This is a genomic window from Enterobacter sp. Taxon_2 (assembly GCF_058355295.1).
In genome coordinates, this window is sequence record NZ_CM178024.1 from 4,177,449 (window position 1) to 4,234,424 (window position 56,976).

Here is a 56,976-nt window from a genome sequence, read left to right on the forward strand (position 1 = left end):
AGAGCATGCCGTTCGCCGACAGCGCCGCATAGCGTGCCGCACGCGGATTTTGCCCAATCAGGAACAGATGGCGCCCAAAGCGCCCGCGGTGGGTAATCAGCCAGAAGAAGACGGTAATCACCGCGAACAGCACCAGCGGGATCGGCAGCCCCAACACCGTGAGGTTAGCGAACGCCGTGAAGCTGTCCGGGAAGCCGCCGATGCCCTCGTAGCCCGTGGCTCCCGCCATGCCGGAGAGCAGCAGCGCCCCGCCGCCGTAGAGGTAGAGCGTGCCAAGGGTAATCACCAGTGGGCTGATGCCGGTGTAGTGGATCAGCGCCGCGTTTACCAGCCCGCACAGGAGTCCCAGCAGCAGCGTCAGCGGAATCGCAACCGCCATCGGCCACCCGATCTGCATCATCACCCCCAGCGCAATCGCGCACAGGCCGATGGTCGAGCCCAGCGAAATGTCGATCCCGCCGCTGATGATCACCAGCGTCAGCGGCAGCGCCACAATGCCGATGCAGATAAAATCGCTGGTGCTGAACAGCAGCATGTTGATGTCGAGCATGCGCGGGTTGATGGCGCCAAAGAGCAGGATCTCCAGCACCAGCAAAATGAGCAGCGCGCTTTCCCAGTTAAGCCTCATTTACGCCACCTCTTTTTTGCGTTTGGGAAACGGGGTGACGTGCTTTCCCCCTCTGTTACCCGGCTGGAAGCGACCGTACTTCAGCGCCCGCTGATGGCGCGCCAGCGCCTGACGCAGACGCCCGTCGAGCACCAGAACGCCCAGCAGCACCAGCCCGGCGATAAAGTCGTTCCACCAGGCCGGGAGCCTGAACAGCACCAGCACGGTGTCGATTTGCGTCAGGAAAAACGCGCCAAGCAACGCGCCGATCAGCGTGCCCGTGCCGCCCAGCAGCGAAATGCCGCCGAGGACGCAGGCGGCGATGGCCTTCATCTCCAGCCCGCTGCCGGTCTGGTTGGGCACAAAGCCAATCTGCGCGGCAAAGACGATCCCGGCGCAGGCCGCCAGCATGCCGTTCAGGGTAAAGGCGATCATGCGGGTGCGGTTCACCGCCACGCCCAGCTGGCGCGCGGCGGCGAGGTTATCCCCCACCGCGTAAAAATCACGCCCGAACGCGGTGCGCGACAGCGTCCACGCGCCGGTGACCACGATAATCAACACCACCATGCCAAGGGGCGACACGCCGAAGGCGGCAGGCTCAGAGAGAGATTTCAGCCCCGGCGGCAGCCCCTCAATCCACTTCCCGCCGGTCCAGAGCAGCATTGCCCCGCGATACAGCCCCAGCGTGCCGAGGGTGGCGACAATCGCCGGGATGCGCAGCCCCACCACCAGAAACCCGTTGAACGCCCCGGCCAGCGCGCCAACCGTGAGCGCGAAGAGGATGGAAACGGGCAGGCTGTAGCCGCTATTAAGCGCCACGCCGACGGCAATGGCGGAGAGCCCGACGATGGAGCCGACGGAAACGTCGATATTGCGGGTCAGCATCACCAGCGCCGCGCCGATCGCCAGCAGGATCAGGATCTGCGAGCTGGAGAAGATCATCCCCAGCGTCTGCAAACTCAGGTAGGACGGATTGAGCGCCACCAGCACGGCGAACAGCCCCAGAATGGCGAGAAACGCGCTCAGCTCGCGGTTTTTCAGTAAAGTCTTCATGCTTGCCCTCCGAACGCCAGCGCCATCATTCTGTCGAGGCTGACGGCATGGCGCGGCAGCTCGCCGCTGAGTACGCCCTGATGCATCACCAGCACGCGGTCCGCGAGGCCCGGAAACTCATCGAGATCGCTTGAGATCATCAGCACCGCCACGTTCTGCGCCGCCACGCTTTTGATCAGCTGGTAGATGTCGGCGCGCGCCGAGACGTCCACGCCGCGCGTCGGTTCATCGACGATCAGCAGCAAAGGGTTGGCCTCAAGGCAGCGCGCCAGCAGCACCTTCTGCTGGTTACCGCCGGAGAGCGTGCGCACGGTTTGATCCGCATGGTTGAGCTTGATCCCCAGCGCCCGGTGATAGCGCTCCACGACCGCAGACTCCCGCTTGCGCTGCTGCCAGAGAGACGGCTCGTTCAGCGCCACGGTGTTCCAGCGGATCGGCGCGTCGAGGAACAGGCCGGACACCTGCCTGTCTTCCGGCAGGTAGATCAGCCCTTTTTCCAGGCGTGAACTTACCGGATCGCCGGTGATCTCCTGGTTCTCCAGCCAGACGCGGCCCCCGCGCACGGGCCGCAGGCCGTAGAGCGTTTCCGCAAACTCGGTGCGCCCGGATCCCACCAGCCCTGCCAGGCCGACGATCTCGCCAGCGTAGATCTCAAGGCTGAGATCGATAAAGCCTTCCCCGGTAAGATCGTCAACGCGTAGCACCGGGAAATCCTGCGGCTGGGTGCGACGGTTTCCCGGCAGCGCCAGCCACAGCTTTTGCGTATCGCTGAGGGATTTCTCCCGGCTTACCGGCGTCATGGCGGCGATCAGGGCGCTATCGTCAAACTGCGCGGTTTCGCCGCTCAGCACCACCGCGCCGTCGCGCATCACCGAGACGTGGCTTGAAAGCATGCGAATTTCCGGCAGCTTATGGGAGATAAAAACAATCCCGACGCCGAGTGTCTGCAGGGCGCGGATCTGGCGGAACAGCCGTTCGGTTTCGCCCGGCGTGAGGGAGGCCGTAGGTTCGTCGAGGATTAGGATCCGGGCGTTGCGCATTAATCCGCGCAGGATCTCCACCATCTGCTGATCCGCCACTTCCAGAGTGCTGGCGGTAGCGTCGAGGTTAAGCTGGCACTGCAGCTGCTGGAGTTTCTCCGCCAGGCACTTTTCAAGATCGCGCTCGCGCGGCAGGCGGAACAGGATGTTTTCCCGCACCGTCAGGTTGGGGAACAGCAGCGGCTCCTGCGGCACGAGATAAATGCCAAGCCTGTGCGCCTGAACGGGCGTCAGCCGCGCATATGACTGCCCCTCGACGGAAAGTTCACCGCTGTCCGGCGTTTCGACCCCGGCGATGATCTTCATCAGCGTCGATTTTCCCGCGCCGTTTCCGCCCATCAGGGCGTGCACCTGGCCCGCAAGCAGCGTGAAATCAATGCCTTTAAGAACCGGCACGCCTGAGAACTGCTTGCTGATATTCCGCGCGTCGAGAAGTGAGGTCATCATCGCTCCGCTATTGAACAAATGATTTTTAGATTTAATAATGTTCAAAAGCGTAGACGGTGAACTATATTTACAACCGTGCAGGGATCACAGTTTTATCGATTGAGATTCAGATAAACCAGATACGATCGAAATGATCCATTTTGTCGCGTGGCTCACACTTTCCTTCCGCGCCAACACGAACATATGATCTAAATTTTTATAAGAGTTCAACTATGAGCGATAAACGCACTGCGGAAGAAGGACGGTTTGCCGGGCTGGCGCTGGCGGAAGAGGAGCTGGTGGCGCGCGTGGCATGGTGTTACTACCACGACGGGCTGACCCAGAACGATATCGGCGAGCGGCTCGGGCTGCCGCGATTAAAAATCTCCCGCTTGCTGGAGAAGGGCCGTCAGTCCGGGGTGATCCGCGTGCAGATCAACTCCCGCTACGAGGGCTGCCTGGCGCTGGAAACCGAGCTACAGCAGCGCTTTGACCTGAAGCTGGTGCGCGTGATGCCCGCCCTGAATACGCCGCCGATGAACGTGCGGCTCGGTATTGGTGCGGCGCAGTCGCTGATGGGCGTGCTGGAGCCCGGCCAGCTGCTGGCGGTGGGGTTTGGTGAAACCACCATGAGCAGCCTGCAGCACCTGAGCGGCTTTATCAGCTCGCAGCAGATCCGCCTGGTGACGCTCTCCGGCGGCGTCGGGCCGTACATGACCGGTATCGGCCAGCTGGATGCGGCCTGCAGCGTCAGCATGATCCCCGCCCCGCTTCGCGTGTCATCCGCCGAGGTGGCCGGGATCTTAAAACGTGAAACCAGCGTGCGGGACGTAATCCTCGCCGCCACCGCCGCCGACGTGGCAGTGGTCGGCATTGGGTCGGTGAACCAGCGCCGTGACGCCACGATCTTGCGATCCGGCTATATCAGCGAAGGTGAACAGCTGATGTACGCCCGCAAAGGCGCGGTCGGCGACATTCTCGGCTATTTCCTCAATGCCGAAGGGGAGTGCGTCGAGGAGCTGGAGATCCATAAAGAATTACTCGGCGTCTCGCTTGATGAGCTGGCGCAGCTGCCCACCATCGTTGGCGTGGCCGGAGGGGAAGAGAAAGCCGATGCGATTTATGCCGCACTGAAGGGTCGCCGTATCAATGGCCTGGTGACGGAGGAGACGACAGCCCGCGCGGTGCTGGCTCTGACCAAATGAGAGCCCGCCCTGCGCTAACAGCGAGGCAAGCTCATGAGTTACCTTTTAGCGTTAGATGCAGGGACCGGCAGCGTTCGCGCCGTGATTTTCGATTTGCAGGGCAACCAGATTGCCGTCGGCCAGGCCGAGTGGAAGCACCTGAGCGTGGAGAACGTACCGGGGTCGATGGAGTTCGACCTCGAGACCAACTGGCAGCTGGCCTGCCAGTGCATTCATCAGGCGCTGTCGCGCGCGAATCTGGGCGCGGCGGACATTCAGTCCGTCGCCTGCTGCTCCATGCGCGAAGGGATAGTGCTGTATGACCGCAACGGCGGGGCCATCTGGGCCTGCGCCAACGTTGACGCCCGCGCCAGCCGCGAGGTGGCCGAACTCAAAGAGATCCACGACTACCGTTTTGAATCCGAAGTGTATGACGTTTCCGGGCAGACGCTGGCGCTGAGCGCCATGCCGCGCCTGCTGTGGCTGGCACACCATCGTCCGGATATTTACCGCAAGGCCGCAACCATCACCATGATCAGCGACTGGCTGGCGGCGAAGCTCTCCGGCGAGCTGGCGGTCGACCCGTCTAACGCGGGCACCACCGGCATGCTGGATCTGTTTTCCCGCGACTGGCGTCCGGCGCTACTCGACATGGCCGGGCTGCGCGCCGATATTCTCTCCCCGGTGAAAGAGACCGGCACCGTGCTGGGCGCTATCACCAAAGAGGCCGCGCAGCAAAGCGGCCTGCGCGAAGGCACCCCGGTGGTAATGGGCGGCGGCGACGTGCAGCTGGGCTGTCTGGGGCTGGGCGTGGTTCGCGCCGGGCAGACGGCGGTACTGGGCGGCACCTTCTGGCAGCAGGTGGTGAACCTGCCGCAGGTGCGCACCGACCCCGAGATGAACATCCGCGTCAACCCGCACGTTATCCCCGGCATGGCGCAGGCGGAGTCGATCAGCTTCTTTACCGGGCTGACCATGCGCTGGTTCCGCGACGCCTTCTGCGCGGAGGAAAAGCTGATTGCCGAGCGGATGGGGATGGACACCTACTCCCTGCTGGAAGAGATGGCCAGCCGCGTGCCGGCGGGTTCACACGGGGTGATGCCGATCTTCTCCGACGCCATGCATTTTAAGCAGTGGTACCATGCCGCGCCGTCGTTTATTAACCTCTCCATCGACCCGGAAAAATGCAATAAAGCGACGCTGTTCCGCGCCCTGGAGGAGAACGCGGCGATCGTCTCGGCCTGTAACCTGGCGCAGATTTCGCGCTTCTCCGGCGTGACGTTTGAGAGCCTGGTGTTTGCCGGTGGCGGTTCAAAAGGCGCGCTGTGGAGCCAGATCCTCAGCGACGTCACCGGCCTGCCGGTGCGCGTGCCGGAAGTGAAGGAGGCGACGGCGCTGGGCTGCGCCATTGCGGCAGGCGTTGGCGCAGGGCTGTTTGCCGATATGGCCTCGACGGGCGAGCGGCTGGTGAAATGGAGCCGCGAATTCACGCCAAACCCGGTACATCGCGAGCTGTACGACGGCATGATGCAGAAATGGCAGGCGGTATATACGGACCAGCTTGGGTTGGTGGACAGCGGGCTGACGACGTCGATGTGGCAGGCACCGGGGCTGGTGCGGGCAGCGGCGCCGTAAATAACGCCGGATGGCGCTACGCTTATCTGTCCTGGGGTTTTGTAGCCCCGGTAAGCGCAGCGCCACCGGGGAAGTTCTTTGAGATCTATCACAATCATTCGATCCCGCTTTTACCTTTCCGCTGCTGCTGGCTAAATTAGTAACTCATCCGACCACATAACAATAATTTTACACTGGAAGAGACTATGAGCCGCTACCCGTCGTTATTCGCCCCTCTCGATCTGGGGTTCACCACACTCAAAAACCGCGTGTTGATGGGGTCGATGCACACCGGGCTGGAGGAGCACCCGGACGGGGCTGAGCGTCTGGCGGCTTTCTATGCCGAGCGCGCCCGCCACGGGGTGGCGCTGATTGTCACCGGCGGCGTGGCCCCTGCCCCTTCCGGCGTGGGCATGGAGGGCGGCGCGGTCCTGAACGATGCGTCACAGCTGCCGCACCACCGCATTGTGACCGACGCGGTACACCGCGAGGGCGGCAAAATCGCCCTGCAAATTCTGCACACCGGACGCTACAGCTATCAGCCGAATCTGGTCGCGCCATCGGCTCTTCAGGCACCGATTAACCGTTTTAAACCTCACGCCCTCACCCACGACGAGATCCTGGCGCTGATTGACGACTTCGCCCGCTGCGCGGCGCTGGCGCGCGAGGCGGGCTACGACGGCGTTGAGGTGATGGGCTCAGAAGGCTACCTGATCAACGAGTTTCTCGCCGCCCGCACCAACCACCGTGAAGACGAATGGGGCGGCGACTATGCCCGTCGGATGCGCTTTGCCGTGGAGGTGGTGCGCGCGGTGCGCGAACGTGCAGGGACTGATTTTATTATCGTCTTCCGCCTGTCGATGCTCGACCTGGTGGAGGGAGGCGGAACGTTCGATGAAACCGTGCAGCTGGCGCAGGCGATTGAAGCCGCAGGTGCCACGATTATCAACACCGGCATCGGCTGGCACGAGGCGCGCATCCCGACCATCGCCACGTCGGTGCCGCGCGCGGCGTTCAGCTGGGTGACGCGCAGGCTGAAAGGTAAAGTGTCTGTTCCGCTGGTCACCACCAACCGCATTAACGATCCGCAGGTGGCGGACGATGTGATTTCACGCGGCGATGCCGACATGGTCTCGATGGCGCGGCCGTTCCTTGCGGATGCCGAGCTGCTGTCCAAAGCGCAAAGCGGCCGTGCGGATGAAATCAACACCTGCATCGGCTGTAACCAGGCCTGCCTGGATCAGATCTTCGTCGGCAAGGTCACCTCATGCCTGGTTAACCCGCGCGCCTGCCATGAAACCAAAATGCCGGTCGTTCCGGCGGTCAATAAAAAACGCCTGGCCGTGGTGGGCGCAGGCCCGGCGGGGCTGGCGTTTGCGGTCAATGCTGCCTCGCGCGGGCACAGCGTAACGCTGTTTGATGCGCTGGGGGAGATTGGCGGGCAGTTTAATATCGCCAAACAGATCCCCGGCAAAGAGGAGTTCTACGAAACGCTGCGCTACTACCGCCGGATGATCGAGCTGACGGGCGTCGAGCTGCGGCTTAACCAGTTTGTCCGCGCGGCGGATCTGACTGATTTCGATGAGGTGATCCTGGCGAGCGGGATCGTACCGCGCACACCTGCGATCGAGGGTATCGATCATCCGAAGGTGTTGAGCTATCTGGATGTACTCCGCGACAAAACGCCGGTTGGCGAGAAGGTGGCGATTATCGGCTGCGGCGGGATCGGCTTTGATACCGCCATGTATTTAAGCCAGCCGGGCGAAGCCACCAGCCAGAATATCGCCGAGTTTTGCGTGGAATGGGGTATCGACACCAGCCTGAAGCAGTCCGGCGGGCTTCGTCCCGAAGGGCCGCAGCTGCCAAAAAGCCCGCGCCAGATCGTGATGCTGCAGCGTAAAGCCAGCAAGCCGGGCGAAGGGCTGGGTAAAACCACGGGCTGGATCCACCGCGCTACCCTGCTCTCGCGCGGGGTGAAGATGATCCCGGCGGTGAGCTACGAGAAGATCGACGACGAGGGTCTGCACGTCACGATCGGCGGCGAACCGCAGCTGCTGCGCGTGGATCACGTTATTTTATGTGCCGGGCAGGAGCCAAAGCGCGATCTGGCGGATCCGCTGCGCGAAGCCGGTAAAACGGTGCATCTGATTGGCGGGTGCGACGTGGCGATGGAGCTGGACGCGCGGCGCGCGATTGCGCAGGGGACAAAACTGGCGCTTAGTATTTAACGGCATCGCCCGGTGGCGCTCCGCTTACCGGGCCTACGGGTCCGAGGCCATTGTAGGCCCGGTAAGCGCAGCGCCACCGGGCCTACGGGTCCGAGGCCATTGTAGGCCCGGTAAGCGAAGCGCCACCGGGCAAAACAATCTTACCGACGACGCCCCAGCTTCACCGACTTCAGCACCACAAACTTATTGTTCGTCGCAATGGTGACGCAGTTACCGAAAATCTTCTTCAGCTTGTGGAAGTAGTCCAGGTGGCGGTTCGCCACGATGTACAGCTCGCCGTTGATTTTCAGGCAGCGGCGCGCGTGGTGGAACATTTCCCACGCAACGTTATCCGTCAGGGCGTGCTTCTGGTGGAACGGCGGGTTACAGAACACGGCGTTGAAGCGGAACGGCTCTACACCCGACAGCGCGTTGTTGATCATAAACTCGCAGCGGTCCAGCGCGTCCGGCATGTTGGTTTCCACGTTCAGACGGCTGGAGGCCACCGCCATCGGCGACTCGTCGCTGAACACCACGCTGGCTTCCGGGTTCTTCGCCAGCAGCGTCAGGCCGATCACACCGTTGCCGCAGCCCAGGTCGACAATCTCACCTTCCAGATTTTCCGGCAGATGTTCCATAAAGAAGCGCGCGCCGATATCCAGACCGGTGCGGGAGAAGACGTTCGCGTGGTTATGGATGGTCCAGTCAGTCCCTTCCAGCTTCCAGCTCAGCGTTTCTGGCGCGTCGGCCAGCTCAGGGGCGGCGAACGTACAGTTGATCAGGCGCGCTTTTTTCCAGGCCAGCGTCGTCGTGGTCGGGCCGAGGACTTTCTCGAACAGCTCGAGCGTCGAAGTGTGGATATCGCGCGCTTTGGCACCCGCGATGATGCGGGTTTCTGGCGTCACGACCTTACGCAGCGCGCGCAGCTGCTGCTCCAGCAGCGCCATGGTTTTTGGCACCTTAATCAGCACGACGCCCGGCGCCTGCGGGTAGTCCGCGGTGCTGTCGAGAAACTTCACGCTGGACTCTTCGATGTCGTTATGGCGCAGGTTTTCACGCGTCGCCAGCTCGCTCAGGTAGGAATCGCCGATGCTGTATGGCGTGTGCTCCGCCAGGGCGCATCCCAGCGCGCCAAACGCGTCATTCAGGATCAAAACCGGGCCGCGGATTTCAGTGTCATCCAACTGCTGCAGCAGATATTCATCCGCCGCTTCCCACGCCTGAAGTGGGTTAACGTCGTCCGTTTCCGGGAAACGTTTAAGGTTGAGTGAACGGAAACCGTTGTCTAAGTGGCTCATCGGCCCTCCTGAATGGTAAAATTTGGCGTATCCCTGAAAAGGGTGCGTGAGTATATACCCAAAATCATTCAAGTTGTATCAAGGCGGCAAGTCTGAGAATCCCCAGGAGCTTACACAAGTAAGTGACTGGGATGAGCAGACGCAGCCAACGCAGAGACAACGTGAAGGATGAAGGGTATACCCGTTTTCGCATTAATTTGGGCTCTTGATGAACCAACTTACTTATCTCCAGGGCTATCCGGAGCATTTACTGACTCAGGTTCGCAGCCTGATTGCCGAGCAGAAGCTCGGTGCGGTGCTGGAAAAACGCTATCCCGGCACGCACGATTTCGCGACCGATAAGGCCCTCTGGCAGTATACGCAGGATCTGAAAAGCCGGTATCTGAAGAGCGCGCCACCGATCAACAAGGTGATGTACGACAATAAGATCCACGTGCTGAAAAACGCGCTCGGCCTGCACACCGCCATCTCCCGCGTGCAGGGCGGCAAGCTGAAGGCGAAGGCCGAAATCCGCGTCGCGACGGTGTTCCGTAACGCGCCGGAAGCGTTTCTGCGGATGATCGTGGTGCACGAACTGGCGCACCTGAAAGAGAAAGAGCACGACAAAGCGTTCTATTCCCTGTGCTGCCACATGGAGCCGCAGTACCATCAGCTGGAGTTTGATACCCGCCTGTGGCTTACGCATTTATCGTTAAATGGTAATGCGGAATAGCGCACGCGAATTGTCATGATGACGTGCTACAGTGGCTAAAGGTTCCCCGCAACGGAGTACGTAAACGTTTATGATACGTTTCGCAGTCATTGGTACGAACTGGATCACACGCCAGTTCGTCGACGCCGCCCACGAAACCGGCAAACTTAAACTTACCGCAGTCTATTCCCGCAGCCTTGAGCAGGCGCAGAGTTTTGCTAACGACTACCTCGTTGAGCATCTCTTCACCTCGCTTGATGAGATGGCGCAAAGCGACGCCATTGACGCGGTCTATATCGCCAGCCCGAACTCCCTGCACTTCCCGCAGACAAAGCTGTTTCTCAGCCACAAAAAGCATGTGATTTGCGAGAAGCCGCTGGCGTCGAATATCCAGGAAGTGGAAGCGGCCATTGCGCTTGCCCGCGAAAATCAGGTGGTGCTGTTCGAAGCGTTCAAAACCGCCAGCCTGCCGAATTTCCTGCTGCTGCAGCAGTCCCTGCCGAAAATTGGCAAAGTGCGTAAAGCCTTTATCAACTACTGCCAGTACTCGTCGCGCTACCAGCGCTATCTGGACGGCGAGAACCCGAATACCTTTAACCCGGCCTTCTCTAACGGTTCGATTATGGATATCGGCTTCTACTGTCTGGCCTCTGCCGTGGCCCTGTGGGGCGAACCGCACGGCGTAACGGCCACCGCCAGCCTGCTGGAGAGCGGCGTGGATGCGCACGGACTCGTAGTGCTGGATTACGGTGATTTCAGCGTCACGCTGCAGCACTCCAAGGTGAGCGATTCCGTGCTGCCGAGCGAAATTCAGGGCGAGGCGGGCTCGCTGGTTATCGAGAAGATCTCAGAGTGTCAGAAAGTGAGCTTTGTGCCGCGCGGCGGCAAAGCGCAGGAGCTGACGCAGCCTCAGCATATTAACACTATGCTCTATGAGGCAGAGGTCTTCGCCCGTCTGGTGGAAGACAACGAAGTGAATCACCCTGGCCTGGCGGTGAGCCGCACCACGGCGAAGCTGCAAACGGAGATCCGCCGCCAGACCGGCGTGGTGTTCCCGGCAGACGGCATCAGCGCGGAAGCGATCGCGTAAAGCTGTGTAATGAAACGGTGCAGACCATTGACGAAACCGATGGTCTGACATATTTTGTTACCTGCAAAGGGGAGTAACTTCTTCGCCGGTGGATCGTCATTACGATGCGTGCAATACCGCATCCGGTCGCCGGGCAACCCTCGTGGTTGTAAGTGAGACCTTGCCGGAAGGCGAGGTCTATGCATAAAAAGCTAACGGCTATCGTCTTCTGACCATGGCCGTTTTTGTTTTTTATGTGTAAGGAAAATAGTATGCATTCTGTCGGCACTCCAATGTTGTGGGGCGGATTCGCGGTTGTCGTGCTCATCATGCTGGCGATCGACCTCTTTTTGCAGGGGCGTCGCGGCGCACACGGCATGAGCATCAAACAGGCTGCGGCCTGGTCTCTGGTGTGGGTCACCCTCTCCCTGCTGTTCTGTGCCGCCTTCTGGTGGTATCTGGCCTCGACCGAAGGCCGCGCGGTTGCCGATCCTCAGGCCCTCGCCTTCCTCACCGGTTATCTGATTGAAAAAGCCCTGGCGGTGGATAACGTCTTCGTCTGGCTGATGCTGTTCAGCTACTTCGCCGTGCCTGCTGCCCTGCAGCGCCGCGTGCTGGTTTATGGCGTACTGGGTGCCATTGTTCTGCGTACCATAATGATCTTCGCCGGCAGCTGGCTGATTACCCAGTTCGAATGGCTGCTGTACGTCTTCGGCGCGTTCCTGCTGTTCACCGGGGTCAAAATGGCGCTGGCGAAAGAGGACGGCTCTGCGATTGGCGATCGCCCGCTGGTGAAGTGGATCCGTGGACACCTGCGCATGACCGACAAGATTGAGAGCGAGCACTTCTTCGTGCGCAAGAATGGCCTGCTGTTTGCCACCCCGCTGCTGCTGGTGCTGATTCTGGTTGAGCTGAGCGACGTGATTTTCGCCGTGGACAGCATCCCGGCCATTTTTGCGGTCACCACCGACCCGTTCATCGTCCTGACCTCAAACCTGTTCGCTATTCTCGGCCTGCGTGCGATGTACTTCCTGCTGGCGGGCGCGGCGGAGCGCTTCTCGATGCTGAAGTACGGTCTGTCGGTGATCCTGGTGTTTATCGGTATCAAGATGCTGATCGTCGATTTCTACCATATCCCGATCGCCATTTCGCTTGGCGTGGTGTTTGGCATTCTGATCGTGACGCTGATTATCAATTCCTGGGTTAACCGCCAGCACGATAAGAAGCAGCAGGTGGAGTAAAACGTTCGGTGCGGGGTGATGCCCTCACCCCGGCCCTCTCCCACAGGGAGAGGGTGAACACACATTTGTAACGCAGTAGTTAAAAAACATGACGCACCACGTAAAATCCAGCATTTTACGCTTCCCTCCCAAGACACTTTCCCTATACTCGACCAGGCAAACATTTACTTACATCCGGACATAAATGTGACTAAGAGCACATCCGGGATGGAACGCAATTTCACTTAAGGAACACCTATGTCTACATCCTTGTCTGGTCTGTTTGCGCGCCTGTCGCGCGGCAGCCTCGTTAAGCAAATACTGGTTGGACTGGTGCTCGGCGTCGCGCTGGCACTGATCTCAAAACCTGCCGCCGAGGCCACCGGCCTGCTCGGCACGCTGTTCGTCGGCGCGCTGAAAGCGGTCGCGCCGGTTCTGGTTTTGACCCTGGTGATGGCCTCAATCGCCAACCACCAGCAGGGGCAGAAAACCAATATTCGCCCGATTCTGTGGATGTATCTGCTGGGGACGTTCTCGGCCGCGCTGACGGCGGTTGTCGTGAGCTTTATCTTCCCGTCCACGCTGCAGCTGACCACCGGCGCGACCGACATTACGCCGCCCGCGGGTATTGTTGAGGTGATGCACGGCCTGCTGATGAGCATTGTCGCCAACCCGATCCATGCGCTGATCAACGCGAACTACATCGGGATCCTGGTATGGGCCGTCGGTCTGGGCTTCGCTCTGCGCCACAGCAACGACACGACCAAAAATCTGGTTAACGACCTTTCTCACGCCGTAACCTTTATCGTGACGGTGGTGATCCGCTTCGCACCGATTGGTATTTTTGGCCTCGTGGCATCCACGCTGGCAACCACCGGTTTCGGCGCGCTGTGGGGCTATGCGCAGCTGCTGTTGGTGCTGATTGGCTGTATGGCCGTCGTGGCTCTGGTGATTAATCCGCTGCTGGTGTTTCTGCAGACCCGTCGGAACCCGTACCCGCTGGTGCTGATGTGCCTGCGCGAAAGCGGCGTGACCGCCTTCTTCACCCGCAGCTCGGCGGCAAACATTCCGGTCAACATGTCGCTGTGTGAGAAGCTGAATCTGGACCGTGATACCTACTCCGTATCCATTCCGCTGGGTGCGACCGTCAATATGGCGGGGGCGGCAATTACCATCACGGTGCTGACGCTGGCGGCGGTCAATACGCTGGGTATTCCGGTGGATCTGCCAACCGCGCTGCTGCTAAGCGTGGTGGCTTCGCTGTGTGCCTGCGGCGCATCCGGTGTGGCGGGCGGTTCCCTGCTGCTGATCCCGCTGGCATGTAATATGTTCGGCATCCCGAACGAGATCGCCATGCAGGTGGTTGCGGTGGGCTTTATCATCGGCGTATTGCAGGACTCCTGCGAGACGGCGATTAACTCCTCCACCGACGTGATGTTCACCGCCGCCGTGTGCCAGGCGGAAGACGCGCGTTTAGCGAAGAACGCCCTGCGAGGTTAACAGCAAAACGGCAACCCTGAGGTTGCCGTTTTTAGTGTTTGTACCCTCTCCCCGTGGGAGAGGGCCAGGGTGAGGGCATCAGGCCGCACCGACTAAAGTGTCACACCACTCTTAAAGATCGCCAGCTCGCGGAAATCGTTCTTCTCGTTGCAGGTCTGCCTGCCGTTGGCAAATTCCACAATCGCGTCCACGAACTCCGTCAGCAGCTGCGGCATGGCTTTGCCGTGGATCAGCTGGCCCGCATCGAAGTCTATCCAGTGCTTTTTCTTTGCCGCCAGCTCGCTGTTGGTGGCGATTTTCACCGTCGGCACAAAACCGCCGTACGGCGTACCGCGCCCGGTGCTGAACAGCACCATATGGCAGCCGGCACCCGCCAGCGCGCTGGTGGCGACAGCATCGTTACCCGGAGCGCTCAGCAGGTTCAGACCGTGCGTTTTCAGGCGCTCGCCGTAGCGCAGAACGTCAACCACCTGGCTCGCGCCCGCTTTCTGGGTGCAGCCGAGGGATTTCTCTTCCAGCGTGGTGATCCCGCCCGCTTTGTTACCCGGAGACGGGTTTTCATAAATGGGCTGATTGTGGGCAATGAAGTACTGTTTGAAGTCGTTCACCATGGTGACGGTTTTCTCAAACGTCTCTTCGTCGCGGCAGTGGCTCATCAGAATACGTTCCGCGCCGAACATCTCCGGCACCTCGGTCAACACCGTCGTGCCGCCGTTAGCAATCATATAGTCCGAGAAGCGACCCAGCATCGGGTTGGCGGTGATACCGGACAGGCCGTCAGACCCGCCGCACTCCAGACCAAACTTCAGCTCGCTCAGCTTGCCCGGCTCGCGCTTGTCGTGGCGCATCACGTTATACAGCTGATGAAGCTGCTCAACGCCCGCTTCAACTTCGTCGTCCTGATGCTGACACACCATAAAATGCACGCGCTCAGGGTCGAATTCCCCCAGCGTTTCGCGGAAGGCGTCCACCTGGTTGTTCTCGCAACCCAGGCCAATCACCAGCACCGCGCCCGCGTTCGGGTGACGCACCATGTTTTGCAGCATGGTGCGGGTATTAATGTGGTCATCACCCAGCTGGGAGCAGCCGTAGGTGTGGCTAAACAGATGTACCCCGTCGGTGCCTTCGGCATCGTGAGTCTCTTTCAGGAAGTGCGTCTGGATCTGACGCGCAATCCCGTTCACGCAGCCGACGGTCGGGAGGATCCACAGCTCGTTGCGGATCCCCACGTCGCCATTGGCGCGGCGGTAGATCTGCACGTCACGATCCGCCGCCTGCTCTTGTGCCGCAGGTAAATCAGGTTGATAGCTGTACTCGTCCAGATCGCTCAGATTGGTGCGGGTATTGTGGGAGTGAATATGTTCACCCGGCACGATATCCGCCAGCGCATGCCCAATCGGAAGACCGTACTTAATGACGTTGTCCCCTTTAGCGAGAGGCTTCACGGCAAACTTGTGTCCGCGAGCAATCGCCTGACGCAGGGTGACGCTCTGGTTATCAACGGTCACCACGTCGCCTTCAGCGAGATCCGTCAGCGCGACGGCCACGTTATCCAGCGAATGGATTTTGATGTATTGCATATCAACCTCAAACGGCCTTAGTTCAGTTCAATGGCGAAGTAGTCACGCGCATTGTTAAAGCAGATGTTTTTCACCATTTCACCCAGCAGCTGGATATCCGCCGGCGCTTCGCCCGCGTGCACCCAGCGGCCAATCATCTGGCACAGAATGCGGCGGAAGTATTCGTGTCGAGTGTAAGAGAGGAAGCTGCGGCTGTCGGTAAGCATGCCGACAAAGCGGCTCAGCAGGCCAAGCTGCGCCAGCTGCGTCATCTGACGCTCCATGCCGTCTTTCTGATCGTTGAACCACCAGCCAGAACCGAACTGCATCTTGCCCGGCATTCCTTCGCCCTGGAAGTTGCCGACCATAGTACCCAGCACTTCGTTATCGCGCGGGTTCAGGCAGTACAGGATGGTTTTTGGCAGCAGGTTTTGTTCGTTCTGTTTGCTCAGCAGTTTGGACAACTCTTCCGCCAGCGGACGGTCGTTGATGGAGTCGAAGCCCACGTCCGCACCGATCAGTTTGAACTGGCGCTGGTTATTGTTGCGCAGCGCGCCGATGTGGTACTGCTGTACCCAGCCGCGACGGGCGTATTCCGCACCGAGGAACACCAGTACCGCCGTTTTGAACTGCGCCACTTCGCGCTCGCTAAGCGATTCACCGGACAGGCGACGCGCAAGGATGCTGTCCAGCTCGGCCTCGTTTGATTCCGCGAACAGCACGACGTCCAGCGCGTGGTCAGAGACTTTACAGCCGTGCGCCGCGAAGTGATCCAGACGTTTGGTCAGCGCGGTTTGCAGATCGGCGAAACGACGAATGTCGGTATCGGACACTTCCGCCAGCTTCGCCATGTAGTCGTTAAACGTGGCCTGCTCAATGTTGAAGGCTTTGTCCGGGCGCCAGCTTGGGAGCACTTTGATATCAAAAGCGGTGTCTTTGGCGACGACAGCATGATGTTCCAGGGAATCAATCGGATCGTCGGTGGTACCCACCATCTTCACGTTCATCTGCTTCATGATGCCGCGCGCGGAAAAGTTATCCTGCGCCAGCAGCGCATTGCACCGATCCCAGATTTCATCGGCGGTCGTTGGGGAGAGCAGTTTGCCGGTGATGCCAAACGGACGACGCAGCTCAAGGTGCGTCCAGTGATAAAGCGGGTTGCCGATGGTGTGCGGAACGGTCGCCGCCCAGGCGTCAAACTTCTCACGGTCAGTCGCATCGCCGGTGCACAGGCGCTCAGCGACGCCGTTGGTGCGCATGGCACGCCATTTATAGTGGTCACCCTTCAGCCAGATGTCATACAGGTTTTTGAAACGGTAATTTTCGGCAACCTGCTGCGGCGGTAAATGGCAGTGGTAGTCGAAAATCGGCTGGTCTTTTGCGTAGTCGTGATACAGGCGGCGAGCAAATTCGGTATCCAACAGAAAATCTTCGGTCATAAACGGCGTCATTATCGTCTTCCTCATTACGGGAGCGTCAGAAAGCGTATGTTCATATGCTGCAAAGTTATCACACCAATTTCCACCCACCGAAGCTTTTTTCGTGAGTGAGATCAATAAACACCAACAAATAAATTACCCTCAATGGCGTAAACCCTTCTACAGGCCGCGCCATTACTGGCTTTGCACGCAGCGATTAATGTCCCTACAAAGAATCATACATTTGTGATGTCACTCACCTTTTAAAGTTGTATGACAAGTTATCTTTTCGCCGTCGCAAACGCTAAGCCGACGGAATGCATTACCGGTGTGAGAGGCATCGGGTTTAACGGTACGGATACCGACTTATGCACGCTTACTTATGGCAAGGTTCGGGCCGTTCCGGGACATGCTCCCGCTACGCCCCTCCCGTTACACAACTGCTCCCGGAAACGGTTGAGAGGTTGCCGTGCTCTGGCGCGGACATAACATAACGATGAGGTTTTAGATGCGTAAAATTAAAGGGTTACGTTGGTATATGATCGCACTGGTGACGTTAGGCACCGTGCTGGGCTACCTGACGCGTAACACCGTGGCAGCTGCAGCGCCAACATTGATGGAAGAGCTGCATATCTCCACGCAGCAATACTCCTACATCATTGCCGCCTATTCCGCGGCGTATACCATCATGCAGCCTGTTGCTGGCTATGTGCTGGACATTCTCGGTACCAAAATCGGTTATGCCTTCTTCGCCATCGCCTGGGCGGTGTTCTGCGGTGCCACCGCGCTGGCAGGCAGCTGGGGTGGGCTGGCGCTGGCGCGTGGTGCGGTCGGTGCGGCAGAAGCCGCGATGATCCCGGCGGGCCTCAAGGCCAGCTCCGAGTGGTTCCCGGCGAAAGAACGTTCCATTGCGGTCGGTTACTTCAACGTGGGCTCGTCCATCGGGGCAATGATTGCACCGCCGCTGGTGGTGTGGGCCATTGTGATGCACAGCTGGCAGATGGCGTTCATCATCTCTGGCGTGCTGAGCTTTGCCTGGGCAATGGCGTGGCTGATTTTCTATAAACACCCGCGCGATCAGAAAAAACTCTCCGAAGAAGAACGCGAATACATCATTGGTGGTCAGGAAGCGCAGCATCAGACCAACAACGGCAAAAAAATGACCGTCTGGCAGATCCTGGGCACCCGTCAGTTCTGGGGTATCGCCCTGCCGCGTTTCCTGGCTGAACCGGCCTGGGGCACCTTTAACGCGTGGATCCCCCTGTTCATGTTTAAAGTCTACGGCTTTAACCTGAAAGAGATCGCGATGTTCGCCTGGATGCCAATGCTGTTCGCTGACCTGGGCTGTATCGTGGGCGGCTACCTGCCACCGCTGTTCCAGCGCTGGTTTGGGGTGAACCTGATTGTTTCCCGTAAGATGGTCGTCACCATGGGTGCGCTGCTGATGATTGGCCCGGGCATGATCGGCCTGTTCACCAGCCCGTACGTCGCCATTGCCCTGCTGTGCATCGGTGGCTTTGCGCACCAGTCCTTGTCCGGCGCGCTGATAACGCTCTCGTCTGACGTTTTCGGCCGCAACGAAGTGGCCACCGCCAACGGCCTGACCGGGATGGCCGCCTGGACCGCGAGTACGATGTTTGCGCTGGTGGTCGGCGCGCTGGCGGATACCATCGGCTTCAGCCCGCTGTTCGCCGTGCTGGCTATTTTCGACCTGCTGGGCGCGGTGGTGATCTGGACGGTGCTGAAAAGCAAATCGGCAGAAGAGCTGGCGAAAGAGTCCCTCGGGAAACCGGCGACGCAGAGTTAGCAACCATTTTTCCGCCGGGTGGCGCTACGCTTACCCGGCCTACAAAACCCGTAGGCCCGTGCAAGCGAAGCGCCGCCGGGCATTTAAAGGCCGCTCAGTAGCGGCTTTTTTAGTGGCAAAATCTGGAGAGTGGCACGCAAAAGTGGTATAACAAATCATCTGCCGTACCCTGCCTGGAGCGCATATGGAAATCACCGAACCACGTCGTTTATATCAACAACTTGCTGCCGAGCTGAAAGATCGCATCGAGCAAGGGGTCTATCTTGTCGGTGATAAACTTCCCGCCGAGCGCTTTATCGCGGATGAAAAAAGCGTGAGCCGCACCGTGGTGCGTGAAGCGATTATCATGCTCGAAGTGGAAGGCTACGTTGAGGTACGCAAAGGCTCCGGCATTCACGTGATTTCTAATCTGCCGAAACACTCTCCCGTCGCGGACGAAAGTCTGGAATTCGCCAGCTATGGCCCGTTTGAGCTGCTCCAGGCTCGCCAGCTGATCGAAAGCAATATTGCCGAGTTTGCGGCGACGCAGGTGACCAAGCAGGACATCATGAAGTTGATGGAGATCCAGGAGAATGCCCGTAAGGAAAAATGTTTCCGCGATTCAGAGTGGGATTTGCAGTTCCACGTTCAGGTCGCCCTGGCAACCCAGAATACGGCGCTGGCGGCAATCGTTGAGAAAATGTGGACTCAGCGCGTTCACAACCCGTACTGGAAAAAACTGCACGACCATATCGATTCCCGTACCGTCGACAACTGGTGTGACGATCACGATAAAATCCTTAAGGCGCTGATTCGTAAAGACCCACATGCCGCTAAGCTGGCGATGTGGCAGCACCTGGAAAACACCAAGCAGATGTTGTTCAACGAAACCAGCGATGACTTCGAATTTAACGCTGACCGCTATCTTTTCGCCGATAATCCCGTTGTTCATCTCGATACGGCCCCCAGTGCCGCAAAATAGATGACCTTCCCGCTGGCAGGCGCTACGTTGCGCCTTCCGGCTTACATGGGTAAGCAAAACATATATAGTGTCAGCCTTTGTAAATCCCCTCGCTCACTTCCTGGGCTTACGCCAAAATCAACTCACCCCTGCAAATTCTGTGACGCAGAACGTTGGGCTTTGTTACAATTGGATTCAATTCCTTATTTTGTAAGTTAGTGCTTGCTAACCAGCCAATTAACAGGGAACAGTGTTGGCCACACCGCAATGTGTCCGCGAGCGACCATAATGAAATCACAACAATGTCGCCGTGCTGTTTGTCCCGGATAACAGGCGTGACGTTAACCGATTTCCAGGAACACTGAATGGAACTTTTGACCCAACTACTGCATGCCCTCTGGGCGCAGGATTTTGAAACGCTGGCCAACCCTTCCATGATTGGCATGCTCTATTTCGTCTTGTTTATGATCCTGTTCCTTGAGAACGGTTTGCTGCCTGCTGCCTTCCTGCCCGGTGATAGTTTGCTGGTGCTTGTCGGCGTGCTGTGTGCCAAAGGGGCGATGGCGTTTCCACACACCATTTTATTACTGACCGTCGCGGCCAGCCTCGGCTGCTGGGTGAGCTATGTCCAGGGAAGATGGCTGGGCAATACCCGAATCGTCCAGAACTGGCTCTCGCACCTGCCTGCACATTATCATCAGCGGGCGCACCACCTTTTCCATAAGCACGGGCTTTCCGCGCTGCTGATTGGCCGCTTTATTGCCTTTGTTCGCACCCTGTTGCCCACCATTGCCGGGCTGTCAGGGTTGAGCAGCACGCGCTTCCAGTTCTTCAACTGGATGAGCGGTCTGCTATGGGTGCTTATTCTGACGACGCTGGGTTATGCATTGGGTAAAACGCCGGTCTTTATGAAATATGAAGACCAGCTGATGTCCTGCCTGATGCTGCTGCCTGTGGTTCTGCTGGTCTTCGGCCTGATCGGCTCCCTGGTCGTCCTGTGGAAAAAGAAATACGGAGCCAGAGGCTGACGATGGTTATCTCACCGCTCGCTCTGCGCCGTTTTGCCTTTGCCATGATTACGCTGGTGGTGCTCAGCGCCCTGCTGCTGGCCTGGAGCGCGCTTTCGCATCAGGAATCGACGCTGGCCATCCGCCCGGTAAACCAGGGTGCCAGCGTGCCTGACGGTTTTTCTGTCTGGCATCATCTGGATGCGAACGGGATCCGCTTTAAGAGCATCACCCCGCAGGACGATGTTTTACTGATCAAGTTTGATTCCCGTGCGCAAAGTGCCGCCGCGAAAGTGGTTCTCGACCGTACGCTGCCGCGCGGGTATATCATTGCTCAGCAGGAAGATGACAGCCAGCCAGCTGCCTGGCTCTCATTGATTCGCGATACGTCGCATCGGTTTGGATAACTTCCAGGATTCCGAATCTTTTCACTCACTTTGGTGAATCCCCCGTTTACTTACTATGCTTAAGTACGCGGAGCACCCCTCGATGTACTCCGCATAACTTTGGATAGCGGCTTATGCCGCCACACAATGGAAGGTTTCGATAATGAAATTCCGCATGACTCTGGCTTTGGCCCTTTTTTCTTTAAGCACAGCATCCTTCGCAAACTCTCTCTGTCAGGAGAAAGAACAGGATATTCAGCGTGAGATCGGTTATGCCGAAAAGCATAACAATCAGCACCGTGTTGATGGTCTAAAAAAAGCGCTGAGCGAAGTGAAAGCGAACTGTTCAGACAGCAAGCTTCGTGCCGACCACCAGAAGAAAATCGCTGAACAGAAGGACGAGATAGCCGAGCGCCTTCGCGACCTGCAGGAAGCGAAAGAGAAAGGGGATGCGGAAAAAATTGCTAAGCGCGAGAAGAAGTTGAAAGAAGCGCAGGACGACCTGAAAGCGCTGGAAGCTCGCGATTATTGAGTTAACGGAAATCTCAACAGGAGAGAGAATCATGTCAAAAGATACGACGTCTGAACATCTGCGCGCTGAACTGAAATCCCTGGCCGATACCCTTGAAGAGGTGCTGAACTCCTCTGCTGACAAGTCAAAAGAAGAGGTCAGCAAGCTGCGCAGCAAGGCGGAGCAAGCGCTGAAGGAGAGCCGTTATCGCCTGGGTGAAACCGGTGATGCACTGGCGAAACAAACCCGTGAAGCGGCTGCCCGCGCGGACGAATATGTGCGTGATAATCCATGGACGGGTGTAGGGATTGGTGCCGCAGTGGGTGTGGTACTGGGTGTCCTGCTGACGCGTCGTTGATATGGAAGATCCTCGTCACGCACAAGGGCCTGCTAACAACGTCCTCGGCATCGGCCAGCGTATTTTAACGACGCTGGTCGGGATTGCCGAAACGCGCGTCCGGCTGGCAGTGGTCGAGCTGGAAGAGGAGAAAGCGAACCTCTTCCAGATGCTGCTGATGCTCGGGCTGACCATGCTCTTCGCCGCGTTTGGCCTGATGAGCCTGATGGTGTTAATCATCTGGGCCATTGACCCGCAGTATCGTCTTAACGCGATGATTGCCACCACCGTCGTTCTGCTGGTCGCCGCGTTGATCGGCGGTATCTGGACGCTGCGTAAAGCGCGCAAGTCCACATTCCTACGCCATACGCGTCAGGAGCTGGCGAACGATCGCGCCCTGCTGGAGGATGACTAGCCGTGAGCGGTAAAGCCGAACGTCAAAAGCGAAAAGCGTACCTGCTAAGCCAGATCCAGCAGCAACGGCTGGACCTGTCTGCCAGCCGTCGCGACTGGATTGACGCGACGCGACGGTTTGACCGGGGCTGGAATACCGTCCTGAGCCTGCGTTCATGGGCGCTGGTCGGCAGCAGCGTGATGGCTATCTGGTCCGTTCGTCATCCGAACATGCTGATCCGCTGGGCGCGTCGTGGATTTGGTGCCTGGAGCGCCTGGCGTCTGGTGAAAGCAACGTTGCGGCAGCAGCAATTACGCTAGCCTTCTCGCCGGGTGGCGGCTACGAGGTAAAAGCAAAACGGTAACTCAGGTTACCGTTTTTTGTTTTTGCGCCCTCTCCCCGTGGGAGAGGGTTGGGGTGAGGGCACCAGCGCGCACTCTCCCTTACTCAATATCTTTGAAAAAGATTGACAGTTTTCCTTGCTAACAATTGCCACCCGCCCCGTTTATTATCCTCTCCATCGACAGCAACGACGCGGTATCTACCCGGAATTGCAGACAAATAACGTTCAGCCGCTGATGTGGTTTCCTGGAGAGTAAAATGAAAAAATTAGAAGATGTTGGTGTACTGGTAGCGCGTATTCTGATGCCAATTCTGTTCATCGTTGCAGGTTGGGGAAAAATCACTGGTTATGCGGGTACCCAGCAGTATATGGAAGCCATGGGCGTTCCGGGGTTCCTGTTGCCACTGACCATTCTTCTTGAGTTCGGCGGCGGCCTGGCAGTCCTGTTCGGCTTCCTGACCCGCACCACCGCGCTGTTTACTGCAGGCTTCACCGTGCTGACGGCGTTCATCTTCCACAGCAACTTTGCGGAAGGCGTGAACTCTCTGATGTTCATGAAAAACCTGACCATCGCGGGTGGCTTCCTGCTGCTGGCCGTCACTGGCCCGGGCGCATACAGCATCGACCGCGTTCTGAATAAGAAATGGTAAGCACGCTATACTGAATGAACACAAAGCGAGGAGACATCTCCTCGCTTTTGCTATCTGACGGAGGAGAAAAAATGGGACAACTCGTAGACGGCGTCTGGCAGGATGTCTGGTATGACACCAAATCCACCGGAGGTCGCTTTAAGCGCTCTGTTTCGGCCTTCCGTAACTGGCTGACCGCCGATGGTGCGCCAGGCCCTAGCGGTGAAGGCGGCTTCGCGGCTGAGAAAGACCGTTATCATCTTTATGTTTCCCTTGCCTGTCCGTGGGCCCACCGCACGCTGATCGTGCGCAAGCTTAAAGGTCTTGAATCCTTCATTCCGGTTTCCGTCGTCAACCCGTTGATGCTGGAAAACGGCTGGACGTTTGACAGTGATTTCCCTGCGGCGACCGGCGACGAACTGTATCACCACGATTTCCTGTACCAGCTCTATCTGCGCGCCGATCCGCATTACACCGGTCGCGTGACCGTGCCGGTGCTGTGGGACAAGAAAAACCAGACGATTGTCAGCAATGAGTCTGCGGAAATCATCCGCATGTTCAATACCGCATTTGATGCCCACGGCGCCCGCGCCGGGGATTACTACCCGGTTGAATTGCGCGATAAGATTGATGAGCTGAACAGCTGGATTTACGACAACGTCAACAACGGTGTCTATAAGGCCGGTTTCGCCACCAGCCAGGAAGCGTATGACGAAGCGGTTGGAAAAGTGTTTGAATCGCTTGAACGCCTGGAACAGCTCCTGGGCAAGCATCGCTACCTGACGGGCGATCGCCTGACGGAAGCGGACATTCGCCTGTGGACCACGCTGGTTCGCTTTGATCCGGTCTATGTCACCCACTTTAAGTGCGACAAGCACCGCATCAGCGATTACCTGAACCTGTATGGTTTCCTGCGCGACATCTACCAGATGCCGGGCATCGCGGAGACGGTCGACTTCGACCATATTCGCACCCACTATTTCCGCAGCCACAAGACCATCAACCCGACGGGCATTATCTCCATTGGGCCGTGGCAGGATCTGGATGAACCTCACGGGCGCGACGTCCGTTTTGGATAAATATTAAGGGCATCAATAGATGTCCTTTTTTAATTCACAATCTCCATCTATCCTTACCTCGATCGCTTAGAAAACAAGTGATTGACTGACTAATGAGGCAAGGAAAATGGACTGGTATTTAAAAGTACTGCGCAACTACATTGGATTTGGTGGCCGCGCCCGCCGCAAAGAGTACTGGATGTTTGTTCTGGTGAACTTCGTCCTGATTATGGTGCTGGGCATCGTGGATAAAATTCTCGGCTGGGAGCGGGCTGGCGGTGAAGGCGTGCTGACCACCATTTATGGCCTGTTGGTCCTTCTGCCATCATGGGCGGTGCTGTTCCGTCGACTGCACGACACCGATCGTTCAGCGTGGTGGCTATTGCTGCTGTTGATCCCGATTGTGGGCTGGATCGTGATTTTGATTTTCAACTGCCAGAGCGGGACGCCGGGCGAAAACCGCTTTGGCCCCGATCCTAAGGTCGGCGCGTAAAATAACGCCCGGTGGCGCTGACGCTTACCGGGCCTACTCGTTCATTTATTGTGGTGGGCGAAAAGTTTGGGTATTTCGCGCAGGCACCATGATTTGGCTTCGCCCATGCTGTCGCGACGCCACGCCATAATGATATCCACTTCGCTGGTATACTCCGGGCTCACGACCCGCAGTCGCCCTTCTGCAATATCTTTTTCCACAAACGGGTACGGCATGGTCGCCACGCCCAGACCTGCCAGCAGCGCCTGCCGTTTGTCTTCCAGCGAGGTCACCGTCAGACGAGGCTGCTTATCCAGTAACTGCACCGTCAGCACCGGACGCTCGCGCGCGGTATCCGCGACCGCCACGCCGCGATACTTCACGCGCGTGACTTCAGAGAGCGGCTCCGGCTCCTGGTGAATCGGGTGGTTGGGGGCGGCAACGTAGACGTTCATCACGCTGTAGAGCTTGCGCGAGTTGATTTCTGACGATGAGCGGAAGTGCATGTCCGGCGCAATGACGATATCCGCCCTGCCCGTCTCCAGACGCTCCCACGCCCCTGCCAGCACCTCGGTGATGATCGACAGCTGCGTATTGGCCTTCGCTGCCAGGCGGTCCACCAGCGGGAACAGCGCTTCTGACGGCACCAGCGCTTCGGTAACTAACGTCAGATGGGTTTCCCAGCCGCGCGCCAGCGCTTCGGCGTCCGTCGTGAGCTTGTCCGCCGCTTCCAGCAGCACGCGGCCACGCTCCAGCAGCATCCGCCCGACGTTGGTGAATTTAGTTCGATGACCGGATCGGTCAAACAGCACCACGTCCAACTCTTCTTCCAGCTTCTGCATGGTGTAGCTCAGCGCAGACGGAACGCGCCCCAGTTCATCGGCCGCCGCCGCAAAACTGCCGCGCCGGTCAATCGCGTCCATGACGCGAAGCGCCTCAAGCGTCAATGCTCTCTCTTTAGCCATCTCGTTCTCATTCAGGAAATTTGAACATACCAGGCAGAATATCTGGCTAACAATGCAGCGTCCATACCTTTACCATTGTTTTAGTGTAAAGAGAGGTCAAGTTTATGATTACGACAAGAACAGCTAAACAGTGCGGACAAGCCGATTTCGGTTGGCTGCAGGCCCGCTACACCTTTTCCTTTGGACACTACTTTGACCCTAAACTCCTCGGTTACGCTTCATTGCGCGTGTTGAACCAGGAAGTGCTCGCCCCGGGCGCCTCCTTCCAGCCGCGTACGTACCCGAAAGTCGATATCCTGAACCTGATCCTGGAAGGCGAGGCAGAATACCGCGATAGCGAGGGCAATCATGTCCAGGCAAAGGCTGGCGAAGCGTTGTTAATTTCCACGCAACCGGGCATCAGCTACAGCGAGCATAACCTCAGCAAAGACAAAACGCTGACCCGCATGCAGCTGTGGCTGGACGCCTGCCCTGAGCGGGAAAATCCGCTGGTACAGAAGTTAGATTTAACGGGCGATAAGCAGCAGCTGATTGCATCGCCGGATGGCAGTAAAGGTAGCCTGCAGCTGCGTCAGCAGGTGTGGCTGCACCATATCGAACTGAAGAAAGGTGAACAGGCGAGCTTCCAGCTTCATGGCCCGCGCGCCTATTTGCAGTCTATTCACGGTACGGTGCATGCGGTGACGCATACTGAAGAGAAAGAAGCGCTAACCTGCGGCGACGGGGCGTTTATTCGTGATGAAGCGAATATCACCCTGGTGGCGGATACGCCGCTGCGCGCGCTGCTGATTGATTTGCCGGTTTAAAGAATGCCACTTGCCCCTCACCCCAACCCCTCTCCCCAAAGGGGCTAGGGGCTCGATCGTTCCCTCTCCCCTTTAGGGAGAGGGCCAGGGTGAGGGGTAACGGGTTGGATTAAATCACGACACCTTACTCGCCATAATCTCAATAATCTGCCGGTCCGTGGCCTGCATCGAGCGGCACGCCAGCGCACACAGGTTTGCGATTGACTGCTCCACATCGTGCGCCACAATCCCCTCGTTGCCCGTTACGCCCGACTCATCCAGCGCCATCATCACCGCTTTCCAGGCGCTACTGACGCTGGTTGAGACCTTCATGGCGCAGCTGTTTGACGCACCGTCGCAGATCATCCCGCTGACGTCACCGATCATGCTTCCAATCGCCATCGCGATGGTCTGGTAACAGCCCCCCATCAGCCACGCCATACCCGCCGCGGCGCCCATCGCCGCCGTTGTCGCCGCACACAGTGCGGACAGGCGCGGAAGCTGATAATGGATATAGATCGCCGACAGATGCGACAGCATCAGCGCCCGCGCGAGCCTTTCGTCGTCAGCCTGAACGTGTTCAGCCACGACCACCACCGGCATAGTGGCGGTGATCCCCTGATTGCCAGAGCCCGAATTACTCATCGCCGGCAGCGTCGCGCCGCCCATCCGGGCATCCGAGGCTGCGCTGGTACGAATTACAATATCTGACCCCAGATCCTGCGCCATCCATCCGCGCGCGCGCTGCTTATCAAGCGTTGCGCCAATATGCAGCCCCCACTTCCCGCTGAGCCCTTCGCGGGAGAGCGCATCGTTCAGCCGCCCTGCCTGCAGGATAAAGCGGATCGCCTCAAACGGCACCTGCTCGACAAATTCCAGGATCTGCGACAGTGTAGTAGTTGAAAGCACCGCCAGCGGATCGTCATTCGTCTGGCACCGTTGATCGTCAAGCGTAAAGCGCGTTTCCCCCTGGCAAACCACTTCCACCACCCGGGTATGCCCGCCCGCGATGGTCACCATTGCCGAGAGATCCCCGGCATGAACGCAGGCGCGGGAATAGAGGATCTCATCACAGGGCTCCTGCAGTTTTACCTGCACTTGCCCTGCCTCAAGCAGGGCTTTGGCGCGGACCAGTGCATCGGCGGTGGCATCTTTCAACACCTCCAGTCCGGCGTGCGCGTTACCGCCAATCGCGCCCAGCGCCGCCGCAATCGGTAACCCGACCATACCGGTACCCGGTACCGTCACGCCCAGCCCGTTTTTCATCAGGTTCGGCGAGACCCACGCCTCAATCCGTGTGACCTCCCCCGGCAGAAGGTCTGCGGCCATCGCACAGGCCAATGCCAGAGAGACGGGTTCGGTACACCCAAGGGCAGGCTTCACTTCTTCCTGCACCGCGCGAATAAATTGATTCCATAAAGGATGAGTTTGCTCAGACATCGTTACGACCTTAATTACCCTCAGGAGAATGCGAGGAAAGGAGAAACACAAAGCAGCAGTCCGGTGATGATGATTATCACCAGCGATACGCCTTTATATTTATGCAGGGCTGGCACCTTGTAGACCAGCCATGCCGGGATCAGACAGCCCACCATGCCGAAGATGGGGCTGCAAATGGAGGTGAAGCTCAGCACCGGCGCGTTCAGGACTATCGCGCTCCAGGCCAGCAGGATGGCGAACAGCATAATCCCGCGCTGGACGGCGTTTTCATTGATTTTCTCAGCCGGCATTCTGCGGCGCAGGATGTTCATGACGATACCCTGCGTCGCCTCGCGAAAGCCGAGATAGACGCCGAAGAACGCGGTCATCACGGCGAAGATATTGAGGATCACGCTGACGATTTTGACCCAGCCCGCGCCATCACCGCTGATAAACTGCGCCGCAATCGCCAGAGCCGAAATGTTCTGCTCGTAGGCTTTAACCGCCTCATCGTGCCCCATCGCCAGCGTGAAGGAGACGGCGTAGAAAAAGACCGTCACAAACAGGATGCCAAAGGCAATATTCATCGCCCGCAGCGCTTTGTGGCGCGCCACCTCCACCGATTTTTCCCGTGAACGGTATGAGATCACCATCGGACTCAGGGTCTGAATAAACAGAATGGAGGTTAAGGTAAAGGGCAGCGTAATGATGGCGTTTTTAATCAACAGTCCCAGCGGCGGCAGCATGCCCACGTTGGCCAGATGCCAGAGCCCAATCATTGACAGCCCCAGCGCGGCTACCACGAATAATTTGGTCAGCACCATCAGGCTGGAGACTTTAAACAGCAGCTTTTCACCGCGCGACGAAATGGCCACCAGAATGCAGATCAGGCATAAACCGTAAAACGGATTATCTGATAACAAACCGTCGGTCACGCCGAAGGTATGCAAATACGAGGCGCTGTCGTTGGTGATGGCCGTAGAATAGACAAACATCCAGATCACCAGCATCACGAAATAGAGTGCGCCTAATAAAATGCCCCAGTTCTTACCCAAATAACCGCTAATTACGCTCGGGTAATCTTTGCACTCCGGTGATTCCGCCAGCGTATTAATAAACAGACGCTGGAATAAATACATGGCCGGATAGCCGATTATTGATGAGAGCAAAAATACCCACAGCCCCATTAATCCGACCTGCACGGGGAGAAAAACTATCCCCGCGCCGATAGCCATCCCAATACTCATGATGACCCAGCCCGTGTCGGTGCTGTCGAATTTAATCGCCTCTCGCCACTCGCTTTCACTCATTCCCGCCCGCCTTGCCGCGGGGGAATCACTCACAATCACACTGCTGTTTGTTGCCGTATCCATTGGGCACTCGCTTATTTTGTAGGGTAAACAGTTGTTTTTATTAATTTCCGATCGCCAGCGATTGCGATTCAGATAGCAGCAGGTGCTTGTTTTTGGTGTGAGAAAATCTTAACCGGAGCGAGGGAGAAAAAAGTCACAACTTTTATGAGGCTTTTCTGTGTTAAGAGTAATAATTTCTATAAATCCATAAAAAACAGATAACATTTTCTAAATGTGATGCAGATCAAAAATTATTTCATCATTAAAACGAGAATATTTCAGAATTTATAAAGATGGATACCCTATTCTCAGCCTTTTCTTTTTTATAGGATGATATTTCAACAAACCACCTGATGATTATGGTTATGCTATGGACACCGTTGAAGAACTCAATGGAACCTACTTTTATAAAGGTGTATGTAACATCTCAGCATCTGAGTTATTTTTTTGGATTTTCCTGGATGCTACCGATGAACAGTTCGGCGGATTAAAGGATGTCGTAATGATGGCCACTATGATTCTTGGTTTACCGATACTTGAAACCAGAACAAAGCCAGAAACGGCTACAATAGGCACATCTGTAGCATCTAAATACCTGCGAGATCTACTGAATGTACAGCTGCCACATCGACTCCCTACAATTACGCTTGCAAGCTTCAGATACCGAAAACCAATGTATACCAAAAACTTAGGTGCATTCATCGGCAGATGGATACCGGCATTAGGAATAACCATACTTACTGCAGATGTTGCAATGATAAGTTACAAAACGCTTTCAAGATATAATACGATTGCTCACCCAAAAGACCGGATTTGGTGAAGATGAACAGTGAAACTGATGTTTTAAAATTCTTCAGGGATAATTTACCAGAACAAGGAACATTTACGGGCGAGAGAATCCCGCTTGAGATAGATGATGTTTTACAGGATTACACCGATCTGGATGATGTTGTATATGCTATTGAGATATTTGAAAAAAAGTACCATATCGAAGTAAACACTGAAAATTATTTCCCCTGGACTCAAACCTGGTTTTTCAGGAAATGGTTTACTAAAGATCCGGTTAAGCAAATATCAAAGCCATTAACGGTAAGAATGTTTGCCGAAGCGGTAAAAGCAGGTAAATGGATACACGATTGATTTATAGAAGGAGTTTTTATAATGGCCGTACCTGTTCACATTTGGTTCTATGACGATGGTGGCTCACTCATTAAAGGTTCATGTGATGTTCAGGATCGTGAAGGGAGTGTTGAAGTTAGAGGTTTAACCCATAATTTGAGTATTCCAACCGATCCACTCTCCGGAAGATTAACCGGAACGAGGAAACACGCTCCTTTCCTGTTCGAGAAGGAAATTGATAGCTCATCTCCCTATCTTTATAAGGCGGTAGCTACAGGGCAAAACCTTAAGAAAGTTGAGATTAGATATTACCGAATTAATGATGCAGGTTGGGAGGTTGAATATTTTAGAACGGAACTGGAAGGTGTGAAAGTTGTCTCTATCTCCCCTATTGTTAACGATACTCGTAACTGTCCTGGTACTGGTCACCTTGAATCTATTCAATTGCGCTACGAAAAAGCGACCTGGACCTATTGCGACGGGAATATTCAATTCTCTGATGCATGGAATGAACGGGCATCAGCATGAAAGTCAGGATCCATTCCTCACAGAATCTAATTAAAGCGATTCTGTGAGGCTTCATTTTTAATGAATGATTCAGGATCACTCTGCCAGCGCGTTAGCCATATCCGTTCTAATCTGTTTACGCTGTTCCGGAGTCAAAACCTGGCTGACGTCGAAGTAATATTTCACGCGGTAATAACGGGTCTGCTCTTCAATTTTGCTAAAGGCAGCAAGCTGGCTTTTCACCGTGCTTTCGTCCCATTTGCCCGCCTGGAACATGTCGATCAGCGCGCCGTCCTTCACGCCCGTCATCGGGATCTTGCTGACATTTTGTTCCAGCTGCTTATGCAGACCTTCAATCTTCTTAACCTGCTCATTGCTGAGATTCAGGTGCTGCACCAGCGGATCCTGCGATGGAGACGGAGCAGCCTCAACGTTCGCGGCCTGTGCCGTAAAACTACACACTGCCAGCGAGGCGGCGACCAGCGCAATACGGGTCATTTTCATCATCTTACTGTCCTTACATGCTGTTATAGGGAAAAGCAGGGGTATTGTTTTTCAAGAGCGGATGAATATGTGTGAGTAATTATATAAACAATTTTGTATGTTTAGCGGACAAAAAAAGGCCCCCTGCATTGAGGGGGCATGAGAGCTCACGTTTAGATAGAGTGGGTAAAGGTTCGCGAAATCACATCCTGCTGCTGCTCGCGCGTCAGCGCATTAAACCGCACCGCATAACCTGAAACGCGGATTGTCAGGTTCGGGTAATTCTCCGGGTGCGCGATGGCATCGAGGAGCATTTCCCGGTTCATGACGTTGACGTTCAGATGCTGCCCCCCCTCAATAGAGGCTTCGTGATGGAAATACCCGTCCAGTAGCCCCACCAGGTTGGTTTTGCGCACCAGCTCGTCCTTGCCAAGCGCCTGCGGCACGATGGAGAAGGTGTAGGAAATCCCGTCTTTCGCATAGGTGAACGGCAGTTTGGCAACCGACGTTAGCGAGGCCACCGCCCCTTTTCTGTCGCGCCCGTGCATTGGGTTCGCGCCTGGGGCAAACGGCGTGCCGCCGCGTCGTCCGTCCGGCGTGTTCCCGGTCTTCTGACCATAAACCACGTTGGAGGTGATGGTCAGGATCGACTGGGTTGGCACCGCGTTGCGGTAGGTCCGCAGCGCCTGAATTTTCTTCATAAAGCGCTCCACCAGGTCGCAGGCAATGCTGTCCACGCGGTCGTCGTTGTTGCCGTACTGCGGATAATCCCCTTCAATCACGAAATCGACTGCCAGTCCGGTATGGTCGCGCACCGGCTTTACCGTGCCATATTTAATGGCCGACAGGGAATCCGCGGCTACCGACAGCCCGGCAATGCCGCAGGCCATGGTGCGATAGACGTCCCGGTCGTGCAGCGCCATCAGCGAGGCTTCGTAGCTGTACTTATCATGCATGTAGTGAATGAGATTCAGGGCGCTAATGTACTGCACCGCCAGCCAGTCCATAAAGTGATCGAGGCTCGCCATCACGGTGTCGTAATCCAGCACGTCGTCCAGCAGCGGCTCGGTTTTAGGACCGACCTGGATCTTCAGCTTCTCGTCCACCCCGCCGTTGATCGCGTACAGCAGCGTTTTGGCGAGGTTAGCGCGCGCGCCAAAGAACTGCATCTGCTTGCCGATCACCATCGGGCTGACGCAGCAGGCAATGGCGTAGTCGTCACTGTTGAAGTCCGCACGCATCAGATCGTCGTTCTCATACTGCAGCGAAGAGGTGACGATCGACACCTGCGCGGCGTATTTCTTGAACGCTATCGGCAGCTGTTCTGACCAGAGGATCGTCAGGTTCGGCTCAGGTGCAGGCCCCATGGTGTGCAGCGTGTGCAGATAGCGGAAGCTGTTCTTGGTCACCAGCGTGCGCCCGTCCAGCCCCATGCCGCCGATCACTTCCGTCGCCCAGATCGGATCGCCGGAGAAGAGCGTGTCGAACTCCGGCGTGCGCAGGAAGCGCACCATGCGGATCTTCATGATGAAGTGGTCGATCAGCTCCTGCGCCTGGACTTCATTCAGCCTTCCTGCCTGCATGTCACGTTCAATGTAGATATCGAGGAACGAGGCCGTGCGCCCCAGCGACATCGCCCCGCCGTTCTGGGATTTCACCGCGGCAAGGTAGGCAAAATAGAGCCACTGCACCGCTTCCTGGGCGTTCATCGCCGGGCGTGCGATATCAAAGCCATAGTTCGCCGCCATCTGCTGGATCTGTAGCAGCGCGCGCTTATGTTCCGCCAGCTCTTCACGCAGGCGGATCGTCGCCTCCAGATCCTCACCGCGCTCCAGCCTGCCCTGCAGATCCGTAAACTGGAGTTCACGCTCGCGCACCAGATAAGCAATCCCGTACAGCGCCACGCGGCGATAGTCGCCAATGATGCGTCCGCGCCCGTAGCCGTCTGGCAAGCCGGTCAGCACGCCGGACTTACGGCAGCGCATCATCTCTGGCGAATAGACGTCAAACACGCCCTGGTTGTGGGTTTTGCGCAGGTCGGTAAAGAGATATTCAAACTGCGGATCCATCTCCCGGCCATAGGCTTCGAACGAGCTGCGGATCATGTTGATCCCGCCGTACGGATGCAGGGCGCGCTTAAGCGGCTTATCGGTTTGCAGGCCGACGATCGTCTCCAGATCCTGGTCGATATAGCCCGGCCCGTGGGCCGTAATGGTGGTAGCAATGTTGGTGTCAAAATCCACCGGGGCGTGGGTGGCATTCTCCTGGCGAATGCCGACCATCACCTTCTGCCACAGCGCCGTCGTTGCTGGCGTCGCCTGCGCGAGGAAAGCTTCATCGCCTTCATAAGGGGTGTAGTTATGCTGAATAAAATCGCGGACGTTGACGGCGTTTTTCCATTCTTCACCGCGAAACCCGGCCCATGCGTCGCTGTAGGGCGCGACGCCCGTATCGATTGTTACTTTCATGTGTTTCTCGCTTTATCAGGCGTAAGCCGCAGCCGGGGTAACCTTCCCAAGACGGAGGGCGTCCAGCGCGATCATTTTTTCTTCGTTGGTAGGGATCACCGCGCAGGCCACGCGGGACGACTCGGTGGAGATCACGCGCTCAACCGCGCTGCCCGGCAGGGCATTTTTGGCGTCGTCGAGGCGGATGCCGAACACGTTCAGATGTTCCGCCACCAGCGCGCGGACAAGCGTCGAGTTTTCGCCAATACCGCCGGTAAAGACCACCCCATCGAGGCGGTGCAGCGACGCCGCGTGCCCGGCGATATGCCGCGCTATACGGTGAACGAAGGTCTGGATCGCAAGCACAGCCCGCTCATTGCCTGCGTGCCAGGCTTTCTCCAGCGCGCGTAAATCGGAGGAGATGCCGGAGATCCCAAGCAACCCGGACTCTTTATTGACCACGCGCTCCAGATCCTCGAACGACTGCCCGGTCTGCTGGGCAATCCACGCCATCGCGCCGAAGTCCACATCGCCGCAGCGCGTACCCATCATCAGTCCTTCCAGGGGGGTCATCCCCATGGAAGTATCCACGCTTTCGCCGTTGCGCACCGCGCAGATGGACGCTCCGTTGCCGAGATGGGCAATCACCAGGCCGCTGTCATCGGGGGACAGCCCGAGAAGCGTATGCGCCTGCGCGGCCACGTAGCGGTGAGAGGTGCCGTGGAAGCCGTAGCGGCGCACGCCCAGCTCTTCAAAATAGCGGTACGGCAATCCGTACAGATACGCCTGCGGCGGCAGCGTCTGGTGGAAGCTGGTATCAAATACCGCGACCTGCTGCACGCCCGGGAACAAGCGCTCTGCGGCTTCCACGCCGCTCAGGTTAGCGTAGTTATGCAGTGGCGCCAGCGGAGAGACCTGGCGGATCTGCGCAATCACCGCTTCCGTAATCAGGGTCGACTCGCTGAAGAGGTCGCCGCCGTGCGCAATGCGGTGGCCAATTAAGGCCACGCTGCTCATCAGGTCACGCTTCTCCAGCTCCAGGGCGATGGCAGCCAGCGCCCCTTCGTAGTCCTGGTGAGCCAGTCTGGCTGGCTCACCCCCGTTCACGGAAATAAAGGCCTTCTCGGTGTTGATGCCATCTGCAATGCCCGTCATCAGTGCGTCGCAGCTGCTGGCGTCGAGCACCGAAAACTTAACAGAGGACGAACCGCAGTTAATTACCAGTACAACCGGAAACTCAATCATCATGTGACTCCGCTCTTCCTGAGCAATGGGTTAGAACAGTTTGTAAACGATATTCAGAATGGTCAGCAGGCCGACCGCGGTAACGAAAATGTTCTCGGTACGCCCTTTGTATTTCGCCAGAGCCGGGGCTTTGCGGATGGCGTACATCGGCAGCAGGCACAGCAGAGAGGCGATGATTGGTGCGCCCATGGCTTCAATAAGGTCGAGAATGTTCGGGTTGGCGTAGGCCACAACCCAGGTGGAGCCCATGATGAACACCATGCTGATGGTGTTCAGTTTGCCAACAGAAACTTTTTTCTTATCGCCCTTGTAGCCGAACTTGAGGATCAGGCCATTCAGACCTTCCAGCGTGCCCAGGTAGTGCCCGAAGAAGGATTTGAAGATAGCAACCAGCGCGATGATGGAGGCACCGTATTCCAGTACCGTCGCGAACGTCGATTTGGTTCCGGACATTGACGCAAAGTGGTTCGCCAGGTAAGAGAGCACCGGAATGTTCTGCGCCTTGGCGTCCGCCATGTTCTGCGGAGAGAGCGTAAACAGACAGCTAAAGGCGAAGAACATCACCACAGCCACCATCAGCAGGCTGGCGCGACCGATGATTTTGGAACATTTCTGCTCGGTGAACTCTTTACCGAACGTTGGCTCGTACTCTTCGCGCTTGGAGACCACAAACGAGGAGACGATAGGCGAGAAGTTGAAGGAGAAGACCATGATGGAGATACCCAGCCACACGGTGACCAGAATGCCGTCATGACCGGTGAAGGCGATATCGCTCAGGTTGACCTGGTCGATCACCGCCGAGTTCCAGTAAGGGATCAGCGACAGGGAAATCAGCACCAGGCTGGCGATAAACGGGAACACCAGGAAGCTCATGACCTTCACCATCAGGTCTTTACCAAACCAGATAACAAAGGCCATCAGCAGCAGCAGGAACAGCGCCACCACGCCGCGGTTCAGCGCTGGCAACTGGAGCTGGTTTTCCCAGAAGGTCATAAAGGTGTTGGTAATGGTGACGCCGTAAATCCACAGCAGCGGGCAAATGGCAAAGAAGTAGAGGAACGTGATCACCACCCCGCCGGTTTTACCGAAATGCTCTTCCACCGTTTCGGTGATGTTTCCGGAGACGTTGCTGCCGGACAGACACAAACGCGCCAGCGCGCGGTGGCAGTAAAACGCAATCGGGAATGCGAGAACCAGCATCAGCAGGATCGGGATCAATCCGCCAAAGCCTGCGCGAATGGGGAAGAACAGCACGCCTGCGCCAATGGCGGTACCAAACAGGCCAAGCGTCCAGGTGGTATCAGACTTACGCCAGGAGGACGTTTTTGTCTGGCCAACGATAATGCTTTCTGTGTTGCTCATAGGTCACCTTTATGCGTCAACGAAGCCGGTAATTTGGGAAACACGGGAGAGGTCGATATTGCCGCCGGAAATAATGCAGACGGTTTTGCGGCCCTGAATATAGTGGTCAAGTTTGCCGCTTAATAACGCAGCACAAGCCAGTGCGCCAGCGCCTTCCGTCACCACTTTATTTCGCTGAATAAGGGCAACCATGCTGTTGCGAATATCGTCTTCGCTCACCAGCACAATGTCATCGACCAGTTCACGAACGATTTCGAAGGTTAATTTCCCCGGACGAGAGACGTCGCAGCCGTCGGCTAACGTGCCGGTAACGCGATGATTGGTTATTTCTCCTGCCTGCCAGGAGGCTGCCATTCCGTGCACGTTTTCAGACTGTACGCCGATAATATTAATGGTCGGGTTGATGGATTTAATCGCCGTCGCAATCCCGGCAATTAATCCGCCGCCGCCGATAGGTACAATGACGTTATCCACGTCGTATAAATCTTCGAGAATTTCCAGGCCGATGGTGCCCTGCCCGGCAATCACTTTTGGGTCATCATAAGGCGGGATAAAAATGCGCCCTTCCGTCTCAACGATTTCGCTCACTTTGGCGATGGTATCGTTGAAGTTCTCGCCGTGCAGCACCACTTCGGCGGAGTAGTCGCGGGTGGCGGCAACCTTGGATTTCGGTGCCCCCTTCGGCATCACCACTTTGCCGTCGATGCCGAGCATGGCGCAGGAGAGGGACACACCCTGCGCGTGGTTTCCCGCGGAGCAGGCGACAACGCCTTTGCGTTTTTCAGCGTCGGTCAGCGAGCTTAACTTGTTAAACGCGCCGCGGATCTTAAACGAGCCGGTACGCTGCATATTCTCAAATTTCAGGAATATTTCGCCCTTACAACGTTCGCTGAGATAATTCGAACGTGGCATACCGGTTTTATATATTTTTCCTGCCAGTCGTTTTCTGGCGTCCTGAATATCTTCAATCGTTACCGGGAGATCGTAGGTAATATGCATAATATCCTCGTTATAATAATTCATTCTTTTCAGGCAAAGTCAGGGTATCAGCGCGTTAACACGTTAACGCTCTGGGTGTTTTTAAAATGAGTACTAATTATTCATCGTCGTCTTTCGATATTCATCGACGAATATTGTTTTGCCAGCTCAACTAATACTGACGCCGATTTTTTAATCCTGTAATTTTTTGACCACACGGCGGCATAACGCGCCACGGGTAATTCATCTTCCACTGGCAGCACAATAAACTGGTCAGAACCGAACGGTGCAATCATGTCGCGGGGAATCACCGTCAGATAATCGGCATTCAGCACAAGGTTATAAATGGTGACGACGGAATCGGTCTGGACGATGTTTTCGATGCTGATGTGGTTGTCTTGCAGGGTGGTCAGAAGTTCTTTGTAGTAGCCCATATCGGTTTGCGGCATCACCCACTGCTCGTGCGTGAGCGATGCCAGTGTCGTCGGGCCGGTGCACGTTCGCGTTTTGCTGGCGACCAGCACAAACTCGGACTCAAACAGCGGTTCGACGTGCAGATCCTGCAGCAGCATTTCATCACTCAGCGTGCCGATAGCGAAATCCAGACGACCGTCGCGAATGGCCGGAAGGAAAGAGGAGAGCTGGGCTTCATACATCGAGACGCGTGCTTTCGGGAACACTTCCTTAAATTTTTTGATCATTTCGGACAGGAAGGTGAAGCCGATCAGCGACGGGTAACCAAAGGAGACGTCCATAACGGTGCTGAAACTCAGGCTGTTAATCTCACTCACCATGTTTTTCATTTCGCGGGTGATGGACTCTGAGTACGAGAGCAGAACCTGGCCCGCAGCAGTGAGTTTTACGCCGGTGTTTTTACGCACCATCACTTCCACGCCGAAGTAGGACTCAATATCGCTGATGATTTTGCTGACGGCGGGTTGCGTCAGACCCAGCTGTCTTGCTGCAGAACCTATGGAGCCACTTTTAATGACTTCCTGAAATACCACGAGGTGCTGTGTTTTCGGTAGAATAATAGTGTTCATAATATTCTGCACTTATTTCCCTATGACGGGGTGAATTCTACTCAATAATGTTTGAAGGGGTATGTGCTGTTACTCACAATTTGCTTTCCAGACCCTTTATCACGCACAGCGAAAAACCATAAAAACGCTTATTTATCAAAGCAATAAATAGAGACAAATATGCTACTACGCTGATATTGATCAACAAAAATAGCGGTAATAAATTTATTTTATGGCGATAACCAGGATAAATTTTACCATCCGGAAAAAATCAATAAAGGCGATATTTCAGGCAATTAAAGACCAATAAATAACCGCTATTTGTTTGAAACATTCTTTCAATTTATCAAATTTTTCCGACGCGAATTTTCAGGCTGGCAGAAAAGAGTGGAATACGTCACATATTCACGGGAGAAATGTATTTGATTTCAATGTATGCATATCAAACGAGAAAAGTTTCGCGATCATTAAGATAACAATCATAACAAATTATCAATACTGAAAATCGCGAGTTTTTTAGCGTGAAATTTTGTGATGACGATCGCCCACAGACACAGAAGCGATACTGAAGGGATAAAAACAGTGAAATGTGCTTAATGTCGCAAATGTGAGAATTGATGTCGTTTGTCTGGTGCCGGGTGGCGCTGCGCTTACCCAGTCTACACCCCCTGAAAGCAAAAACCCCGCCGAAGCGGGGTTCTCTGAGAAGTTGAAGCTGACCGATAAGCCGGGTTCTGTCGTTGGACAGTCATTCATCTAGGCCAGCAATCGCTCACTGGCTCAAGCAGCCTACCCGGGTTCAGTACGGGCCGTACCATGTGAACCCCTATTTGGCCTTGCTCCGGGTGGAGTTTACCGTGCCACGGACTGTTACCAGCCGCGCGGTGCGCTCTTACCGCACCCTTTCACCCTTACCTGATCCCGCTTGCGCGGGCCATCGGCGGTTTGCTCTCTGTTGCACTGGTCGTGGGTTTCCCCCCCAGGCGTTACCTGGCACCCTGCCCTATGGAGCCCGGACTTTCCTCCCCTCCGCCCGTCTCCCCCGAAAGGGACGACGACGAAGCGGCGACTGTCTGGTCAGCTTCGGCGCGCAGTATAGAGGGTTTGCGCGCCGCTGTCACCCTCAGGTATGGGCAAGGCGTGATTAACGCGCCACTTCCACCTTCGCCAGTTTTTCGTAGTAGCATGCAATTGCGCTGTGATCGGCCGTGCCCAGGCCATCGGCACGCAGCGCCTGCATCATCTCCATGACCGCCGCGGTCAGCGGCAGCTGCGCCCCCACGCCGTGAGACGTATCCAGCGCGTTGGCCAGATCTTTGATATGCAGGTCGATGCGGAAACCGGGTTTGAAATTACGATCCATGACCATCGGCGCTTTGGCCTCCAGTACGGTACTGCCCGCCAGACCACCGCGAATGGCCTGATAGACCAGGTCCGGGTTGACGCCCGCTTTGGTTGCCAGCGTCAGCGCTTCGGACATGGCGGCAATGTTCAGCGCCACAATCACCTGGTTTGCCAGCTTGGTCACGTTACCCGCCCCGATATCCCCGGTATGCACCACGGAGCCCGCCATCGCTTTCATCAGGTCGTAAAATTTATCGAAAATAGCTTTATCGCCGCCGACCATCACCGACAGCGTACCGTCTATCGCTTTCGGCTCACCGCCGCTGACCGGCGCGTCCAGCATATCGACGCCCTTTGCTTTTAGCGCCTCGCTGATTTCACGACTTGCGAGCGGCGCAATAGAGCTCATATCAATCAGCACCAGGCCCGGCTTCGCGCCGTCGATAATGCCGTTTTCACCCAGCGCAACCTCTTTAACATGCGGTGAGTTTGGCAGCATGGTGATGATGACGTCGCACTGCTCAGCAATCGCTTTGGCTGTCGTGGCCGTTTCTGCGCCCGCCGCCATCACCTCCGCCACGGCCTGTGGATTATGATCGGATACCACCAGCGAGTAACCCGCTTTGATGAGGTTCTTACTCATTGGTTTACCCATGATCCCCAGGCCAATAAAACCCACTTTCAGCGTCATAATCTGTATCCTCAATGATGGTTATTTTTTAAAAGCGTCCGCTAATTTCTGCGTGGCCGAGCGGAATACGCCGAGGTCGCTGCCGACGGCAACAAACGTGGCTCCCCACTCCAGATAGCGACGGGCGTCCGCCTCAACCGGCGCCAGAATGCCGCACGGTTTGCCGTGTGCTTTGGCGCGGGCAAAGATGTGCTGGATCGCGCGCTGTACGTCAGGGTGGCTGGCGTTGCCCAGATGGCCAAAGGCGGCAGCCAGATCGCTTGGGCCGACGAAGATACCGTCCACGCCGTTTGTGGCGGCAATCGCGTCGACGTTATCAACGCCCTGCTGGCTCTCGATCTGAACCAGAATGGTGATGTTGCTGTTGGACTGCGCGAAATAGTCCGGCACGATGCCAAACATATTGGCGCGGTGCGAAACGGAGACGCCGCGGATCCCTTCCGGGGGGTAGCGCGTTGACGCAACGGCCAGCGCCGCTTGTTCTTCCGTCTCCACAAACGGGATCAGAAAGTTGTAGAAGCCGATATCCAGCAGACGCTTGATAATCACCGGCTCGTTGGTGGGTACACGCACCACCGGGGCGCTGTGGATGCCTTTCAGCGCCATCAGCTGCGGAATAAACGTGCTGATATCGTTCGGCGCATGTTCGCCGTCCAGCACCAGCCAGTCGAAACCGGCCAGGCCCAGCACTTCGGTGCTGATTGGGTTTGCCAGCGCGGACCAACAGCCAATCTGAATCTGGTGCGCCGCGAGGGCCGCTTTAAATTTATTCGGGAAGATATCGTTACTCATCGTATTTACCTTTTTATTCCGCAGCCTTTTCCAGCGTCATTTTATTTATTCATTCAGACACCGTGTCAGCATGATATTTATTATTCTGACGTATTCTGGCGTGATAAAATCGTCATTCAGTATAAGACGCCATCCGCGACCGCACATTGTTTTAATGCTCAGGTATTACGGCATATTTTGATAAAAATTTTTGCATATGCACAAAGCACTGGGCGCTAATGCACAGAATCAAGGATTACGGGTTCGGGAGCGATCGAGATCACATTTTAATATCCCCTATGCTGACATGCTTTATTTCTGAAAGCCGCGTATTTATTTCTACCATTAGAAAATTGGCTGAATTTATTATCAGACACTTTGCTGGAGAATAGTGAACAATGGCCGACATTGAAATTCGACAGGCATCGCCGACGGCGTTTTATATCAAAGTACACGACATCGATAATGTGGCGATTATTGTCAACGACAATGGCTTAAAAGCGGGCACTCGATTCCCGGACGGGCTGGAACTGATTGAGCATATTCCACAGGGACATAAAGTCGCCCTGGTGGATATCCCTGCTAATAGCGAAATCGTACGTTACGGTGAAGTCATCGGCTATGCCGTTCGCGCTATACCACAGGGTAGCTGGGTTGAGGAGTCGCTGGTGGCACTTCCAGAAGCGCCGCCGCTGAACACGCTTCCGCTGGCAACCCGCGTGCCGGAACCGCTTCCTCCGCTGGAGGGCTATACCTTCGAAGGCTACCGCAATGCGGACGGCAGCGTCGGCACCAAAAATCTGCTCGGTATTACCACCAGCGTGCACTGCGTGGCGGGCGTAGTGGATTACGTGGTGAAAATCATCGAACGCGATCTGCTGCCAAAATACCCGAACGTCGACGGTGTGGTGGGCCTGAACCACCTCTACGGCTGCGGCGTGGCGATTAACGCGCCCGCTGCCGTGGTGCCTATCCGGACCATCCACAATATCGCCCTCAACCCGAACTTTGGCGGCGAGGTGATGGTCATCGGCCTCGGCTGTGAAAAATTGCAGCCAGAACGCCTGCTGCAGGGTACTGAGGATGTCAAAGCCATCCCGGCAGACGAGGCCAGCATCGTGCGCCTGCAGGACGAACGCCACATTGGTTTCCGCTCAATGGTCGATGACATTCTGCAGGTGGCAGAGCGACATCTGGACAAACTCAACCGCCGCCAGCGCGAAACGTGTCCGGCCTCGGAACTGGTCGTGGGCACCCAATGCGGCGGCAGCGATGCCTTCTCCGGCGTGACGGCCAACCCGGCGGTAGGCTATGCGTCCGATCTGCTTGTTCGCTGCGGCGCCACGGTGATGTTCTCCGAGGTGACCGAAGTGCGTGACGCCATCCATCTGCTTACGCCACGCGCCGTTAATGAAGAGGTCGGCAAGCGCCTGCTTGAGGAGATGGCCTGGTACGATAGCTATCTCGATATGGGCAAAACCGACCGCAGCGCCAACCCGTCTCCGGGGAACAAAAAAGGCGGCCTGGCGAACGTGGTGGAAAAAGCCCTTGGCTCCATTGCCAAATCCGGTCAGAGCGCCATTGCAGAAGTGCTCTCTCCGGGCCAGCGCCCGACGAAACGCGGCCTGATTTACGCGGCAACGCCGGCCAGCGATTTTGTCTGCGGCACGCAGCAGGTGGCATCCGGCATTACGGTACAGGTCTTTACCACCGGGCGCGGCACGCCGTACGGCCTGATGGCGGTGCCGGTGATTAAGATGGCGACCCGCACCGAGCTGGCAAACCGCTGGTATGACTTAATGGATATCAACGCGGGCACTATCGCCACCGGAGAAGAGAGTATTGAGGACGTGGGCTGGAAACTGTTCCACTTCATTCTGGATGTCGCCAGCGGACGGAAGAAAACCTTTTCGGATCAGTGGGGATTGCATAATCAGCTGGCGGTGTTTAACCCGGCACCGGTGACGTGACTTCCCGTCACCCAGCCCTCTCCCCCAGGGGAGAGGGTAAAAAACCTTAAACCAACACCACCTCAATCCCGCTCTTTCGCAGCCCTTCCAGGCTCTCCGCCGGAATGCCTTCATCGACAATAATCATATCAATCCGTTGTGTATCAATGATTTTATGCAGGCTCGAGCGGTTAAATTTGCTGGAGTCCGTCACCACAATAATGCGTTCTGCCACCTCGCACATTTTGCGATTCAGACGGGCTTCGTCTTCGTTGTGCGTGCTCACGCCGCGGTCGAGATCGATGGCGTCAACGCCCAGGAACAGCAGGTCAAAATGGTAATTCTGTAGCGACTGCTCGGCCTGGTCACCGTAGAACGATTGCGACTGACGGCGCAAATGTCCGCCGGTCATCAGCAGTTCCACCCCTTCCGCTTCCAGCAACGCATTCGCCACGTTCATCCCGTTGGTCATCGCGATGACGTCCGTGTGCTGACGCAGCATGCGAGCGATTTCAAACGTCGTGGTGCCGGAGTCCAGAATAATACGGTGCCCGGGTTTGACCAGCGCGGCAGCAGCCTGCGCGATACTGCGCTTCACCGCCGTATTCAGCGAGCTTTTATCCTCCACGGAAGGCTCAGCGACCGACATGTTGCCTTCGCAAATCAATGCCCCACCGTAAGCGCGAACGGCAATGCCCTGTTTCTCCAGGAACGCCAGGTCGTTGCGGATTGTCACCGTCGATACGCCGTACAGATGGGACAGATCGTTAACCTGTACGCTTCCCTGCGCCCGCAACCGCTGAATGATCTGCTCCCGCCTTTCACTGGTGCTGGTGATGCGCTTTTCCGCGGATGAATCGGTGCTGCTCATACGAGCTCCTTAATCAATATTCTTTCGTTTCATTTCGTTTTGCCTATTAAGGCCTTTCCTTTACGGGAATGCAAGCCCTGCATAGTGACGATACGCAAGCTGGCACCGCGCTGAAACCTTTCATTATGTTTCTTTTGTGAAACAGATCGGAAAACTATTATCTTTCGTTTTATTTTTATATCACCATGATGCAGGATTAAATGAAACAAAACGAAAGATAAATGTCATTACCATCCGAAATGGAGAGGAAAGTGAAACATCTGACAGAAATGGTGGAACACCATAAACGGGGGAATTCAAACGGGATTTACGCCGTCTGCTCCGCACATCCGCTGGTACTGGAAGCTGCAATTCGTTACGCGCATTCGCATCAGTCGCCGATGTTGATCGAGGCCACCTCCAACCAGGTGGATCAGTTTGGTGGCTATACCGGCATGACGCCCGCTGATTTTCACGGGTTTGTCTGCCAGCTGGCCGAGTCGCTCGGTTTCCCGACGTCACAGCTGATCCTCGGCGGCGATCACCTGGGCCCTAACCGCTGGCAAAACTTGCCTGCGCAACAGGCGATGGCAAATGCCGACGATCTGATCAAAAGCTATGTTTCTGCCGGATTCAAAAAGATCCACCTCGACTGCAGCATGTCCTGCGCGGACGACCCGGTTCCCCTGACCGATGCGATCGTTGCCGCACGCGCCGCACGCCAGGCGAAGATTGCCGAAGCGACCTGTCGCGAGCAGTTTGGTGAATCCGATCTGGTCTACGTTATTGGCACGGAAGTGCCGGTTCCCGGTGGCGCGCACGAGACGCTCACCGAACTTGCCGTCACCACGCCAGACGCGGCCCGCGCCACGCTTGAAGCGCACCGCCACGCGTTCGAAAAGGAAGGCTTAAGCGACATCTGGCCGCGCATTATTGGCCTGGTGGTCCAGCCTGGCGTGGAGTTCGACCATGCGCACGTCTGCGACTATCAGCCGCAGAAAGCCGTTGCCCTGAGCAAAATGGTTGAAGCCTACGACACGCTGGTGTTTGAAGCACACTCCACCGACTACCAGACGCCGCAGGCGCTGCGAAAGCTGGTCAACGATCACTTTGCGATTCTGAAAGTTGGTCCTGCCCTGACCTTCGCCCTGCGCGAAGCGCTGTTCTCGCTGGCAGCTATAGAAGAAGAGCTGCTGCCGGCAAAAGCCAGCTCCGGCCTGCGTCACGTACTGGAAAACGTCATGCTCGACCGCCCGGAATACTGGCAAAGCCATTACCACGGTGACGGCAACGCGCGTCGCCTGGCGCGCGGCTACAGCTACTCTGACCGCGTGCGCTACTACTGGCCGGACAGTCAGATTGACGACGCCTTTGAACGCCTGGTGCGTAACCTGGCAGACGAGCCCATTCCGCTGCCGCTGATCAGCCAGTACCTGCCGTTGCAGTACAGCAAAGTTCGCGAGGGCGCTCTCAAGTCAACGCCACGGGAACTCATCATTGACCACATTCAGGACATACTCCAGCAGTACCACGCCGCCTGCGAAGGCGTAACAACGCAAAACGCATAATAAAAAGAGGAAAGCGCTATGCCAAACATTGTCTTATGCCGCATTGATGAACGCCTGATCCACGGTCAGGTGGGCGTGCAGTGGGTGGGGTTTGCGGGGGCAAACCTGGTACTCGTCGCCAACGATGAGGTGGCTGAAGATCCGGTTCAACAGAACCTGATGGAAATGGTGCTCGCGGAAGGGATCGCCGTGCGTTTCTGGTCGCTGCAAAAAGTGATCGACAACATTCACCGCGCCGCTGACCGCCAGAAAATCCTGCTGGTCTGCAAATCACCCGCCGATTTTCTGAAGCTGGTTGAGGGCGGCGTGCCCATCACCCGTATTAACGTCGGAAACATGCACTACGCCAGTGGCAAACAACAAATTGCCAAAACGGTCTCTGTCGACGCGAACGATATCGCCGCGTTCAACGGCCTGAAAGCGGCCGGTGTGGAATGCTTCGTTCAGGGCGTTCCAACAGAAACTGCTTTGGATCTCTTTAAACTGCTCTGAGGGATTCACAATGGAAATCAGTCTGTTGCAGGCGCTTGGGTTGGGCATACTCGCCTTTATCGCCGGTCTGGATATGTTTAACGGGTTAACACACATGCACCGCCCGGTGGTGCTCGGGCCGCTGGTCGGTCTGATTCTGGGCGACCTGCATACCGGTATTTTGACCGGCGGTACGTTAGAGCTGGTCTGGATGGGGCTGGCCCCGCTCGCCGGTGCCCAGCCGCCTAACGTCATTATCGGCACCATCGTGGGTACCGCATTTGCCATCAGCACCGGGGTGAAGCCAGAAGTTGCCGTTGGCGTCGCCGTCCCGTTTGCCGTCGCGGTACAGATGGGAATCACGTTCCTCTTCTCGGTGATGTCCGGCGTGATGTCACGCTGCGATCGCATGGCGGCCAATGCAGATACTCACGGTATTGAACGGGTTAACTATCTTGCGCTGCTGGCGCTCGGCATCTTCTATTTTCTGTGCGCCTTCCTGCCGATCTACTTCGGTGCGGAACATGCGAAAACCGCCATTGATGTTCTGCCGGCACGGTTAATTGACGGCCTCGGCGTCGCGGGCGGCATCATGCCAGCCATCGGCTTCGCCGTGCTGCTGAAGATCATGATGAAAAACGTCTACATCCCTTACTTCATTATCGGTTTTGTCGCCGCCGCCTGGCTCAAGCTTCCGGTGCTGGCGATTGCGGCCGCCGCGCTGGCCATGGCGCTGATCGACCTGATGCGTAAAACACCTGAGCCGACGGCTCCAGTAGCCCAGAAAGAGGAATTCGAAGATGGCATCTAACCAAACCACCCTGCCGGACGTGTCTGAACGCGAAGAGACGCTGCTGACCGGCGTGAATGAAAATGTCTACGAAGACCAGAGCATCGGTGTCGAGTTAACGAAAAAGGATATTAACCGCGTGGCCTGGCGTTCCATGTTGCTGCAGGCCTCGTTTAACTACGAACGTATGCAGGCCTCCGGCTGGCTGTACGGGTTGCTGCCCGCGTTGAAAAAGATCCACACCAACAAGCGGGACCTGGCGCGGGCAATGAAAGGCCATATGGGCTTCTTTAACACCCACCCGTTCCTGGTGACCTTTGTTATCGGCATCATTCTGGCGATGGAGCGCTCCAAGCAGGATGTGAACAGTATCCAGAGCACCAAAATTGCCGTCGGCGCGCCGCTCGGCGGTATTGGCGATGCCATGTTCTGGCTAACCCTGCTGCCCATCTGCGGTGGTATCGGCGCCAGCCTGGCGCTGCAAGGGTCGATTCTGGGGGCCGTGGTCTTTATCGTGCTGTTTAACGTGGTGCACCTCGGCCTGCGTTTTGGCCTGGCGCACTACGCTTACCGGATGGGCGTGACGGCCATCCCGCTGATTAAAGCCAACACCAAAAAGGTCGGCCACGCGGCGTCTATCGTCGGGATGACGGTGATCGGCGCGCTGGTGGCAACCTACGTCCGCCTCAATACGACGCTTGAAATCAAGGCAGGTGATGCCGTTGTCAAACTGCAGGCCGACGTTATCGACAAGCTGATGCCCGCGTTCCTGCCGCTGGTCTACACCCTGACCATGTTCTGGCTGGTGCGTCGCGGCTGGAGCCCGCTGCGGCTGATTGGTATCACCGTGCTGCTGGGCGTTGTCGGTAAATTCTGTCACTTCCTGTAAAAGCAAAGAGGTTGCGATGTTAGGCATTATTTTGACGGGTCACGGCGGGTTTGCCAGCGGGCTTGAGCAGGCGATGAAGCAGATCCTCGGCGAACAGCCGCAGTTTATCGCCATCGATTTTCCGGAAACGTCCACCACCGCGCGGCTGACCGCTCAGCTTGAGCAGGCGGTGAGCGAACTCGATGCAGAGCACGATATTGTGTTTCTCACCGATTTGCTCGGCGGCACGCCGTTTCGCGTGGCATCGACGCTCGCCATACAACGGCCGGGCAGTGAAGTCATCACCGGCACCAACCTGCAGCTGCTGCTGGAGATGGTGCTGGAGCGCGATGGATTAAGCAGCGAAGCGTTTCGTCTGCAGGCACTGGAGTGCGGGCACCGCGGCCTGACGAGCCTCGTAGACGAGCTGGGACGCTGTCGCGAGGAAGCCCCTGCCGAGGAAGGGATATGAGCCAGCTGCTGCGCGCGAGGCGGGTACTTACCGAACAGGGCTGGCTGGATGACCACCAGCTACGCATTGAAAACGGCGTAATTGCGGTGATTGAGCCTGTCCCGGCGAGCGTGACGACGCGCGATGCGGAACTGCTCTGCCCGGCGTATATCGATACGCACGTCCACGGCGGCGCGGGCGTGGACGTGATGGATGATGCGCCTGACGTGCTGGATATTCTGGCGATGCATAAAGCGCGCGAAGGCGTGGGCGCCTTTTTACCCACAACCGTGACCGCGCCGCTGGAGGCTATCCACGGCGCGCTCGCGCGAATCGCCCGTCGCTGTCAATCGGGCGGCCCCGGGGCGCAGATCCTGGGCAGCTACCTGGAAGGACCGTACTTTACGCCGCAGAACAAAGGGGCGCACCCGCCCGAGTTATTCCGGGAACTGAATATCACGGAGCTGGATGCACTGATCGACGTCTCGCATAACACGTTGCGGGTAGTGGCGCTCGCGCCAGAAAAACCCGGCGCGCTGCAGGCGATCCACCATCTTAAACAGCGCGGTTTACGCGTGATGCTGGGCCACAGCGCTGCCACGTACCGGCAAACACTCGCCGCGTTTGATGCGGGTGCCGACGGGCTGGTTCACTGCTACAACGGCATGACGGGGCTGCACCACAGAGAGCCCGGCATGGTCGGTGCAGGGCTGACGGACAAACGGGCGTGGCTGGAGCTGATTGCCGACGGCCACCACGTCCATCCGGGGGCGATGCGCTTATGCTGTTGCTGCGCGAAGGATCGCGTGGTGCTGATTACCGATGCCATGCAGGCGGCAGGTATGCCGGACGGACGGTACACGCTCTGTGGTGAAGAGGTCTCAATGCAAAACGGCGTGGTTCGAACCGGCTCCGGCGGGCTGGCGGGTAGCACGCTGTCGCTGGATGCCGCGGTCAGGAATATGGTGGAGTATGCGGGCGTAACCGCCGAAGACGCTATCCATATGGCCTCGCTACACCCTACCCGGCTGCTTGGCGTTGACGGTCAGCTTGGATCCTTAGCCCCGGGTAAACGCGCCAATATCATTGCGCTGGACGGGGGTTTGCACCTCCAGCAGATCTGGATTCAGGGCCAGGCTCTCCCCCTTTAGCCCTTTCATTGTGTCTCCTGTTGGCCTTACGGCACCCGATCGTAAGGCCTTTCTTTTTCTTTCCTTAAATTTTCCCTTTCCTTTCACGATCACACTTTTCGTTTTATTTCTTTTCCTCCATTGAAGTTTCGATTTCTTTTCTATAGATTTTATTTAACTGATTAAGTGAACAAGTGAAACGAAACGAAAGATAGCGACACGATTGCCAGCGTCTGATGTGGAATTCACACGACTAAGGACTGAGTTATGCCACAAACTACCACCGCCGCAACCGGCACCTGGACCGAGGAAGAGATCCGCCAGCAGCCTGCCAGCTGGATCCGCTCGCTCAACAATATCGATAGCCTGCGTGCTTCGATCGACAGCTTCCTGACGCCGCTGCTGCGCAAGCACGATCTGCGGATCGTCCTGACCGGCGCGGGCACGTCCGCCTTTATCGGCGATATCGTTTCTCCCTGGCTCGCGAGCTACACCGGGAAAAATATTTCCGCCGTCCCGACCACTGACCTGGTCACAAACCCGATGGACTACTTCAACCCTGCGCATCCGCTGCTGCTGGTTTCGTTTGCCCGCTCCGGCAACAGCCCGGAAAGCGTCGCAGCCGTCGAGCTGGCAAACCAGTTCGTGCCGGAGTGCTACCACCTGTCGATTACCTGCAACGAGGCGGGGAGTCTGTACCAGAACGCCGTCGACAGCGATAACGCCTGTGCCCTGCTGATGCCTGCCGAAACGCACGATCGCGGGTTCGCGATGACCAGCAGCATCACCACCATGATGGCGAGCTGTCTGGCCGTATTCGCCCCTGAGACAATCAACAGTCAAACCTTCCGCGACGTGGCCGATCGCTGTCAGGCGATCCTCACCTCGCTCGGCGATTTCAGCCACGGCGTCTTTGGCAATGAAGCGTGGAAACGCGTCGTCTATCTGGGAAGCGGCGGCCTGCAGGGCGCGGCGCGCGAATCGGCGCTGAAGGTGCTGGAGCTGACGGCGGGCAAGCTGGCGGCGTTTTACGATTCTCCGACGGGCTTCCGTCACGGGCCGAAGTCTCTGGTCGACAACGAAACGCTGGTGGTGGTGTTCATCTCCAGCCATCCGTATACGCGTCAGTACGATCTGGATCTGCTGGCCGAGCTGCGCCGCGATCGCCAGGCTATGCGCGTCGTCGCCATCGCCGCTGAAAACGATCCGGTCATTGAAGCGGGTCCGCACATTCTGCTGCCACCTTCACGTCCGTTTATCGATATGGAACAGGCGTTCTGCTTCCTGATCTATGCCCAGGTCTTTGCACTCACCCAGTCGCTCAGCGTAGGCAATACGCCCGATACGCCATCCGCCAGCGGGACGGTCAACCGCGTGGTGCAGGGCGTTGTTATTCATCCGTGGCAGGCTTAAGAGGATCTGATTATGAGTATTATCTCGACGAAATATCTTCTGCTGGACGCGCAGGCAAAAGGCTACGCCGTTCCGGCGTTCAACATCCACAACGCGGAGACGATCCAGGCGATCCTCGAAGTGTGCAGCGAAATGCGATCGCCGGTGATCCTCGCGGGCACGCCGGGCACCTTTAAGCATATTGCGCTGGAAGAGATCTACGCCCTGTGTAGCGCGTACTCCCACACCTACGACATGCCGCTGGCGCTGCACCTCGATCACCACGAATCGCTGGACGATATTCGCCGCAAGGTCAACGCGGGCGTGCGCAGCGCGATGATCGACGGCAGCCACTATCCGTTTGAACAGAACGTGAAGCTGGTGAAGTCGGTGGTCGATTTCTGCCACCTCAACGACTGCAGCGTCGAAGCCGAGCTGGGCCGCCTGGGCGGCGTGGAAGATGACATGAGCGTGGACGCCGAAAGCGCGTTCCTCACCGATCCGCAGGAGGCGAAACGCTTCGTCGAACTGACCGGCGTCGACAGCCTTGCCGTCGCCATCGGCACCGCGCACGGCCTGTATACCAAACGCCCGAAAATCGACTTCCAGCGGCTGGCGGAAATTCGCGAAGTGGTCACGGTGCCGCTGGTGCTGCACGGCGCGAGCGATGTGCCGGATGAGGATGTGCGTCGCACCATCGAGCTGGGCGTGTGCAAAGTCAACGTGGCCACCGAGCTGAAAATCGCCTTCTCTGACGCGGTGAAAGCCTGGTTTGCCGAAAACCCGCAGGGCAACGATCCGCGCTTCTATATGCGGGTCGGCATGGACGCCATGAAAGAGGTGGTCAGAAGCAAGATCGCCGTTTGCGGCTCGGCAAACCGGCTGCTGCTTCCAGCGGAAGCCTGATCCCATCGCGCATTACGTCAGTACCTAAAAATAACTATAAGCCTCGCAAATATGAAGGCGCGTCCTTAAGCCGGACAGCGCCTTCCATTATCCTAAAAATCCGAGGAGTCCCTACATGACACAGGAAAAGTCGTTTAAATCGAAAGCGTGGGAATTTTTCCAAAGCCTGGGAAAGACCTTTATGTTCCCGGTCTCCCTGCTGGCCTTTATGGGGTTGCTGCTGGGGATCGGTAGCTCCGTCACCAGCCCTTCCACCATTAAAAGCTTTCCCTTTCTGGGCGGCGAGTTAACGCAGCTGACCTTTGGCTTTATCGCCATGGTGGGCGGCTTCGCCTTTACCTATCTGCCGCTGATGTTCGCCATGGCGATCCCGATGGGCCTCGCGAAACGCAACAAGGCCGTGGGCGCTTTTGCCGGGTTCGTTGGCTACATGCTGATGAACATGAGCATCAACTACTACCTGACCGCCACCCACCAGCTTGCCGATGCCGCGACCATGAGACAGGTGGGACAATCGATCGTGCTGGGGATACAGACCCTGGAGATGGGCGTGCTGGGCGGCATCGTGGTGGGGGTGATTACCTATTTCCTGCACGAGCGTTTTCAGGACACGGTCCTCCACGACGCCTTTGCCTTCTTTAGCGGCATCCGTTTTGTACCGATTATCACCGCCCTTACCCTTTCACTGGTCGGGCTGTTCATTCCCCTGCTGTGGGAATACGTGGCGCTGGGGATTGCCGGGATTGGCCATATTATCCAGAGCACCAGCGTTTTTGGCCCCTTCCTTTACGGCGTGGGCGTGCTGCTGCTTAAACCCTTCGGCCTGCACCACATTTTGCTGGCGATGGTGCGCTTCACGCCAGCAGGCGGGATTGAGATGGTCAACGGCCATGAAGTGGCCGGCGCGCTGAATATTTTCTACGCCGAGCTGAAAGCCGGGCTGCCGTTTAGCCCGCACGTTACCGCGTTTCTGTCACAAGGGTTTATGCCGACCTTTATCTTTGGCTTACCTGCCGTGGCCTACGCTATCTACCGCACCGCGCGTCCGGAAAACCGCCCGGTGATTAAGGGGCTGCTGCTTTCCGGCGTGCTGGTGTCCGTCGTTACCGGTATTTCAGAGCCGATTGAGTTCCTGTTCCTGTTTATCGCGCCTGCGCTTTACGCCTTCCATATCGTGATGTCGGGCCTGGCGCTGATGGTGATGGCCCTGCTGGGGGTGACCATCGGCAACACCGACGGTGGGATTCTGGATCTGCTGATCTTTGGCGTGATGCAGGGGATGTCGACCAAATGGTATCTGCTGTTCCCGGTCGGTATCGCCTGGTTTGCTATCTACTTCGTCGTCTTCCGCTGGTACATCCTCAAACACGATATCAAGACGCCTGGACGTGAAGTGGATGCACAGGCTGCACAGCAGGCCGTCGAAGCCAATACCCGCGCGCGTGGAAAATCGAAATACGATCATGGGCTTATCCTGCAGGCGCTCGGTGGCAAAGAGAACATCGAGTCGCTCGACAACTGCATCACCCGCTTGCGTCTGGTGGTGAAAGAGATGGGCCTTATCGATCAGCAGGCGCTGAAAGCCGCGGGCGCCCTGTCGGTGGTGGTGCTGGATGCTCACAGCGTACAGGTGATCATCGGCCCGCAGGTGCAGAGCGTCAAAACCGGCATTGAAGCCTTAATTTAACAGGGGGTCGTTGTGTTTGATTTCGACAAAATCATCGAGCGTAAAAGCGATAAGTGCCGTAAATGGGACCATGCGTTTGTCTGCTCACGCTTTGGTGATGTTCCGGAGGGGTTTATCCCGCTGTGGATCGCAGATATGGATTTCACCTCACCGCCCGCCGTTATTGAAGGCTTCCAGCGTATCGTGGAGCACGGCACCTTTGGCTATACGTGGTGCTTCGACGAATTCTACGACGCGACGATCGCCTTTCAGCGCACGCGTCATCAGGTTGAGGTAGACAGGTCGTGGATCACGCTGACCTACGGCACCGTATCCACCCTGCACTACACGGTTCAGGCGTTCTGCACGGCTGGCGACAGCGTGATGATGAACACCCCGGTCTACGACCCGTTTGCAATGGCGGCACAGCGCCAGGGCGTTAAGGTCCTCGCTAACCCGCTTCGCGTTGAGGAAAACCGCTATCAGCTGGATTTTCATCTGATTGAAGATCAGCTCAAAACCCACCGTCCAAAACTGTGGTTCTTCTGCTCGCCGCATAACCCCTCGGGCCGAATCTGGCGCGCAGATGAGATACGGCAGGTGTCCGATCTCTGTAAGCGCTACGGCACGATTCTGGTGGTCGATGAGGTTCACGCCGAGCACATTCTGGACGGTACATTCGTCAGCTGTCTGACTTCGGGCTGTGCCGCGCAGGACAACCTGATCGTGCTGACGTCGCCAAATAAAGCCTTCAACCTGGGCGGGCTGAAAACGTCTTATTCGATGATCCCGGACGATTCGCTGCGCCAGCGCTTCCGCCAGCAGCTTGAGAAGAACTCGATTACTTCCCCCAATATGTTCGGCGTATGGGGGATTATCCTCGCCTATCAGCACGGTATGCCGTGGCTCGACGCGCTGAACGGGTATCTGCAAGGCAACGCGCGCTACCTTGCGGATGCTATTCAGACCCACTTCCCGGCGTGGAAGATGATGAACCCGGAATCGTCGTATCTGGCCTGGATAGACGTGAGCGCCGACGAGCGCAGCGCCACCCAGTTAACCCAACATTTTGCCCGGCAGGCAGGCGTGGTCATTGAAGACGGCAGCCACTACGTGCAAAACGGCGATAACTACCTGCGGATTAACTTCGGCACCCAGCGCTACTGGCTGGAGCAGTCCATCACCCGAATGCTAAAGCATTACTGATAAGGATCTAAACCCGATGAAAAAAGTGCTCACTCTTTCGCTGCTGGCTCTCTCTGTTTCTCATGGCGCTCTGGCCGCCAACTACGCGCTCAATAACGACAATATTGCCCTTTCGTTTGATGATGCAAACGCAACGGTAGTGGTTAAGGACAATAAGGCTAACCATCCGCTCACGCCGCAGGAGCTGTTCTTTCTGACGCTGCCGGATGAGACAAAAATCCACACCGCTGATTTCACCATCAAGCACGTCGAAAAGCAGGACAACGCAATTGTCATCGACTTTACCCATCCGGACTTTAACGTGACGGTGATGCTAAACCTGGTGAAGGGAAAATACGCCAGCATCGACTACACCATTGCCGCAGTCGGCCAGCCGCGAGACGTGGCGAAAATTACCTTCTTCCCGACCAAAAAACAGTCTCAGGCCCCCTATGTCGACGGAGCGATTAACAGCTCGCCGATCGTTGCTGATTCATTCTTTATTTTGCCGGACAAGCCCATCGTTAACACTTACGCCTATGAAGCGACCACCAATCTCAACGTAGAACTGAAAACGCCGATCCAGCCAGAGTCGCCGGTCAGCTTTACCACCTGGTTCGGCACTTTCCCGGAAATCAGCCAGCTGCGCCGCAGCGTAAACCAGTTTATTGATGCCGTTCGTCCGCGACCGTACAAGCCTTATCTGCACTACAACAGCTGGATGGATATCGGCTTTTTCAATCCGTACACCGAGCAGGATGTGCTGGGGCGGATGGACGAGTGGAATAAGGAGTTTATTACCGGACGCGGCGTGGCGCTGGACGCCTTCCTGCTGGACGACGGCTGGGACGACCTTACCGGGCGCTGGCTATTTGGCCCGGCATTCAGCAACGGTTTTGGCAAGGTTAGGGAAAAAGCCGACAGCCTGCACAGCTCGGTTGGACTGTGGCTCTCACCGTGGGGAGGCTACAACAAGCCGCGCGACGTTCGCGTCTCGCATGCAAAAGAGTATGGATTCGAAACCGTCGACGGGAAGCTGGCGCTGTCAGGGCCGAACTACTTTAAGAACTTCAATGAGCAGATCGTTAAGCTAATCAAAAACGAACACATTACCTCATTCAAGCTGGACGGGATGGGTAATGCCAACGCGCATATCCAGGGCAGCCCGTATGCCTCGGATTTTGACGCCTCCATCGCCCTGCTGCACAACATGCGCAGCGCCAACCCGAATCTGTTTATCAACCTGACGACAGGTACTAACGCCAGCCCGTCCTGGCTGTTCTACGCCGACTCGATCTGGCGCCAGGGCGATGACATCAACCTGTACGGCCCCGGCACGCCGGTGCAGCAGTGGATGACCTACCGCGATGCGGAAACGTACCGCTCCATTGTGCGCAAAGGCCCGCTGTTCCCGCTGAACTCGCTGATGTACCACGGGATCGTCAGCGCGGAAAACGCCTATTACGGGCTGGAGAAAGTGCAAACGGACAGCGATTTTGCCGACCAGGTCTGGAGCTACTTCGCCACCGGCACGCAGTTGCAGGAGCTGTATATCACCCCGTCAATGCTGAACAAGGCGAAGTGGGATACCCTGGCACAGGCGGCGAAGTGGTCGCGGGATAACGCCAGCGTGCTGGTGGATACGCACTGGATTGGTGGTGATCCAACCGCACTGCAGGTTTACGGCTGGGCATCCTGGAGCAAGGACAAAGCGATTCTCGGCTTGCGTAACCCGTCGGATAAGCCGCAAAGCTACTTCCTGGATTTGGCGAAAGATTTCGAAGTCCCGACAGGAAACTCGGCGCAGTTTAGTCTGAAGGCAGTGTATGGCCGTAATTCAACCGTGCCGGAGGCGTACAAAAACGCCGTGGTGATTACGCTGCAGCCGCTGGAAACGCTGGTGTTTGAGGCGATGCCAGGGAAATAAAGCGTGTTCAGCTGGCAGGTTAAGCCATGACCTGCCAGCTCCCCCCTTTCCTTGCCCCGATGCGTTTTAATTTACCTTTTGTTTGCAAAGAATGGAGATATCGTTCCGCGGTGCGGGAAGTCACGCCCAATACAGAGGCCAACATCACTGCAGTCATTTGTGGTTGAACGGTCAGAAGCTCAAGGATAGCGTTTTCCTTTTCCGACAATTCTTCCGACATTTTTTCCGACATGACGGACGACATGGTTATGCCTTCCCGCAAAGCGGCGGCCATATTTTGCAGCATAAATTCCACAAATACCGTGCAATCACTGGCCCGATCGCATTGTCCTAAAATCTGGTAATAGCGCGCTTGCTGGAAGTGAATCAGTGTCTCAACGGGCAGCCATGCAAGCTCTGCACGCCACTGGCTTAATATCAACGTTTGCCACAGCCGCCCCATGCGGCCATTTCCATCCGAAAAGGGATGAATAAACTCAAACTCGTAATGAAATACCGAGCTGGCAATCAGCGGGTGAAGATCGGTTTGCTTAAGCCAGGAAAGAAGATCGTCGATAAGGCGA

53 protein-coding genes and 1 other RNA gene (2 of these 54 running past the window's edge) are annotated in these 56,976 nt (G+C 56.8%); 34 read left to right on the forward strand and 20 right to left on the reverse strand.

What is annotated here, in order from left to right; all coding sequences use genetic code 11:
• The 3 genes in view from lsrD to lsrA are tightly spaced (each overlapping or abutting the next) and all read right to left on the reverse strand, a layout consistent with a single transcriptional unit that may run on beyond the window.
• A protein-coding gene (lsrD, locus tag AC4IC4_RS19830; RefSeq protein ID WP_491471769.1) for an autoinducer 2 ABC transporter permease LsrD crosses the window boundary here: on the reverse strand, positions 1 to 628 show its 5' portion. Its footprint begins 350 nt before the window's first position; 628 of the gene's 978 nt are visible here — the first part of the coding sequence; the start codon lies at positions 626 to 628; its stop codon lies beyond the left edge, outside the window.
• Positions 629 to 1,660 carry an autoinducer 2 ABC transporter permease LsrC gene (gene lsrC / locus AC4IC4_RS19835; protein WP_491471770.1) on the reverse strand — a complete coding sequence of 344 codons (1,032 nt, stop codon included), beginning with the start codon at positions 1,658 to 1,660 and terminating at the stop codon, positions 629 to 631.
• A complete protein-coding gene (gene lsrA, locus AC4IC4_RS19840; protein WP_491472845.1) occupies positions 1,657 to 3,144 on the reverse strand; it encodes an autoinducer 2 ABC transporter ATP-binding protein LsrA in 1,488 nt (495 codons plus the stop codon). Before lsrA ends, lsrC begins: the two co-directional genes overlap by 4 nt.
• A 215-nt stretch (positions 3,145 to 3,359) precedes the next feature.
• Between lsrA and lsrR the strand changes: the two genes are divergently transcribed.
• The 3 genes from lsrR (at position 3,360) to AC4IC4_RS19855 (ending at position 8,152) form a co-directional block, all read left to right on the forward strand.
• Positions 3,360 to 4,331, forward strand: a complete 972-nt coding sequence (lsrR, locus tag AC4IC4_RS19845; RefSeq protein WP_491471771.1) for a transcriptional regulator LsrR — start codon at positions 3,360 to 3,362, stop codon at positions 4,329 to 4,331.
• Positions 4,332 to 4,364: 33 nt separating this feature from the next.
• Complete coding sequence (lsrK, locus tag AC4IC4_RS19850; RefSeq protein WP_491471772.1) at positions 4,365 to 5,945, forward strand: autoinducer-2 kinase; 1,581 nt, start codon at positions 4,365 to 4,367, stop codon at positions 5,943 to 5,945.
• Between the two features lie 185 nt (positions 5,946 to 6,130).
• On the forward strand, positions 6,131 to 8,152 hold the full coding sequence (locus AC4IC4_RS19855) for an oxidoreductase (RefSeq protein WP_491471773.1): 2,022 nt from the start codon (positions 6,131 to 6,133) through the stop codon (positions 8,150 to 8,152).
• Positions 8,153 to 8,292: 140 nt separating this feature from the next.
• On the opposite strand, the gene rlmG is transcribed toward AC4IC4_RS19855, so the two are convergent.
• Positions 8,293 to 9,429: a 23S rRNA (guanine(1835)-N(2))-methyltransferase RlmG gene (rlmG, locus tag AC4IC4_RS19860; protein WP_157189765.1), complete on the reverse strand. Its 1,137-nt coding sequence runs from the start codon at positions 9,427 to 9,429 to the stop codon at positions 8,293 to 8,295.
• Positions 9,430 to 9,637: 208 nt separating this feature from the next.
• Between rlmG and AC4IC4_RS19865 the strand changes: the two genes are divergently transcribed.
• From AC4IC4_RS19865 to sstT, 4 genes are all read left to right on the forward strand, one after another.
• Positions 9,638 to 10,141: a YgjP-like metallopeptidase domain-containing protein gene (locus AC4IC4_RS19865; protein ID WP_023333531.1), complete on the forward strand. Its 504-nt coding sequence runs from the start codon at positions 9,638 to 9,640 to the stop codon at positions 10,139 to 10,141.
• A gap of 70 nt (positions 10,142 to 10,211) precedes the next feature.
• A complete protein-coding gene (locus tag AC4IC4_RS19870; RefSeq protein WP_032650326.1) occupies positions 10,212 to 11,210 on the forward strand; it encodes a Gfo/Idh/MocA family protein in 999 nt (332 codons plus the stop codon).
• A gap of 251 nt (positions 11,211 to 11,461) precedes the next feature.
• Positions 11,462 to 12,430 (forward strand): TerC family protein, encoded by a 969-nt coding sequence (locus AC4IC4_RS19875; RefSeq protein WP_491471774.1) that lies wholly within the window; start codon positions 11,462 to 11,464, stop codon positions 12,428 to 12,430.
• A gap of 237 nt (positions 12,431 to 12,667) precedes the next feature.
• Positions 12,668 to 13,909, forward strand: coding sequence for a serine/threonine transporter SstT (sstT, locus tag AC4IC4_RS19880; RefSeq protein WP_491471775.1), 1,242 nt, complete (start codon positions 12,668 to 12,670; stop codon positions 13,907 to 13,909).
• Positions 13,910 to 14,001: 92 nt separating this feature from the next.
• Here the strand turns inward: sstT and AC4IC4_RS19885 are convergent, their stop codons facing one another.
• Positions 14,002 to 15,489 carry a UxaA family hydrolase gene (locus tag AC4IC4_RS19885; protein WP_491471776.1) on the reverse strand — a complete coding sequence of 496 codons (1,488 nt, stop codon included), beginning with the start codon at positions 15,487 to 15,489 and terminating at the stop codon, positions 14,002 to 14,004.
• 17 nt (positions 15,490 to 15,506) lie between these two features.
• Complete coding sequence (gene uxaC / locus AC4IC4_RS19890) at positions 15,507 to 16,919, reverse strand: glucuronate isomerase (RefSeq protein WP_491471777.1); 1,413 nt, start codon at positions 16,917 to 16,919, stop codon at positions 15,507 to 15,509.
• Between the two features lie 475 nt (positions 16,920 to 17,394).
• Here uxaC and AC4IC4_RS19895 point away from each other — a divergent pair, with 475 nt between their 5' ends.
• From AC4IC4_RS19895 to AC4IC4_RS19945, 11 genes are all read left to right on the forward strand, one after another.
• On the forward strand, positions 17,395 to 18,693 hold the full coding sequence (locus AC4IC4_RS19895; protein WP_024906406.1) for an MFS transporter: 1,299 nt from the start codon (positions 17,395 to 17,397) through the stop codon (positions 18,691 to 18,693).
• A 184-nt stretch (positions 18,694 to 18,877) separates the two neighbouring features.
• Positions 18,878 to 19,654 (forward strand): transcriptional regulator ExuR, encoded by a 777-nt coding sequence (exuR, locus tag AC4IC4_RS19900; RefSeq protein ID WP_249576955.1) that lies wholly within the window; start codon positions 18,878 to 18,880, stop codon positions 19,652 to 19,654.
• Between the two features lie 344 nt (positions 19,655 to 19,998).
• The gene (gene yqjA / locus AC4IC4_RS19905; protein ID WP_491471778.1) at positions 19,999 to 20,661 is read left to right on the forward strand and encodes a DedA family general envelope maintenance protein YqjA; all 663 of its coding nucleotides are present in this window, start codon (positions 19,999 to 20,001) and stop codon (positions 20,659 to 20,661) included.
• Between the two features lie 2 nt (positions 20,662 to 20,663).
• On the forward strand, positions 20,664 to 21,047 hold the full coding sequence (mzrA, locus tag AC4IC4_RS19910; protein WP_032650331.1) for an EnvZ/OmpR regulon moderator MzrA: 384 nt from the start codon (positions 20,664 to 20,666) through the stop codon (positions 21,045 to 21,047).
• A 142-nt stretch (positions 21,048 to 21,189) separates the two neighbouring features.
• The gene (locus AC4IC4_RS19915) at positions 21,190 to 21,558 is read left to right on the forward strand and encodes a DUF1090 domain-containing protein (RefSeq protein ID WP_491471779.1); all 369 of its coding nucleotides are present in this window, start codon (positions 21,190 to 21,192) and stop codon (positions 21,556 to 21,558) included.
• Positions 21,559 to 21,589: 31 nt separating this feature from the next.
• Positions 21,590 to 21,895, forward strand: a complete 306-nt coding sequence (locus AC4IC4_RS19920) for an ElaB/YgaM/YqjD family protein (RefSeq protein WP_008503141.1) — start codon at positions 21,590 to 21,592, stop codon at positions 21,893 to 21,895.
• A 1-nt stretch (position 21,896) separates the two neighbouring features.
• Positions 21,897 to 22,289, forward strand: coding sequence for a phage holin family protein (locus AC4IC4_RS19925; protein ID WP_023333540.1), 393 nt, complete (start codon positions 21,897 to 21,899; stop codon positions 22,287 to 22,289).
• A gap of 2 nt (positions 22,290 to 22,291) precedes the next feature.
• Positions 22,292 to 22,588, forward strand: coding sequence for a YqjK-like family protein (locus AC4IC4_RS19930; RefSeq protein WP_024906403.1), 297 nt, complete (start codon positions 22,292 to 22,294; stop codon positions 22,586 to 22,588).
• Positions 22,589 to 22,868: 280 nt separating this feature from the next.
• Positions 22,869 to 23,261, forward strand: coding sequence for a DoxX family protein (locus AC4IC4_RS19935; protein WP_023309292.1), 393 nt, complete (start codon positions 22,869 to 22,871; stop codon positions 23,259 to 23,261).
• Between the two features lie 71 nt (positions 23,262 to 23,332).
• The gene (locus tag AC4IC4_RS19940) at positions 23,333 to 24,319 is read left to right on the forward strand and encodes a glutathione S-transferase family protein (RefSeq protein WP_032650332.1); all 987 of its coding nucleotides are present in this window, start codon (positions 23,333 to 23,335) and stop codon (positions 24,317 to 24,319) included.
• Between the two features lie 106 nt (positions 24,320 to 24,425).
• Positions 24,426 to 24,791 carry a DUF805 domain-containing protein gene (locus tag AC4IC4_RS19945; RefSeq protein WP_032650333.1) on the forward strand — a complete coding sequence of 122 codons (366 nt, stop codon included), beginning with the start codon at positions 24,426 to 24,428 and terminating at the stop codon, positions 24,789 to 24,791.
• 41 nt (positions 24,792 to 24,832) lie between these two features.
• Here the strand turns inward: AC4IC4_RS19945 and AC4IC4_RS19950 are convergent, their stop codons facing one another.
• Positions 24,833 to 25,735 carry a LysR family transcriptional regulator gene (locus AC4IC4_RS19950; RefSeq protein ID WP_032650335.1) on the reverse strand — a complete coding sequence of 301 codons (903 nt, stop codon included), beginning with the start codon at positions 25,733 to 25,735 and terminating at the stop codon, positions 24,833 to 24,835.
• Positions 25,736 to 25,839: 104 nt separating this feature from the next.
• Here AC4IC4_RS19950 and AC4IC4_RS19955 point away from each other — a divergent pair, with 104 nt between their 5' ends.
• Positions 25,840 to 26,541 carry a pirin family protein gene (locus AC4IC4_RS19955; protein WP_023309295.1) on the forward strand — a complete coding sequence of 234 codons (702 nt, stop codon included), beginning with the start codon at positions 25,840 to 25,842 and terminating at the stop codon, positions 26,539 to 26,541.
• Between the two features lie 114 nt (positions 26,542 to 26,655).
• On the opposite strand, the gene AC4IC4_RS19960 is transcribed toward AC4IC4_RS19955, so the two are convergent.
• Positions 26,656 to 27,960 (reverse strand): L-cysteine desulfidase family protein, encoded by a 1,305-nt coding sequence (locus AC4IC4_RS19960; protein WP_491471780.1) that lies wholly within the window; start codon positions 27,958 to 27,960, stop codon positions 26,656 to 26,658.
• Positions 27,961 to 27,980: 20 nt separating this feature from the next.
• Positions 27,981 to 29,312 (reverse strand): SLC5/6 family protein, encoded by a 1,332-nt coding sequence (locus AC4IC4_RS19965; RefSeq protein ID WP_491471781.1) that lies wholly within the window; start codon positions 29,310 to 29,312, stop codon positions 27,981 to 27,983.
• A 349-nt stretch (positions 29,313 to 29,661) separates the two neighbouring features.
• Between AC4IC4_RS19965 and AC4IC4_RS19970 the strand changes: the two genes are divergently transcribed.
• The 3 genes from AC4IC4_RS19970 to AC4IC4_RS19980 are packed head-to-tail and all read left to right on the forward strand — an operon-like array spanning position 29,662 to position 30,938.
• A complete protein-coding gene (locus AC4IC4_RS19970) occupies positions 29,662 to 30,111 on the forward strand; it encodes an STM2901 family protein (RefSeq protein WP_491471782.1) in 450 nt (149 codons plus the stop codon).
• Between the two features lie 2 nt (positions 30,112 to 30,113).
• A complete protein-coding gene (locus AC4IC4_RS19975; protein ID WP_491471783.1) occupies positions 30,114 to 30,431 on the forward strand; it encodes a DUF1493 family protein in 318 nt (105 codons plus the stop codon).
• A gap of 21 nt (positions 30,432 to 30,452) precedes the next feature.
• Positions 30,453 to 30,938, forward strand: coding sequence for an Hcp family type VI secretion system effector (locus AC4IC4_RS19980; RefSeq protein WP_491471784.1), 486 nt, complete (start codon positions 30,453 to 30,455; stop codon positions 30,936 to 30,938).
• Positions 30,939 to 31,013: 75 nt separating this feature from the next.
• Here AC4IC4_RS19980 and AC4IC4_RS19985 read toward each other — a convergent pair whose 3' ends face one another.
• From AC4IC4_RS19985 to garL, 9 genes are all read right to left on the reverse strand, one after another.
• Positions 31,014 to 31,424, reverse strand: a complete 411-nt coding sequence (locus AC4IC4_RS19985) for a Spy/CpxP family protein refolding chaperone (RefSeq protein ID WP_491471785.1) — start codon at positions 31,422 to 31,424, stop codon at positions 31,014 to 31,016.
• Between the two features lie 149 nt (positions 31,425 to 31,573).
• Positions 31,574 to 33,868, reverse strand: coding sequence for a formate C-acetyltransferase (gene pflB / locus AC4IC4_RS19990; RefSeq protein ID WP_491471786.1), 2,295 nt, complete (start codon positions 33,866 to 33,868; stop codon positions 31,574 to 31,576).
• A 15-nt stretch (positions 33,869 to 33,883) separates the two neighbouring features.
• Positions 33,884 to 35,092, reverse strand: a complete 1,209-nt coding sequence (tdcD, locus tag AC4IC4_RS19995) for a propionate kinase (protein WP_491472846.1) — start codon at positions 35,090 to 35,092, stop codon at positions 33,884 to 33,886.
• A 30-nt stretch (positions 35,093 to 35,122) separates the two neighbouring features.
• Positions 35,123 to 36,454 (reverse strand): threonine/serine transporter TdcC, encoded by a 1,332-nt coding sequence (tdcC, locus tag AC4IC4_RS20000; RefSeq protein ID WP_024906394.1) that lies wholly within the window; start codon positions 36,452 to 36,454, stop codon positions 35,123 to 35,125.
• A 9-nt stretch (positions 36,455 to 36,463) separates the two neighbouring features.
• Positions 36,464 to 37,453 carry a bifunctional threonine ammonia-lyase/L-serine ammonia-lyase TdcB gene (gene tdcB / locus AC4IC4_RS20005; protein ID WP_024906393.1) on the reverse strand — a complete coding sequence of 330 codons (990 nt, stop codon included), beginning with the start codon at positions 37,451 to 37,453 and terminating at the stop codon, positions 36,464 to 36,466.
• A 101-nt stretch (positions 37,454 to 37,554) separates the two neighbouring features.
• Entirely contained in the window at positions 37,555 to 38,475 is a 921-nt protein-coding gene (gene tdcA / locus AC4IC4_RS20010) for a transcriptional regulator TdcA (protein WP_008501504.1), read from the reverse strand.
• 686 nt (positions 38,476 to 39,161) lie between these two features.
• Positions 39,162 to 39,539, reverse strand: an RNA gene (gene rnpB / locus AC4IC4_RS20015) — RNase P RNA component class A.
• 59 nt (positions 39,540 to 39,598) lie between these two features.
• Positions 39,599 to 40,489, reverse strand: coding sequence for a 2-hydroxy-3-oxopropionate reductase (gene garR / locus AC4IC4_RS20020; RefSeq protein WP_491471787.1), 891 nt, complete (start codon positions 40,487 to 40,489; stop codon positions 39,599 to 39,601).
• A gap of 21 nt (positions 40,490 to 40,510) precedes the next feature.
• Positions 40,511 to 41,281, reverse strand: coding sequence for a 2-dehydro-3-deoxyglucarate aldolase (gene garL / locus AC4IC4_RS20025; protein ID WP_491471788.1), 771 nt, complete (start codon positions 41,279 to 41,281; stop codon positions 40,511 to 40,513).
• A 377-nt stretch (positions 41,282 to 41,658) separates the two neighbouring features.
• On the opposite strand from garL, the gene garD reads away from it, so the two are divergent.
• Positions 41,659 to 43,230, forward strand: a complete 1,572-nt coding sequence (gene garD / locus AC4IC4_RS20030; protein ID WP_491471789.1) for a galactarate dehydratase — start codon at positions 41,659 to 41,661, stop codon at positions 43,228 to 43,230.
• A 46-nt stretch (positions 43,231 to 43,276) separates the two neighbouring features.
• Here the strand turns inward: garD and AC4IC4_RS20035 are convergent, their stop codons facing one another.
• Positions 43,277 to 44,080, reverse strand: coding sequence for a DeoR family transcriptional regulator (locus tag AC4IC4_RS20035; protein WP_491471790.1), 804 nt, complete (start codon positions 44,078 to 44,080; stop codon positions 43,277 to 43,279).
• 239 nt (positions 44,081 to 44,319) lie between these two features.
• Here AC4IC4_RS20035 and kbaZ point away from each other — a divergent pair, with 239 nt between their 5' ends.
• From kbaZ to AC4IC4_RS20090, 11 genes are all read left to right on the forward strand, one after another.
• Positions 44,320 to 45,627, forward strand: coding sequence for a tagatose-bisphosphate aldolase subunit KbaZ (gene kbaZ, locus AC4IC4_RS20040; protein ID WP_491472847.1), 1,308 nt, complete (start codon positions 44,320 to 44,322; stop codon positions 45,625 to 45,627).
• An 18-nt stretch (positions 45,628 to 45,645) separates the two neighbouring features.
• Positions 45,646 to 46,119: a PTS N-acetylgalactosamine transporter subunit IIB gene (agaV, locus tag AC4IC4_RS20045; RefSeq protein WP_023333561.1), complete on the forward strand. Its 474-nt coding sequence runs from the start codon at positions 45,646 to 45,648 to the stop codon at positions 46,117 to 46,119.
• Between the two features lie 10 nt (positions 46,120 to 46,129).
• The gene (gene agaW, locus AC4IC4_RS20050; RefSeq protein ID WP_248270635.1) at positions 46,130 to 46,909 is read left to right on the forward strand and encodes a PTS N-acetylgalactosamine transporter subunit IIC; all 780 of its coding nucleotides are present in this window, start codon (positions 46,130 to 46,132) and stop codon (positions 46,907 to 46,909) included.
• Complete coding sequence (gene agaE, locus AC4IC4_RS20055) at positions 46,899 to 47,777, forward strand: PTS N-acetylgalactosamine transporter subunit IID (protein WP_491471791.1); 879 nt, start codon at positions 46,899 to 46,901, stop codon at positions 47,775 to 47,777. The genes agaW and agaE overlap by 11 nt, the downstream gene beginning before the upstream one ends.
• A gap of 16 nt (positions 47,778 to 47,793) precedes the next feature.
• Positions 47,794 to 48,228, forward strand: coding sequence for a PTS galactosamine/N-acetylgalactosamine transporter subunit IIA (agaF, locus tag AC4IC4_RS20060; protein WP_024906385.1), 435 nt, complete (start codon positions 47,794 to 47,796; stop codon positions 48,226 to 48,228).
• Positions 48,225 to 49,358, forward strand: coding sequence for an N-acetylglucosamine-6-phosphate deacetylase (gene nagA / locus AC4IC4_RS20065; RefSeq protein ID WP_491471792.1), 1,134 nt, complete (start codon positions 48,225 to 48,227; stop codon positions 49,356 to 49,358). Before agaF ends, nagA begins: the two co-directional genes overlap by 4 nt.
• A gap of 246 nt (positions 49,359 to 49,604) precedes the next feature.
• Complete coding sequence (locus AC4IC4_RS20070; RefSeq protein WP_248270638.1) at positions 49,605 to 50,750, forward strand: SIS domain-containing protein; 1,146 nt, start codon at positions 49,605 to 49,607, stop codon at positions 50,748 to 50,750.
• Positions 50,751 to 50,762: 12 nt separating this feature from the next.
• A complete protein-coding gene (gene kbaY / locus AC4IC4_RS20075; protein WP_048992574.1) occupies positions 50,763 to 51,635 on the forward strand; it encodes a tagatose-bisphosphate aldolase subunit KbaY in 873 nt (290 codons plus the stop codon).
• A gap of 115 nt (positions 51,636 to 51,750) precedes the next feature.
• Positions 51,751 to 53,322 (forward strand): maltose/glucose-specific PTS transporter subunit IIBC, encoded by a 1,572-nt coding sequence (gene malX, locus AC4IC4_RS20080; RefSeq protein ID WP_032650354.1) that lies wholly within the window; start codon positions 51,751 to 51,753, stop codon positions 53,320 to 53,322.
• A gap of 12 nt (positions 53,323 to 53,334) precedes the next feature.
• Complete coding sequence (locus AC4IC4_RS20085) at positions 53,335 to 54,507, forward strand: MalY/PatB family protein (protein ID WP_491471793.1); 1,173 nt, start codon at positions 53,335 to 53,337, stop codon at positions 54,505 to 54,507.
• Positions 54,508 to 54,523: 16 nt separating this feature from the next.
• Positions 54,524 to 56,413, forward strand: a complete 1,890-nt coding sequence (locus AC4IC4_RS20090) for an alpha-galactosidase (RefSeq protein ID WP_491471794.1) — start codon at positions 54,524 to 54,526, stop codon at positions 56,411 to 56,413.
• 19 nt (positions 56,414 to 56,432) lie between these two features.
• On the opposite strand, the gene AC4IC4_RS20095 is transcribed toward AC4IC4_RS20090, so the two are convergent.
• Positions 56,433 to 56,976 carry the 3' portion of a Fic family protein gene (locus AC4IC4_RS20095; protein WP_491471795.1) on the reverse strand. 437 nt of this gene lie beyond the right edge of the window, so 544 of the gene's 981 nt are visible here — the last part of the coding sequence; its start codon lies off the right edge, out of view; it ends in the stop codon at positions 56,433 to 56,435.

Excerpts from the sequence above, each read along its gene's own strand:
- kbaY (WP_048992574.1), top strand. The coding sequence starts at position 50,763 with ATGAGTATTATCTCGACGAAATATCTTCTGCTGGACGCGCAGGCAAAA.
- AC4IC4_RS19875 (WP_491471774.1), top strand. The coding sequence starts at position 11,462 with ATGCATTCTGTCGGCACTCCAATGTTGTGGGGCGGATTCGCGGTTGTC.
- malX (WP_032650354.1), top strand. The coding sequence starts at position 51,751 with ATGACACAGGAAAAGTCGTTTAAATCGAAAGCGTGGGAATTTTTCCAA.
- lsrR (WP_491471771.1), top strand. The coding sequence starts at position 3,360 with ATGAGCGATAAACGCACTGCGGAAGAAGGACGGTTTGCCGGGCTGGCG.
- yqjA (WP_491471778.1), top strand. The coding sequence starts at position 19,999 with ATGGAACTTTTGACCCAACTACTGCATGCCCTCTGGGCGCAGGATTTT.
- AC4IC4_RS19965 (WP_491471781.1), bottom strand. The coding sequence starts at position 29,312 with ATGGATACGGCAACAAACAGCAGTGTGATTGTGAGTGATTCCCCCGCG.
- uxaC (WP_491471777.1), bottom strand. The coding sequence starts at position 16,919 with ATGACGCCGTTTATGACCGAAGATTTTCTGTTGGATACCGAATTTGCT.
- AC4IC4_RS19950 (WP_032650335.1), bottom strand. The coding sequence starts at position 25,735 with ATGGCTAAAGAGAGAGCATTGACGCTTGAGGCGCTTCGCGTCATGGAC.
- AC4IC4_RS19865 (WP_023333531.1), top strand. The coding sequence starts at position 9,638 with ATGAACCAACTTACTTATCTCCAGGGCTATCCGGAGCATTTACTGACT.
- exuR (WP_249576955.1), top strand. The coding sequence starts at position 18,878 with ATGGAAATCACCGAACCACGTCGTTTATATCAACAACTTGCTGCCGAG.
- garR (WP_491471787.1), bottom strand. The coding sequence starts at position 40,489 with ATGACGCTGAAAGTGGGTTTTATTGGCCTGGGGATCATGGGTAAACCA.
- AC4IC4_RS19955 (WP_023309295.1), top strand. The coding sequence starts at position 25,840 with ATGATTACGACAAGAACAGCTAAACAGTGCGGACAAGCCGATTTCGGT.
- agaE (WP_491471791.1), top strand. The coding sequence starts at position 46,899 with ATGGCATCTAACCAAACCACCCTGCCGGACGTGTCTGAACGCGAAGAG.
- AC4IC4_RS19980 (WP_491471784.1), top strand. The coding sequence starts at position 30,453 with ATGGCCGTACCTGTTCACATTTGGTTCTATGACGATGGTGGCTCACTC.
- lsrA (WP_491472845.1), bottom strand. The coding sequence starts at position 3,144 with ATGACCTCACTTCTCGACGCGCGGAATATCAGCAAGCAGTTCTCAGGC.
- AC4IC4_RS19920 (WP_008503141.1), top strand. The coding sequence starts at position 21,590 with ATGTCAAAAGATACGACGTCTGAACATCTGCGCGCTGAACTGAAATCC.
- AC4IC4_RS20070 (WP_248270638.1), top strand. The coding sequence starts at position 49,605 with ATGCCACAAACTACCACCGCCGCAACCGGCACCTGGACCGAGGAAGAG.
- lsrK (WP_491471772.1), top strand. The coding sequence starts at position 4,365 with ATGAGTTACCTTTTAGCGTTAGATGCAGGGACCGGCAGCGTTCGCGCC.
- AC4IC4_RS19970 (WP_491471782.1), top strand. The coding sequence starts at position 29,662 with ATGGACACCGTTGAAGAACTCAATGGAACCTACTTTTATAAAGGTGTA.
- tdcC (WP_024906394.1), bottom strand. The coding sequence starts at position 36,454 with ATGAGCAACACAGAAAGCATTATCGTTGGCCAGACAAAAACGTCCTCC.
- AC4IC4_RS19945 (WP_032650333.1), top strand. The coding sequence starts at position 24,426 with ATGGACTGGTATTTAAAAGTACTGCGCAACTACATTGGATTTGGTGGC.
- AC4IC4_RS19895 (WP_024906406.1), top strand. The coding sequence starts at position 17,395 with ATGCGTAAAATTAAAGGGTTACGTTGGTATATGATCGCACTGGTGACG.
- AC4IC4_RS19960 (WP_491471780.1), bottom strand. The coding sequence starts at position 27,960 with ATGTCTGAGCAAACTCATCCTTTATGGAATCAATTTATTCGCGCGGTG.
- AC4IC4_RS19985 (WP_491471785.1), bottom strand. The coding sequence starts at position 31,424 with ATGATGAAAATGACCCGTATTGCGCTGGTCGCCGCCTCGCTGGCAGTG.
- pflB (WP_491471786.1), bottom strand. The coding sequence starts at position 33,868 with ATGAAAGTAACAATCGATACGGGCGTCGCGCCCTACAGCGACGCATGG.
- tdcB (WP_024906393.1), bottom strand. The coding sequence starts at position 37,453 with ATGCATATTACCTACGATCTCCCGGTAACGATTGAAGATATTCAGGAC.
- garD (WP_491471789.1), top strand. The coding sequence starts at position 41,659 with ATGGCCGACATTGAAATTCGACAGGCATCGCCGACGGCGTTTTATATC.
- agaF (WP_024906385.1), top strand. The coding sequence starts at position 47,794 with ATGTTAGGCATTATTTTGACGGGTCACGGCGGGTTTGCCAGCGGGCTT.
- agaW (WP_248270635.1), top strand. The coding sequence starts at position 46,130 with ATGGAAATCAGTCTGTTGCAGGCGCTTGGGTTGGGCATACTCGCCTTT.
- AC4IC4_RS19935 (WP_023309292.1), top strand. The coding sequence starts at position 22,869 with ATGAAAAAATTAGAAGATGTTGGTGTACTGGTAGCGCGTATTCTGATG.
- AC4IC4_RS19925 (WP_023333540.1), top strand. The coding sequence starts at position 21,897 with ATGGAAGATCCTCGTCACGCACAAGGGCCTGCTAACAACGTCCTCGGC.
- AC4IC4_RS19975 (WP_491471783.1), top strand. The coding sequence starts at position 30,114 with ATGAACAGTGAAACTGATGTTTTAAAATTCTTCAGGGATAATTTACCA.
- AC4IC4_RS20035 (WP_491471790.1), bottom strand. The coding sequence starts at position 44,080 with ATGAGCAGCACCGATTCATCCGCGGAAAAGCGCATCACCAGCACCAGT.
- mzrA (WP_032650331.1), top strand. The coding sequence starts at position 20,664 with ATGGTTATCTCACCGCTCGCTCTGCGCCGTTTTGCCTTTGCCATGATT.
- AC4IC4_RS19915 (WP_491471779.1), top strand. The coding sequence starts at position 21,190 with ATGAAATTCCGCATGACTCTGGCTTTGGCCCTTTTTTCTTTAAGCACA.
- tdcD (WP_491472846.1), bottom strand. The coding sequence starts at position 35,092 with ATGATTGAGTTTCCGGTTGTACTGGTAATTAACTGCGGTTCGTCCTCT.
- AC4IC4_RS19870 (WP_032650326.1), top strand. The coding sequence starts at position 10,212 with ATGATACGTTTCGCAGTCATTGGTACGAACTGGATCACACGCCAGTTC.
- sstT (WP_491471775.1), top strand. The coding sequence starts at position 12,668 with ATGTCTACATCCTTGTCTGGTCTGTTTGCGCGCCTGTCGCGCGGCAGC.
- rlmG (WP_157189765.1), bottom strand. The coding sequence starts at position 9,429 with ATGAGCCACTTAGACAACGGTTTCCGTTCACTCAACCTTAAACGTTTC.
- AC4IC4_RS19885 (WP_491471776.1), bottom strand. The coding sequence starts at position 15,489 with ATGCAATACATCAAAATCCATTCGCTGGATAACGTGGCCGTCGCGCTG.
- agaV (WP_023333561.1), top strand. The coding sequence starts at position 45,646 with ATGCCAAACATTGTCTTATGCCGCATTGATGAACGCCTGATCCACGGT.
- lsrC (WP_491471770.1), bottom strand. The coding sequence starts at position 1,660 with ATGAAGACTTTACTGAAAAACCGCGAGCTGAGCGCGTTTCTCGCCATT.
- AC4IC4_RS19855 (WP_491471773.1), top strand. The coding sequence starts at position 6,131 with ATGAGCCGCTACCCGTCGTTATTCGCCCCTCTCGATCTGGGGTTCACC.
- AC4IC4_RS20090 (WP_491471794.1), top strand. The coding sequence starts at position 54,524 with ATGAAAAAAGTGCTCACTCTTTCGCTGCTGGCTCTCTCTGTTTCTCAT.
- tdcA (WP_008501504.1), bottom strand. The coding sequence starts at position 38,475 with ATGAACACTATTATTCTACCGAAAACACAGCACCTCGTGGTATTTCAG.
- kbaZ (WP_491472847.1), top strand. The coding sequence starts at position 44,320 with ATGGAGAGGAAAGTGAAACATCTGACAGAAATGGTGGAACACCATAAA.
- AC4IC4_RS19940 (WP_032650332.1), top strand. The coding sequence starts at position 23,333 with ATGGGACAACTCGTAGACGGCGTCTGGCAGGATGTCTGGTATGACACC.
- nagA (WP_491471792.1), top strand. The coding sequence starts at position 48,225 with ATGAGCCAGCTGCTGCGCGCGAGGCGGGTACTTACCGAACAGGGCTGG.
- garL (WP_491471788.1), bottom strand. The coding sequence starts at position 41,281 with ATGAGTAACGATATCTTCCCGAATAAATTTAAAGCGGCCCTCGCGGCG.